The following is a 57671-nucleotide window of genomic DNA, read 5'->3' on the forward strand; positions in this document are numbered from 1 at the left end:
CGCCGAGGATCGACAGGCCGAAGTAGACGATCATCGTGATCGGGCGGACCGCGTCCCCGGAGGCGAGGTAGCCGATGGCGACACCGAGCGCGGCGAAGACCAGGCTGCCGGCCCAGATCGCGCCGGTCAGCGCGAGCCACTGCCAGGCGTCCAGCCGTACATCCTTCAGCACGGCGGCGACGATGAACACGACCACGATGGACGGCAGGCTGACCACGGCGGCGCTGGCGGTCTTGGCCAGGACGTAGCCGTGCCCGGGCAGGGTGGTCAGCCGCAGCTGCCGTACCCAGCCGTTCTCGCGCTCCTTGGCGATGCGCTCGCTGTTGCCCATCAGGACGGCGGTCAGGGCGCCGAAGGAGGCCATGGAGACCATGACGTACTTGGCGACGCTCAGGCCGGTGCCGTCCACGTTGCCGGTCTGGTTGGAGACCAGCAGGAAGATCACGGACGGGTAGATCACCGAGAAGAACAGGAACTTGCGGTTGCGCAGGGCGCGGATGAGTTCCAGTTTGATCAGGCCCCGCGAAGCAAATGTATTCAGCATGACTGCTTGGCCTCCTCGGCAGTGGTGATGGCGACGAAGGCCTGCTCCAGGCCGAGTCCGGCGACTTCGAGGTTGCGGGGGTAGACGCCGAGGCCGTAGAGCGCGTGGACGGTCGCGTCGGCGTCGGTGGACTGGATGCGGATCGTGGAGCCGCTGCCCGCGGCGGAGCCGCTTTTGGACACAGTGACAGAGGTCAGGAAGGGGAGGGCGCGGATCGGTGCCTCGTCGACCTCGCCGTCCAGGTCGAAGGCGACTCTGCGGGCGCCCGCCTTCGCCTTGATCTCGGCGGAGGTGCCGTCGGCGAGCAGCCGGCCTCGGTGCAGGACCAGCACCCGGTCCGCGATGGCGTCGGCCTCTTCGAGGTAGTGGGTGGCGAAGAGGACCGTACGGCCCTGGTCGGCCTGTTCGCGCATGGTGGCCCAGAAGGCCTGCCGGGCGGAGACGTCCATGCCGGTGGTCGGTTCGTCGAGGACGATCAGATCGCTGTCGCCGGCGGTCGCGAGGGCGAAGCGGACGCGCTGCGCCTGGCCTCCGGAGAGCTTGTTGACCTTGCGGTCGGCGATCTGGGCGATGCCCGCGCGGGCGATCACGTCGGCGACCTTGTACGGCTTCGGGTGCAGGTCGCAGGCCAGCTTGGCCAGTTCACCGACCGTTACCTCGTCCATCAGCCCGCCGCTCTGCAGCATCGCGCCCACCCGGCCGGCGACGATCGCCTCGCGGGGGCTGGTGCCGAAGACGCTGACCATGCCGCTGTCGGCGTGCTTGAGGCCGAGCAGCAGATCGAGGGTGGTGGACTTGCCGGCCCCGTTCGGCCCCAGCAGGGCCACCGTCTCCCCCGGGTGCAGCGCGAGCGACAGCCCGTCGACGGCCCGGACCTCGCCGTAGCTCTTGCTCACCTGGTCGAACCCGACCACCGGGGTGGCGGTGGTCGCCGCTGTTGTCGTCATGCACCCATCGTGGCCGCCGGGGGCCGGTGCCCGGCAGTGTCGGCGGTCCGGTGTGGCGCATGACAGATGTCATGTCGTACGACCGAGGGGGCACCCGGCGTGGTGCCGGGTGCCCCCTCGTGCGGTCGGACTCGGTCTAGCTGGGGGTCGTGTCGATGATCCCCACCCGGTCGGTCTTGCTGACCAGTGCCCCGCGGAGGGCGATGTAGACCTCCTGGGGTGTGACGGCCGTCTTCTGGCCGGTGGCGCGAGTGATCTTGATGCCGTCGAAGAGGCTGCCGTAGAGCTCCTTGAGGGCGGCCAGGTCGGGGCTGTCGGTGAGCTTGCCGTTCACGGCCTTGACCTTGAGGAACTTCCACAGGGAGTTCTTCGGGCTCAGCAGCAGCGTGACACCCGTGTCCGTCTTGACCGTGGCGAGGCCGGACATCGCGGGTTCCGCGAAGGCCTTCATCTCGCGGTCGACCTCGGCGTTCGTGACCGTCGGCTGCCTGGTGGTGGTCGGGACCGTCACCGTGGTGGCCGTGTTGGTCTCCACTTCGGTGCGGTACGCATCCTCCACGGCGGTGACGGAGCCGGCCGCGTCGATGGCCTTGCCCGCCTTGCCGTAGACGGCGACCGCCTTGCCCGACTTGAACTGGATCGTGCCCTCGGTCACCGCACCGGCGCCGGAGCCGCCCCCGAGGTTCGCCAGGGCGGCCTGGAGCTTCTCCTCGTCGGTCGGCATCTCGGGCTGGACGATCCGCTCCTGGCCGAAGAGCGAGCCGATCACGGAGACCGGGTTGTAGTCGCTGGTGGCGGCCTTGCTGACGGTGGACGCGAAGTCGAACTGCAGCCCCGCCTGGTCCGGCTTCAGCGAGACCGTCCTGCCGCCCACCGACAGCTTCAGCGGCTTGTTCACCCGGTCGCCGAACGCGTCGTCGAGCTTCTTGACGGCGTCGTCACGGGTGCCACCGCCGATGTCGACGCCGAGCACGGTGGTGCCCTTGGGCACGTCGGTGTGGTTCATCAGCAGTCCGGCACCGTAGGCACCGCCCGCGATGACGAACACGCCGACGCCGAGCAGGACCAGCTTGCTGCGGCCCTTCTTCTTTTTCTTCGCGCTCTTGCCGGTGTTCTTGGCGGCGGGCGCGCTCTGCGCCGAGCCGGGGTCGGGCAGCTTCGGGGGCGTGTGCGGCAGCGGTCCGTCCGGATGGGTGCCCGTGCCGAACGGCGCGGTGCCGTTGCCCGGGACGACCGGCATACCGCTGGTGACGGTGTGTCCGGAGACCTGGTCGGCGGGGGCGCCGTAGCCGGGCATGCCGGGCTGGGCCAGCTTCTGCGGAGTGAGGATCGCGGTGTCGTCGCTGAGCCCGCCGCCGGGGATCGTGCCGGGGAGACTCGCACCGCCGGCCGTACCGGGGCCGCTGAGACCCATGGCGGGGCCGGCGCCGGGGCCACCGGGGCCCGCGCCAGGACCGCCGGGTCCCATGCCGGAACCACCGGAGCCCGCACCCGGACCTCCAGGACCGCCGGGACCACCCGGGCCCCTGCCGCGACCGCCGTGCCGGCCGGGAGTCGCACCACCGGGGCCGCCGGGGCCACCAGCCGCACCCGGGGCGCCCGGGCCGTCGACATAGCCGCTCAGCGCGCTGGGCGCGCCCGGTGCTCCGCCCATGGGGCCGGGCGGCAGCATCAGACCGTCGCCGGTGACCGGGCCGCCGGTCGGGCCCGCGGGACCCTCGGGGCCGCCCTGGCCGCCGCGCCCGTTCGGGCCGTTGAAACCGCTGGGTCCACCAGGACCGCCCGGGGTGCCGGGGTCGATGCCCTGGCCCTCGGGCGCGGGGAACTGCTCGATGCGCGCGCCGTGACCGCTGGTCCCGGCGAATCCCTGGCCGTTGGACCCGGGGTAGCCACCCTGGGCACCCTGACCGCCGGGCCCGGGGAAGCCGCCCTGCTCGCCGCCCTGGCCGTTGGCTCCGGGAAGGCCGCCCTGCTCGCCGCGCCCGTTCTCCGAGAAGTACGGCAGCTCGTCGCGGCGCGGTTCGCCGGGGCCGCCGTTGGGACGGGAGCCGTTGCCCGCCGAGCCCGCCGCCAGCGCCTCGGTCACGTCGAAGGAGCCGGTGCCGCCGCCGTGCCCGGGGGCCACAGGTCCGCCACCGGTGGCACCGGCGAACCCGGCACCGTTCGTACCGCCGTTCGCGCCGCCCGGCCGGGAAGCGCTCGGCAGGCCCATGGCGCCGACCACACCGCCGGGCCGGGCACCGGTCGGCCGCGCAGTCCCGGACGCACCCGGGGCACCCGCGCCAGGAGCATCCGCGCCCGGGGCGCTCGGGGTCCCTGCGGCCGAACCGCCCGGAATTCCCGCGCCGTTGGTGCCGCCACCGCCCTGACCGCCCTTCGCGGGACCGGACTTGCGTGGCGCGAACCAGTCGCTGGTCTTCTCCTCGGGCGTGGGCAGGGCGAGTTCGGCGGTCGGTTCGACGACGCCCGTGGGCAGCGCGGAACTCGGCAGCTGCGTCTCGGCGGTCGTGGACCCGTCGGCTGACTCGGTGTCCGCGACGGGCGTGCGCACGACGACCGGCGGAATGGGCCGCGATCCGGGGATGTTGATCCGAATCCGGGTCGTCAGCGTCGTCTCGGTCTTGCGTTCCTCCGGCTGCGCGGCCGAACGCCCCGCATCCGTACGGTCGTCGGAAGCCGCGGGCGTCCCGTACGGCGGGGTCCCCGAGGGATAAGCGGCTCCGCCGCGCCCGTCGGGCCCGGAGGACGGAGTGTCAGTTTCACGACTCAAGGCAGGTTCTCCCGGTTGGCTCCGCCGCCCGACACCCACGGGCGACTCGGCGGCGCGCACCACCATACTGGCCACTTCTTGGCGGTATCCCACGGCCGCTGGGGAAACCCACACCGGACTCGCACGCGCGCGTTACCGCGAAGTGGTACGTCACTTGCCAAGTCGGACGTCAGGGCCGCTTGGTTGCCGCCCCAAACCCAACGTGGCACAGATCACAGCAACGGCCATTCCGCCGAGCAGGAAGAGATAGGAACCGACTCCCGCGCCGAAGAGGAAGTCGCCCTCCGGACGGCTGGCGGTGAGCAGGACGACAGCCACCATCCAGCCGGCCGCGGGCGCCACGGCCCCGCCCCGCCCGCCGGCCGCTCTCGCTCCGCCGAGGAACAGTCCGCCCGCTCCGGCGAGCGCGAGCAGCAGCCCGGCGGGGAACCAGCCGCCCTGCACCAGAGCCCCGGCCGCCCCGACGACCGCGCCGAGCACGAAGAGCCCGAGGTAGGCCAACACCCGTAGCCCGGAAGGCCGTTGCAGTGGCTGGGCGAGCAGACTTCCGCCGCCCTGGTTGGCGCTCATCACAGGCCCAGCCCTTCGAAGAGGTCGGTCTCGGGCGCCGGGCCGTCGGCCTCGCCCTTGACCAACTCGTAGTACTCGGTGGTGAGGATCGGCTGCGCGAGGTAGTTGGAGAGCACGAAGTACGGCTCGTCCGGGGCGACTTCGATCTGGGTGGCGTGCGCGCGCATCGCGGCGGTCTTGGCGGCTGCGTATTCGGTGCCGTCGATCGCGGTGGTGATCCGTCCGTCGTCCACGACACCCGGTACGTCGTCCACGGCGGCCGTGGCGGCGAAGGGAAGCTCCGGCAGCGCGTCACGCAGCCGCTCGAAGCCCTCCTCGACGACGGTCCGGGGTACGCGGTTCCAGTAGACCTTGGCGATCGACTGCCCGGCGTCGGCGGCGAGTTCGGCAGCGCGCATGGCGACGCGGTGGGCCTGGATGTGGTCCGGGTGGCCGTAGCCGCCGTCGGGGTCGTAGGTGACGAGGACCTGGGGGCGCACCTCGCGGATCACCTCGACGAGGTGTCCGACGGCCTCGTCGACGTCGGCCTGCCAGAAGCAGTCGGGGTCGTCGTTGTCCGGGGTGCCCATCATCCCGGAGTCCTGGTAGCGGCCCGCGCCGCCGAGGAGACGGAAGTCACCGACCCCCAGCTCGTCCATCGCGGCCCCGAGCTCGCCCGCCCGGTGCTCCCCGAGCGCGGCACCCGTCAGATGCCGCGACGCGGGCGGAATGACCTCGCCGTGCTCACCGAGGGTGCAGGTGACCAGCGTCACCAGGGCACCCTCGGCCGCGTACTTGGCCATGGTCGCGCCGTTGTTGATCGACTCGTCGTCCGGATGCGCGTGCACCAGCAGCAGACGACGGGCGGGCAGTTCCGTCATGTACCCACCCTAAAGGCGGGCCGTCAGAACTTGATGCTGCCGATCATGCTCGCGATGTTCGTCGTGAGATCGCTGATCGTGGGCGCGATGGTCGAGGAGGCCAGATAGAACCCGAGGAGGACACAGACGACCGCGTGCCCGCCCTTCAGCCCTGATTTCTTGACCAGAAGGAAGACGACGATCGCCAGCAGCACCACCGCCGAAATCGAGAGTGCCACGGCGGCTCACCTCCAATGATCCCAGGGACTCGGGGGGTCGGACTATGGGGGCAATGGATCCATGGCGTGGATCCGTAGAGCAAATCCATACAGCAGCCAGCAGGTTCATACCCACGCAGCGCTAGTGATCATAACTATCCGCGCTCGCGCATCGCTCGGCGCACAGCCGCACAAGGGGGCGCATGGCCAATATGGTCGGGGCATGACGACCGAGGCTGACTCCTTCCCCCGACGGCACGCCCGTACCCAGCGGTTCACGCTCGGCGCGCCGCGCGCGTTCACCGTGGCGCCCGACGGTTCGCGGGTCGTGTTCCTGCGCTCCACCTCCGGCGACGACCGGGTGAACGCGCTGTGGGTCCTCGATCCGGCGGACGGCAGGGAGCGGGTGGCGGGCGACCCGCGCGCCCTCCTGGGCGGCGCCTCGGAGCACCTCTCGCCCGAGGAGCAGGCGCGCCGCGAGCGCACCCGTGAGGGCGGTGCGGGGATCGTCGGCTACGCCACCGACAGCGAGGTCGAGTTGGCGTCTTTCGCCTTGTCAGGGCGGCTTTTCACGGCCGAGCTGCGGGCCGGCACGGCACGTGAACTCACCGTCCCCGGGCCGGTGATCGACCCCCGCCCTGCCCCCGACGGACGACACATCGCCTACGTCACCGGTGGCGCCCTTCGTGTCGTGGGAGCCGAGGGCGAGGGCGACCGGGCGCTCGCCGGGCCGGAGTCGGAGCAAGTCACCTATGGACTGGCTGAGTTCATCGCGGCCGAGGAGATGAGCCGTACCCGCGGCTTCTGGTGGTCGCCGGACTCGGACCGGCTGCTGGTCGCCCGGGTGGACGACACGCCAGTGGAGCGCTGGTGGATCGCCGACCCGGCCCACCCGGAGCGCGAGCCGCGGCGGGTCGCGTATCCGGCGGCGGGGACGGCCAACGCGGAGGTACGGCTGTATGTGATCGCGTTGAACGGGGTGCGCACGGAGGTCGTCTGGGACCGCGCGCGGTACCCGTATCTGGCGCGAGTGCACTGGTCAGCGGCGGGTGCGCCACTGCTGCTCGTGCAGGCGCGGGACCAGCGCAGCCAGCTGTTCCTGGCCGTGGAACCGGACACCGGGGCGACCCGGATGGTGCACGCCGACGAAGATCCAATTTGGCTTGATCTTTTCCCTGGTGTGCCGTGCTGGAGCCCCTCCGGACGGCTCGTGCGGATCGCCGACGAGGGGGGTGCCCGAGTCCTCGCGGTCGGTGAACGCCCGCTCACCGGACCGCAGTTGCACGTCCGCGCGGTGCTGGACGTCTCGGACGACAACGTGCTGGTCGCGGCCTCGGCGGGCGAGGCCGCACCCGCCCCGGAGACCGGCGAGGTGCACGTCTACCGGGTCAATGAACTCGGCCTGGAGCGCGTCTCGCAGGAACCCGGCGTGCACTCGGCGGTGCGCGCCGAGGGCGTGACCGTACTGCTGTCGGCGGTGCCGGACCGGCCGGGTACGCGGGTACAGGTGCTGCGCGAGGGCAAGAAGACGGTGACGATCGCGTCGCACGCCGAAGACCCCGGTATGTCCCCGCGCATCACGTTCACCGAGGGGGGCGCACGCCGCGTCCCGTGCGCCCTGCTTATGCCACGGGACTACGACGGCAGCAGTCCGCTCCCGGTTTTGCTGGACCCGTACGGCGGTCCGCACGGCCCCCGGGTGGTCGCGGCGCACAACGCGCACCTCACGTCACAGTGGTTCGCCGACCAGGGTTTCGCGGTGCTCGTCGCCGACGGCCGGGGCACGCCGGGCCGCTCACCGGCCTGGGAGAAGGCCGTCCACCGCGACTTCACGGTCTCCCTGGACGACCAGATCGACGCCCTCCAGGACCTCGCGAAGTCCCACCCGCTCGACCTCTCCCGGGTCGCCATCAGGGGCTGGTCGTACGGCGGTTGGCTCGCCGGCCTCGCCGTGCTGCGCCGCCCGGACGTCTTCCACGCCGGCATCGCGGGCGCCCCGGTCACCGACTGGCGGCTCTACGACACCCACTACACGGAGCGGTACCTCGGCGACCCGGCCAAGGACCCGGAGTCGTACGCGAAGAGCAGTCTGGTGACGGACGACGGCCTGTCCTCGCCCGCCGAACCGCACCGCCCGCTGATGGTCGTCCATGGCCTCGCCGACGACAACGTGGTGGTCGCGCACGCCCTGCGGCTGTCCTCGGCACTGCTGGCCGCCGGCCGCCCGCACCAGGTGCTGCCACTGTCCGGGGTGACCCACATGACGCCCCAGGAACAGGTCGCGGAGAACCTGCTGCTGCTCCAAGTGGACTTCCTACGGCGCGCTCTCGGCCTGGCGTAGGTACGGCAACGGACCGGGGCGACATGGCGCGCCCCGGTCCGTTTACGGCACCCGCACGGCCGTACGTTGTTCAGGTTGACGTGTCCGTATATCGAGATCGGGTCGGCCGAGTTGCCTGTGTGTTAACGCGGTTGATGCCTGTTTGTGCGGTTATTCCGCACCGTTTCCAAGATCGCCCGGGGTCGCTTCCGGCGGTACGACCGTCTTCTCCTCCGCGAAGTGACAGGCCGAGTCGTGGGCGGCGGGCCCGCTCGCGAGCCGGAACTCGGCCGGTACCGCGAGCAGCGGCACCTCCAGCGAGCAGCGTTCCTGCGCCTTCCAGCAGCGGGTGCGGAAGCGGCAGCCGGACGGGATGTTCGTCGGGGACGGCACATCGCCGGACAGGATGATCCGCTCCCGGTGCTCGCGCGCGTCCGGGTCGGGCACGGGGACCGCGGACAGCAGCGCCTGGGTGTAGGGGTGCGTCGGGTGGTCGTAGATCTCCTCGTCCCTGCCGATCTCCACGATCCGTCCGAGGTACATCACCCCGACCCGGTCCGAGATGTGCCGGACGATCGACAGGTCATGGGCGATGAAGACGTACGACAGGTCGAACTCGTCCTGGAGCCGGTCGAGGAGGTTGATGACCTGGGCCTGTACGGAGACGTCGAGCGCGGAGACGGGTTCGTCGGCGACGATCACCTCGGGGCGCAGGGCCAACCCGCGTGCGATGCCGATGCGTTGGCGCTGGCCGCCGGAGAACTGGTGCGGATAGCGGTTGATGTACTCGGGGTTGAGCCCCACGACGTCCAGCAGATCCTGAACCCGCCTGCGCCGGTCGCCTTTTGGCGCCACCTCGGGATGGATCTCGTACGGTTCCCCGATGATGTCGCCGACCGTCATACGGGGGTTGAGGGAGGTGTACGGGTCCTGGAACACCATCTGGATGTTGCGGCGGGCGGCCTTCAGGGCGCGGCCGGACATCTTGCTGATGTCCTCGCCCTTGAACTTGATCGACCCCTCGGTCGGCCGCTCAAGATTGACCAGCATCTTGGCAACAGTTGACTTGCCGCAGCCGGACTCCCCGACGATGCCGAGGGTCTCTCCTCTGCCCAGCGTGAAGTCAACACCGTCAACAGCCTTGACGGCACCGACCTGTTTCTTGAACAGGATGCCCTGGGTCAACGGGTAGTGCTTGACCAGTCCACTCACTTCCAGGATCGGCTCAACCATTGAGGCACTCCCTCCAGAAGTGACAGGCGCTGCCCCGGTGTTGATCAACCTCGTACAGCTCGGGTTCATCGGTCCGGCACACGTCCTGGGCCATCGGACAGCGGGGGTTGAAGGCGCAGCCGGGCGGGATGTGCATCAGGTTCGGCGGGAGGCCCTTGATGGCGTAGAGCTCCTGGCCCTTCTGGTCGAGGCGCGGGATGGAGTCGAGCAGACCGCGGGTGTACGGGTGGGCGGGTGCCTTGTAGATGTCATGAACGGGGGCCGACTCGACGATCCGTCCGGCGTACATCACGGCGATCTTGTCGGCGACGTCCGCGACGACTCCGAGGTCGTGGGTGATGAGGATGAGCCCCATGTTGAGCTCGCGCTGCAACTCGGCAAGCAGGTCCATGACCTGGGCCTGGACGGTGACGTCGAGGGCGGTGGTGGGTTCGTCGGCGATGATGAGCGCGGGTTCGAGGGCCAGGGCCATCGCGATCATGATGCGCTGGCGCATACCGCCGGAGAACTGGTGGGGGTAGTCCCGGACACGCTCCTTGGCGGCCGGGATCCGCACCCGTTCCATGAGCTCGACGGCCTTGGTCCGAGCGTCCTTCCTCGACATCCCCTTGTGCACGACGAACATCTCGCCGAGCTGGTCGCCCACGGAGAGCACGGGGTTGAGCGAGGACAGCGCGTCCTGGAAGATCATCGCCATCTCGGCGCCGCGGACCTTGCGCCGCTCCTCTTCCTTGAACTTCAGCAGATCCTTGCCCCGGAACAGGATCTCGCCGCCGGTGATCTTCCCCGGCGGCACATCGAGAATCCCCATGACGGCCTGCGCGGTCACGGACTTCCCGGACCCCGACTCCCCCAGCACGGCGAGGGTCTCCCCCTCGTCCACGCTGTAGTTGACCCCGTTGACGGCCTTGGCGACCCCGTCCCTGGTCCTGAACTCCACATGCAGATCCCGCACTTCGAGCAGCATGACGCCGGTCACCTCACCTTCGGATCAGAAGCGCCGCACACCGCGCCGCCGAACACACCGAGCTCGGCCCCGACTTGGGCCGGTCCGACCGGAGCACACCGAGCGGCCGGCGCACCGCGGACCTCCCGCACCAGCACGCCATCACCGGCACAGCCGAGGCCCACCGAGCGATCGGAGGCGGACATCACGCCGACGCCCATCGCGCCGGCAACGGCCCATGGCCGACCACCCGCATCGAACCGATGCGACCGCGCCCCACACACCTCCAGCACCACCACGTCGTCTCCTCGCCCTCGGGCCGACGAGCGCCGCGGACCGCGTCGCCCGGCGGTGAAAAGCCGGCCCCGACGACCACCGGCACCATCGCGGCCCACCGACCGTCCGGGGGCCGAGAGCGCGCCCGTTGTACCGCCAACGGCCCACCCCCGCCCGCGACTTGCACGCCTCCCGCGCCCACGCGCCGTCACCTCGACCTCGGGCCGCCCGGCGTCGCAGATCGCATCGCCCCGCGAGGAACAGCCGGCCCCGGCGACCATCCGCGCAGCCGAGGCGCACCCGGCGGACAGCGCACCCACGCCCGTCGCCCCGTCAACAGCCCGCGCCCGACCCCCCACAGGGACCCGGCCCCGGCGACGGCTCGCACCCGGCGCTCCCGTGAGGGACCGGAACACCAGCCCCCGTAGACACGAAGCAACCGCCCCGACGCGAACCCCCCGCAGACCACACACCTCCAGCGCCACCACGCGCCCCCTCACCTCAACTTCGGGTCAAGGGCGTCGCGCACCGCGTCGCCGAGCATGATGAACGCGAGGACGGTGATCGCGAGGGCTCCGGCCGGCCAGAGGAGCATGTGGGGGGCGTTGCGGATGTAGGCGGAGGCCGAGGAGATGTCGATGCCCCAGCTGACCGTGGGCGGCTTCAGACCTACGCCGAGGTAGGACAGGGTCGCCTCCAGCGAGATGTAGGTGCCGAGCGCGATGGTGGCGACGACGATCACCGGGGCGACCGCGTTCGGGGTGATGTGCCGCAGCAGGAGGCGGGAGTTGGAGGCGCCCAGTGCCCGGGCGGCCTGGACGTAGTCGTTCTGTTTGGCGGTGATGACCGAGCCGCGGGCGATGCGGGAGATCTGCGGCCAGCCGAGCAGCACCATGAAGCCGATGACCGGCCAGACCGTGTTGCTGGTCACCACGGACAGGAGGACCAGACCGCCGAGGACCACCGGGATCGCGAAGAAGATGTCCGTCAGGCGGGACAGGATCGAGTCCCAGATTCCGCCGAAGAAGCCCGCCAGTCCGCCCAGCACCGAGCCGAAGATCGCGACGCCGAGTGTGGCGAGGACGCCTACCGTGACCGACGTACGGGTGCCGTAGACCGTGCGGGTGTAGACGTCGCAGCCCTGGCCGTCGTAGCCGAACGGATGGCCCGGCTGGGAGCCCTCCTGGGCCTTTGCGAGGTTGCACTTGAGGGGATTGCCGGAGGCGATCAGGGACGGCCAGAGGGAGATGACCACCAGGAAGAGGATGACGAGCGCGGAGATGATGAAGACGGGGTTGCGGCGGAGGTCGCGCCAGGCGTCGGACCAGAGGCTGCGGGGCTTCTCCTGGGGGCCCGTGCCCTCCGGGCCGCCCGGTGTCTTTTCGAGCGTCTCCGCCTCGCTCGTCGCGAGGTCCATCGCCCCGCCCATGCCGGTCCCGGCGATGGCGCGATCCGGCTCGAACGGCTGCTCAGGCATAGCGGATCCTCGGGTCGAGTACGGCGTACAGGAGGTCGACGAGCAGGTTGGCGACCAGGAAGACGAGGACGAGGATCGTCACGAAGCCGACCACGGTCTGCGTGTTCTGGTGCACGATCCCCTGGTAGAGCTGGAAGCCGACGCCGTGGATGTTGAAGATCCGCTCGGTGACGATCGCGCCGCCCATCAGGGCGCCGATGTCGGTGCCGATGAAGGTGACCACGGGGATGAGCGAGTTGCGCAGCAGGTGGCGGGTGATCACCCGGCGTCTTGGCAGGCCCTTCGCGACAGCTGTACGGACGTAGTCGGAGCGCCGGTTCTCCGCGATGGACGTCCGGGTCAGCCGGGTGACATAGGCGAGCGAGACCGAGGCCAGGACCAGGCCCGGCACGATCAGCTCGCCGAACGTCGCCTCCGTGGACACCGACGGTTTGATCCAGCCCCACTCCACGCCGAGCAGCAGTTGGAGCACCAGACCGGTGACGAAGATCGGGACGGAGATCACGACGAGGGTGAACAGCAGCACGCTGGTGTCGATCGGGCGGCCGCGCTTGAGGCCGGTGATCACGCCCAGCGTGATGCCGATGACGATCTCGAAGAAGATCGCCACGATGGTTAGCCGGATGGTGACCGGGAACGCGGTCGCCATCAGCTCGGTGACCTTCTGGCCGTTGAACGCCGTACCGAAGTCACCGGTGAAGATGTTCCCCAGGTAGGTCAGGTACTGCTGCCACACGGGCTTGTCGAGGCCGAACTCCTTCTCGAGCTGGGCGGCCGTCGCCGGGTCACACTGCCGGTCGCCGCACAGGCCCGCGATGGGGTCGCCCATCACGTCCACCATCAGGAAGATCAGCAGGGTGGCGCCGATGAAGACCGGGATCATCTGCAGCAGCCGCCGGACGACGTACCGTCCCATGCGGGCTCAGCCGACCTTGATCTCGTTGTACACGGGGACGCTGAACGGGTTGAGCGCCACGTTGGAGAGCCGGTCGGAGTAGCCCGCGCTGCCGTTCTGGTACCAGAGCGGGATGGCGGCCATGTTGTCCCGTACGACACCCTCGGCCTGCTGGAAGAGCTTGATCGCCTTGCCGGTGTCGGTCTCCGCGTTGGCCTCGTTCACGAGCTTGTCGAAGTCCTTGTTGGACCACTGGCCGTCGTTGGAGGAGGCGTTGGTGTAGTAGAGCGGCTGGAGGAAGTTCTGGATGAGCGGGTAGTCCATCTGCCAGCCGGCCCGGAACGGCCCGGTCATCTTGTGCTGGCCGATCTGGTTGCGGAAGTCGGCGAAGGTGCCGACCGGGTTGCCGACGCACGCCTTGTCGTTGCCGAGCGCGTTGTTGATGGAGTTGCACACGGCGTCCACCCACTCCTTGTGCGAGCCCGTGTCCGCGTTGTATGTGATCTTGACCTGGCCGCCGGGCAGCCCGCCGCCCTCCTGGACCAGCTTCTTGGCCTCGGTCGGGTTGTACTTGCAGGAGTCCCCGCACAGCCCGTCCTGGAAGCCGCCCTCGGTGCCGAGCACCGGGGAGGTCCAGTCGGTGGCCGGGGTGCGGGTCTTCTGGAAGATCGTGGTGGTGATCTGGTCCCGGTTGATGGCCATCGACAGCCCCTGGCGGACCTTCTCCGAGCCGCTCTTGTTCCAGTCCTTGTCGTAGTACGGGAACGCGAGCGTCTGGATGATCCCGGCGGGCGTGTTGATGTACCGGTCGCCGAGGTCGCTCTTGACGTTCTTGAGCTGCGAGGCCGGGATGTCGTCGACGAGGTCGAGGTTTCCGGCCATCAGGTCGGTGTAGGCGGTGTTGTTGTCGGTGTAGACCTTGAGGGTCACGCCACCGTTCTGCGCCTTGTCGGCGCCGGTGTAGCCGTCCCACTTCTTGAGCTCCATCTGCGAGCCCTTGGTGTAGGAGGAGATCGTGTACGGCCCGTTCCCGACCGGCTTCTTCACCCAGGCCGCGTGGTCCGAGAAGAACGTCGACGGCAGCGGCGAGTAGGCCGCGTAGCCGAGGGTGTCCGGGAAGGTGGAGAACTTCTGGGTGAGCTTGATGGTGAAAGTGTCGGTGCCGGTCACCTTGAGCCCGGAGAGTGCGGTCGCGGACTGCGAACCGCTGTCGGGGTGGACCTTGTCGTAGCCGTCGATGTACCCGAAGAAGTACGCGTTCTTCTGGTTGTTCTTGAGGCTGGCGCCGTAGTTCCACGCGTCGACGAAGGACTTCGCGGTGACGGCCTCGCCGTTGCTGAACTTCCAGCCGCTCTTGATGGTGACCGTGAAGTTCTGCGAGTCCGTGGTCTCGATCTTGTCGGCGAGCATGTCCTCGGCCTTGCCGGTCTTCGGGTCGTACCGCTTCAGGCCGCGGAAGACCATGTCGAGGACCTTGCCGCCCTGTACTTCGTTGGTGTTGGCCGGCTCCAGCGGGTTCTGCGGGTCTCCCCAGGAGGCACTGAGCACCGCGCTGCCGTCACCGCCGCCGCCACTGCTGCTGCCGCCGCTGCTCCCACAGGCGGTCGCCGCGAGGGCTGCCGCCGCCGCGCAAGCGGCCCATTTGGCGTGCGTGGCTCCACGCATCGAGTGCCTCCTCAGGAAAGCCGTCCCTATTGATCCGTTACCGGTCAATATCGACGCAAAGGACACGCGGCGCACACGCAGCCACCCGAATGCAGCACAGGCCGCTCGCACGAGGGGCGAGCGCACCCCGTCGGAGCCCGGCGAATTCCTCCTCGAAAATACGGTCGCACGGGACAGGGGATTCGCGGAGGGCGAATAGCCGAGCGGCAAAGGACGCCGGTAGCACCGGGACGGTTCCGGCCTTGAGGGGAATTTGAGCATTCCAAAAGAGCATGACGCACATCACATTACGTCGAGTGTATATCTGCATCAATCGGATGCAAATCAGCGAAAAAGAGGGCCGAACTTTCCGATATGCGGCCTTGGTCATCTTCCGGACCGTGACCGTGAACCGAGTGCTCCATTTCGGCCGACCGCATTTCGGTTGCCATCTCGACTGAGCACGGTCAAGCTCATGTCTGCGTCCTGGAAGGCCAGTTGACGTAACCACGGGGGGAGTCCGATGAATGCCGCACGACATTGCGAGCACGGCTCCCGGGTTTTTACCATTCGAAGGGAATTCAACTTCGTGAGGAAATTCGCGAGCTCCGCAGTCGCAGCCGCCGTCGTCGCGGGCGGCCTGGTGAGTGTGGCGGCCGCACCGGCCTCTGCCGCCTGCGCCCCGAGCCCGGGCACCGGCTACACCATCTACGACAAGCACACCGTTTATCCGGGGACCAACCTCGCCAGCACGTGGGTGTTCGACAACGACGACCCCACCGTCAGTTACAACCAGTCCTCGACGGGCACCCTGAGCGCCAGCGGCACCGCGGGCGTGACGGCCGAGACGAGCGCGATCTTCGCGAAGGCCAGCGTGTCGTTCAGCGTGACCGTGGGCAAGACGTGGTCGCACACCGAGAGTTGGAACTACTCCCTGCACGCCAAGAACAAGGCGGGCAAGGTAAAGGTCCGCATGCGGCTCTTCCACGAGGCCAAGAAGTTCAAGGTCCGTAAGTACACGTACTACTACGACGGCCACTGCAAGTTCCACAGCACGACCAAGTGGCGCAAGCAGTTCACCGCCCCGGTGAAGCGCGACAGCAACGACGTCTGGGGCCTGGAGTACAAGTAGGTCACGAGAACGACGGCCCGCCGGTTGACCCGGCGGGCCGTCTTTCGTGCGCGATCACACCGTCACGGCTCCACCAGGCAACCTTCAGTGGTGTGGACCAATAAACCTCCGATCGGTCCGTCAACTCACCGTTTCCGCAGGCCACATGGGCTTTCATGCGCCGTTGACGGGCGCCGACCGCCGCTGATAGACACACTCTTCAACCCAGCCCGGCGTCACCAGCGCGAGGTCAGGACCATGAGCACTCAGGACCGGAACGGCACAGAGCACTCACGCCCCAGAAGACCGCGGCCCCGCCGCTTACCCGGGCTGGTCGCCGCAGCGGTCGGCGCCCTGGCCCTCACGGCGGCTCTCGCCACCCCCCTCAACCCGGCACCGCAGCAGGCCGAGGCCAAGGCCAAGGCCGAGAAGAGCGACAAGGTCCTCACCGTCGCCGTCGCGCAGAGCGTGGACTCCCTGAGCCCGTTCCTGGCGACCCGCCTGGTCAGCACGAGCATCGGCCGGCTGATGTACGACTACCTCACCAACTACGACCCCAAGGACAACCACACCGTCCCGGGTCTCGCCACCAAGTGGACGTCGTCGCCGGACAAGCTGACCTGGACGTACACGATCCGCTCGGACTCCAAGTGGTCCGACGGGCAGCAGGCCACCGCCGAGGACGCGGCCTGGACGTTCAACAAGATGATGACCGACCCGGGCGCCGCCACCGCCAACGGCAGCTTCGTCACCAACTTCGCGAAGGTCACCGCCCCCAGCCCCACCCAGCTGGTCATCCAGCTCAAGAAGCCGCAGGCCACGATGACCGCGCTCGACGTGCCGATCGTGCCCGAGCACATCTGGTCGAAGGCCGGCGACCTCTCCAAGTTCAACAACGACAAGACCTTCCCGATCGTCGGCAACGGCCCGTTCGTCCTCACCGACTACAAGCCGGACAGCTACGTCCGCCTCAAGGCCAACAAGTCCTTCTGGCGCGGGGCACCGAAGTTCGACCAACTCGTCTTCCGCTACTACAAGGACCAGGACGCGGCGGTGGCCGCACTCCGCAAGGGCGAGGTCTCCTTCGTCGCCGGCTCCCCCTCCCTGACCCCCGCTCAGGCCGCCTCCCTCAAGGGCGAGCAGAACATCAAGGTCAACGACGCCCCCGGCCGCCGCTTCTACGCCCTCGCCACCAACCCCGGCGCCCAGGCGAAGAACGGCACCCACTTCGGCGACGGCGACCCCTCCCTGCTGAACGAGAACGTCCGGCACGCCCTGTTCATGGCGGTCGACCGCGAGACCCTCATCGACAAGGTGTTCCAGGGCCACGCCGTCGAGGGCCAGGGCTACATCCCGCCGCGCTTCTCGACGTACTTCTGGAAACCGTCGGCGAGCCAGGCGCTCTCCTACGATCCGGCCAAGGCGGCCCAACTCCTCGACCAGGCGGGCTACAAGAAGAACGGCGACGGCAAACGCGTCGGCAAGGACGGCAAGCCGATCACCTACCGCCTGCTGTGCCACGCCACCGACCCCAACGACAAGGCGGTCGGCCAGTACCTCAAGGAGTGGTGGGGCAAGCTCGGTATCGGCGTGACGCTCGACTGCCTCGACAACGTCACCGACCCCTGGCTCGCGGGCAAGTACGACCTCGCCTTCGACGGCTGGTCCGTCAACCCCGACCCGGACTTCGTGCTGTCCATCCACACCTGCGCGGCACTCCCGGCCACCCCCAAGGACATCGGCGCCACCGACAACTTCGTCTGCGACAAGACCTACGACAAGCTCTACGCCCAGCAGTTGGCCGAGTACGACCCGGCCAAGCGCGCGGACATCGTCAAGCAGATGGAGTCGCGGCTGTACGACCTCGGGTACATGAACGTCATGGCGTACCCGAACGCCGTCGAGGCCTACCGCACCGACCAGATCGAGTCCATCGAGACGATGCCCAGCGGCGGGGGCAACATCTACGGGCAGGACGGCTACTGGAGTTGGTGGTCGGCGGTGCCCGCGGCCTCGGACGGCTCGTCGTCCGGCGGTCTCTCGGGCGGGGCGATCACCGGGATCGTGGTCGGGGGTCTGGTGGTCGTCGGCGCGCTGGTCCTGTTCACCGTGCGGCGCCGGGCCACCGCCGAGGACCGGGAGTAGCCGATGCACCGACCCTCAACAGCGGTGTGCGGGACGGCCGTTCATGGCAGCTGACGTCACATCGGTACCGGTGGAGGAGACGGCCGGCACAGGAGAGCGCGTCCGGACCGGGTACGCCCGCTACGTGGCCGGCAAGCTGGGCGGTGCCGTCGTCTCGCTGCTGGCCGTGCTGGTCACCGGGTTCTTCCTGTTCCGGCTGATCCCGGGCGACCCGGTCAAGACCATGACCGGCGGCCGTCCGATCTCGATCGCCCAACTGGCCGAGTACCGGCGGGAGTTCGGGCTCGACCTGCCGCTGTGGGAGCAGTTCACGGACTACTGCGGCAAGGCGCTCACCGGCGACCTCGGCACGTCGTACCAGTTCCGGGCGCCCGTCATCGACAAGATCAGCGAAGCACTGCCCAACACCCTGCTGCTCACCGGCACCGCCTTCGTGCTGTACACCGCGCTCGGCATGTTCCTCGGCACCCGCTCGGCCTGGCGGCACGGCAGTCTGTCCGACCGGCTCAACACCGGCCTGGCGCTGACCCTTTACTCCGTTCCGTCGTTCTGGCTCGGCCTGCTGCTGATCATCGTGTTCTCCGTGGGCGTGGGTCCGATCCCCGGGCTCTTCCCGACCGGCGGCATGGAGTCGGGCGGCAAGGAGGGCTTCGCGTACGTGCTGGACGTGGCCCATCATCTGGTCCTGCCCGTGGTCACGTTGGTGGCGGTCGAGTACGGGCAGACCCTGCTGGTCACCCGCTCCGCGCTGCTCGACGAGATGGGCAGCGACTACCTGACGACCGCGCGGGCCAAGGGACTCCGGGACGACCTGGTCCGGCGCCGGCACGCCGTGCCGAACGCGCTGCTGCCCACCGTCACCCTCGTCTTCGTCAACCTCGGCCGTACGGTCGCGGGCGTGATCCTGGTGGAGACGGTCTTCTCCTGGCCCGGCCTGGGCGGGCTGTTCTACCAGGCGCTGAGCGTGCCCGATCTGCCCCTGGTCCAGGGCCTGTTCCTCTTCTTCGCCGCGGCGGTGATCGTCATGAACACACTGGCAGACCTCGTCTATCCGCTGCTCGACCCCCGGGTGGGCCGATGACCACTCCCCCCGTCGCACAGGCCGGCCCGCGAGCGCTCGCCCGGCAGCGCCGCCGCCGGTCCGCCGTACGGTTCTGGACGCGGTACCGCACCCACCGCACGGGACTGGTCGGCCTGGCCGCGCTCGGCCTGTTCGCGCTGGTCGCGCTCACCGCGCCGCTGACGGTCGGCTCCGACGTGTCGAGCGTCACCGACGCACCGGGACGGCCCCTGGAGAGTCCGAGCGCCCAGTTCCCGCTGGGCACCGACCAGTTCGGCCGGAACCTGCTGGGGCTCGTCATCTGGGGCGCGCGGGTCTCGCTGCTCGTCGGGCTGCTCGCGGCGGTGCTGTCGGTGGCGATCGGCGCGGTGGTCGGCATCACGGCCGGGCACTTCCGGGGCGCGTACGGGACCGTGCTGATGCGGACCACCGACTGGTTCCTGGTCATGCCGACGCTGGTGCTCGCCATCGCGCTGGCCACCGTCATGTCCCGCTCTCTCGGGACGGTGATCCTGGCGATCGGCGTGACCACCTGGCCGACCACGGCCCGGCTGGTGCGGGCGCAGACGCTGGCGGTGGAGTCACGGCCGTACATCGAACGGGCACGGGCGCTCGGCGGCGGCCACTGGCACGTGATGTCCCGGCACGTACTGCCCAACGTGATGCCGCTGGTCCTCGCGCAGACGACCCTGATGGTCTCCTCCTCGATCCTCGCCGAGGCGACCCTCGCCTTCCTGGGGCTCGGCGATCCGACGGTGGTGTCGTGGGGCGGGCTGCTCCAGGACGCCCGGGAGGCGGGTGCGGTCAGTGCCGGGGACTGGTGGTACCTGGTGCCGCCCGGCATCGCGATCGCCGTGGTCGCGCTGGCGTTCACGCTGTGCGGGCGCGCGGTGGAGTCCGTCCTCAACCCCCGGCTGGGGATGGCGGGTTGACCCTCCTGGAGGTCCGGAACCTGGAAGTGACGTACCCGGGCGGTGTCGCCGCGGTGCGGGACGTCGACCTGTCCCTGACGGCAGGTCAGAAAGTCGGTGTGGCGGGCGAGTCGGGCTCCGGCAAGTCCACCCTGGCGCTCGCGCTGCTACGGCTGCTGCCGCCGGGGACGCGGGTCTGCGGGGAGATCCTGCTGAACGGCGAGGACGTGCTGACGATGCGGTGGGGGCGGGTCCGGGCGGTCCGCTGGGCCGGTGCCTCGATCGTCTTCCAGGGCGCGATGCACTCTCTCAACCCCGTGCACCGCATCGGCGACCAGATCGCGGAACCCGTGCTGCTGCACCAGGGGGCGACGACGGCACAGGCCAGGCGCCGCGCCGGGGAGCTGCTGGAACAGGCCGGGCTGCCGGCCGCCCGCGCGACCGCGTACCCGCACGAACTCTCCGGCGGCCAGCGGCAACGCGTCATGATCGCCATGGCGCTCGCCTGTGACCCCCAGCTGATCATCGCCGACGAGCCCACCACGGCACTCGACGTGATGATCCAGGCCCAGATCCTCGGCCTGATCCAAGGCCTCGTCACCGACCAGGACGTGGGCCTGATCATGATCAGCCACGACCTCGCGGTCCTCGCGGACAGCTGCGACCGCCTCGTCGTCATGTACGCGGGCCGCGTCATCGAGGAGGGCCCCGCCCGGCAGGTCTACGAGAACGCCCTCCACCCCTACGGCAAGGCCCTGTCGGCCTCCTTCCCGCACATCGGCGACCCGGCGTCCCGCTTCGCCCCACGCGGCCTCGCGGGCGACCCGCCCGACCCCTCCGACCTGCCGTCCGGCTGCGCCTTCCATCCGCGCTGCGCGGAGGCGCTGGACGTGTGCGCGACCGAGGACCAGTTCCTGCGGGAGTCCGGTCAGGGTCGGCGAGCGGCCTGTGTGCATGTGCCGGTACCGGCCGGCGACAACGCCCGAGGCCACGACACGAGGAGCGCGTCATGACCACACCGGCGCCCCTGCTCAGCGCGCAAGGGCTGCACGTGGCCTTCCCGGGACGGCGCGGCGGTGCTCCCGCCCGGGCCGTCGACGGTGTCGACCTCGACATCCGGCCGGGGGAGGTCGTAGCCCTCGTCGGTGAATCCGGGTGCGGGAAGACGACGTTGGCCCGCTCGCTCCTCGGGCTGGTGCCGCCGACCGGGGGGCGGGTCACCTTCGACGGCAAGCCCCTGCGGTACTCCTCACGGGCCCTCAAGGCCTATCGCCGACGAGTGCAGCTCGTCCTCCAGGACCCGAGCGGGTCGCTCAATCCACGGCACACGGTGTACGACGCGGTGGCCGAGGGGCTGCGGATCCACGGGAGCGGCGGCGACGAACGGGCGGCGGTCGCGCAGGCCCTGTCCCGGGCCGGACTCCGGCCGCCCGAGCGGTTCTTCCTGCGCTATCCGCACGAGCTGTCCGGCGGGCAGCGGCAGCGCGTGGTGATCGCCGGTGCGCTCGTCCTGGAACCCGAACTCCTCGTCGCCGACGAGCCGGTGGCCTCCCTGGACGCCTCCGTGCGCGGCGAGATCCTCGCCCTGCTGCTGCGGCTGCGCACCGAACTCGGCCTGGCCGCGCTGGTGGTGACCCACGACCTGGGGCTGGCGTGGAACATCGCCGACCGGGTCGCGGTGATGTACCTGGGCCGGATCGTGGAGACGGGGGACGCCGAGCAGGTGCTGACGGCGCCCCAACACCCGTACACCCAGGCGTTGTTGTCGGTACTGCCCGAGGCGCCGGGCGATCCCGTGGTGCTGTCCGGCGAGCCCCCGGACCCGTCCCGTATTCCGACCGGCTGCCGGTTCCGGGTGCGCTGTCAGATCCTGGCGAGCGGGGAGGCGGAGCGGGCGGGGGTGGCACACCGGTGCCGGACCGAGGACCTGGAGGTGCTGGGCGGCGGCGGTGAGGCGCAGGTGGCCTGTCACTGGGCGCGGGTGCCCGACCCCGCCGTATGAGCCGTGGGAAAACGCAGGTTCCCGGCACCGTCGTACAGTGCCGGGAACCAGTGGTGACTGTAGGGATCAGGCCGCGTGGACCACGTCCTTGACCTCGGCGAAGTGGCACGCCGACTCGTGGGCCGCCGGGGTGTCGGAGCCCTTGAAGCGCTCCGGGATCGCGAGCAGCGGCTCCTCCTGGGCGCACTTGTCCTGGGCCTTCCAGCAGCGGGTGCGGAAGCGGCAGCCGGACGGCGGGTTGGCCGGGGAGGGCACGTCACCGGTGAGGATGATCCGGTCGCGGTGCTCGCGGGCCTCCGGGTCCGGCACGGGTACGGCCGACAGCAGCGCCTGGGTGTAGGGGTGCGTCGGGTACTCGTAGATCTGCTCGTCGGTGCCGACCTCGGCCATCTTGCCGAGGTACATCACGCCCACCCGGTCCGAGATGTGCCGGACGATGGACAGGTCGTGCGCGATGAAGATGTAGGAGAGGTTGAACTCGTCCTGCAGTCGCGCCATCAGGTTGATGACCTGTGCCTGCACCGACACGTCGAGCGCGGAGACCGGCTCGTCGCAGATGATGATCTCGGGGTTGAGCGCGAGGCCGCGGGCGATGCCGATGCGCTGGCGCTGGCCGCCCGAGAACTGGTGCGGGTAGCGGTTGATGTACTCCGGGTTGAGTCCTACGACGTCCAGGAGGTCCTTCACCTTGCGGCGACGGTCCCCTTTCGGTGCCACCTCGGGGTGGATGTCGAAGGGCTCACCGATGATGTCGCCCACCGTCATACGGGGGTTGAGCGAGGTGTACGGGTCCTGGAAGATCATCTGGATGTTCCGGCGGACGGCCTTGAGGGCCCTGCCGGACAGCCGGGTGATGTCCTGGCCCTTGTAGAAGACCTCGCCGGCCGTCGCCGTCTCCAGGCTCATCAGGAGCTTGGCGACCGTCGACTTGCCGCAGCCGGACTCGCCCACGATGCCCAGGGTCTCGCCCTGGTGCAGGTCGAAGGAGATGCCGTCGACGGCTTTCACCGCGCCGATCTGGCGTTTGATCACGATCCCCTGGGTCAGCGGGAAGTGTTTGACCAGGTTGCGCACCTGGAGGATCGGCTCGCCCCGCTCGACGTTCGCGTCGAGAGCGGCGACCGCCTCCTCCTCCGAGTGCACCTCCGCCACCTCGACGTCGGAGACGTTGGGCATCGCGTCCCGGGGCTCGTCGGCCTTGGTCGGGTCAGCCATGGATCGTCTCCTTCCAGAAGTGGCACGCGCTGGCGCGGCCGGGCAGTTCGGTTCCGTCCGCCTCGGTCACCGGGACCAGCGGCGGGAACTGCGTACGGCAGATGTCCTGCGCCTTGTCGCAGCGCGGGTTGAAGGCACAACCGGCCGGTACCTTCAGCAGGTTGGGCGGCAGGCCCTGGATCGCGTAGAGCTCCTGGCCCTTCTGGTCCAGGCGCGGGATGGAGTCCAGCAGACCCCGGGTGTAGGGGTGCGCCGGGCGCTTGTACAGCTCGTGCACCGGCGCCGTCTCCACGATGCGGCCCGCGTACATCACCGCGATCTTGTCGGCGACGTCCGCGACCACGCCGAGGTCGTGGGTGATGAGGATGAGCCCCATCCGGTACTCGCGCTGCAACTCCGCGAGCAGGTCCATGACCTGGGCCTGCACCGTCACGTCGAGGGCCGTGGTCGGCTCGTCGGCGATGATCAGGTCCGGCTCCAGGGCGAGCGCCATCGCGATCATGATGCGCTGGCGCATACCGCCGGAGAACTGGTGCGGGTAGTCGTTCACCCGCGCCGCGGCGGCCGGAATCTTCACCCGGTCCATCAGCTCGATGGACTTGGCCTTGGCCTGCTTGCGGGACATGCCCTGGTGGACGCGGAACATCTCGCCGAGCTGGAACCCCACGCTGAGCACGGGGTTGAGCGAGGAGAGCGCGTCCTGGAAGATCATCGCGATCCGGGCGCCGCGCAACTTGCGCCGCTCCTCGGCACCCATGGTCAGCATGTCCTGGCCGTAGAAGCGGATCTCGCCCTGCGGGATACGGGCGGGCGGCATGTCCAGGATGCCCATGATCGCCTGCGCGGTCACGGACTTGCCGGAGCCGGACTCGCCGAGCACGGCGAGCGTCTCTCCGGAGTTCACGGTGTAGTTGACGCCGTTGACGGCCCTGACCACACCCTCGCGGGTCTGGAACTCGACGTGCAGATCGCGCACTTCGAGCAGTGGGCCGGTGTCGTCGTGGTCGCCGGGGCGCTGGGCCGGAACGGCGTCCGTCGGGTCGATGATGGTCACGTACGCCTCCCTCAGCGCATCTTGGGATCGAAGGCGTCGCGAACCACGTCGCCGAGCATGATGAAGGCCAGGACCGTGATGCTCAGGGCACCGGCCGGGAACATCAGCGCGTGCGGCGAGGTCAGGAACCTGTCCTGGGCGTCACTGATCATCACGCCCCAGGAGATGTTGGGGTACTGGATGCCGATGCCCAGGTAGGACAGGGCGGCCTCGGCGCTGATGTACACACCGAGGTTCATGGTGGTGATGACGATGACGGGGGCGAGCGTGTTGGGCAGGATGTGCCGGAACGCTATTCGCCACGATCCCGCGCCCAGTGCCCGCGCGGCCGTCACGTAGTCGTTGTACTTGTTCGCGATGACCTCGCCGCGCATGATCCGGTAGACCTGCGGCCAGCCGAGGATCGCCATGATGAACGACACCGACCAGACGTCGCCGCCGCCCCAGATGGACATGATCAGCAGACCGCCGATGATCAGCGGCAGACCCGCGAACACCTCGGTGATACGGGACAGCAGCGCGTCGGCCCAGCCGCCGATGAGACCGGCGAGCATGCCCACCAGACCGCCGATCAGGGTGGTGGCGGTGGTGGTCACGACACCGACGACGACCGAGTTGCGGGTGCCGTAGACGGTCCGCGTGTAGATGTCGCAGCCCTGCACGTCGTAGCCGAACAGGTGCCCGGACGAGGGTCCGTTCATGGAGTTCTGCAGCTGGCAGAAGCCGTCGGAGAACGGGGAGCGCGCGGTGAACAGACTGGGTGCGATCGCCAGCGCGAGCAGGACCAGGATGATCAACGAGGTCACGATGAACATGGGCCGCTTGCGCAGGTCCGCCCAGCCGTCCCGCAGCAGGCTCGCCTGCCGCGCCGCCGCCTTCTCCTCCGCCTCGATCTCCTTGGCGATGGCGGCCTCGTCGGTGGTGGGCCTTTCTATCGTCTTCTCACTCATAGCGGATCCTCGGGTCGAGCACGGCGTACAGCAGGTCTACGAGGAGGTTGGCGACCAGGTAGATCAGTACCAGGAGGGTCACCAGACCGACCACGACGGGCCGCTCGCGCAGATAGACGGACTGGGCCAACTGACCGCCGATGCCGGGCATGTTGAACACGCGCTCGGTGATGATGGCGCCGCCCATGAGCGCGCCGAGGTCGAAGCCCAGGAAGGTGACGACCGGGATCAGGGAGTTGCGCATCGCGTGCACGCCGATGACCCGCCGCGTCGGAAGGCCCTTGGCGATCGCCGTACGGACGTAGTCGGCACGGACCGACTCCATCATGCTCGTACGGACGAGTCGGGCGATGTACGCCATAGACGTCGAGGCGAGTACGACGGACGGGAGGATGTAGCTCTGCGGCCAGCCGTGCTCGATGCCGGCGACCGGTGTGATCTTGAGGTTCACACCGAACTCCAGCTGCAGCACGGAGCCGAGCACGAAGACCGGGATCGAGATCAGGACCAGGGTCGAGACCAGCACGACGTTGTCGATGAACTTGCCCTTTTTCAGGGCGGAGAAGATGCCCGCGACGATGCCGATCACGGCTTCGAGCGCGAAGGACGTCAGGCCCAGCTTCACCGTGACGGGGAACCGCTCGGAGACGATGTCGGAGATGGCACGCCCGTTGTAGGTCTCACCGAGGTCACCGGTGAGGACACCGCTGATGTAGTGCCAGTACTGCTGGTACAGCGGCTCGTTGAGGTGGTAGTGCGCGCGGAGGATCGCCGCGATGTTGGGGTCGGCGCGCTTGTCGCCGGCCAGTGCCTGGATCGGATCGCCGGGCAGAGCGAAGACCAGGCAGAAAATGATGAACGTGACGCCTATCACCACAGGGATCACCTGTAGGAGACGGCGGGCGACGTATCGGCCCATGGGTGCTCCAGAGGGGGGTGCTCGACCCGACCGCGGCCGGGGGGAGGGCACGGTCGGACGGGAGACGGCAGCAAGAGTGAGCAGGGGAAGGCTATTCCTCCCCCTGCTCACCCCGTACTGCTGTGTCAGAACTGCTCGAACCAGGTCAGCTGAGCTTGACCGTGTCCCACAGGATCTGGTGACCGGCGACCTTCATGGACTTGATCTTGTCGCTGAAGCCGGCGTTCATCGTGTAGAAGTACACCGGGATGTACGGCAGATCCTTGAGCAGGATGTCGTCCGCCGCCTGGTACTTCTTGATGGCGTCCTCGTGCGTCGGGGCCTGGTCGCCCTCGACGAGGAGCTTCTCGAACGCCTCGTTCGTGTAGCCGGAGTAGTTGGAGCCGGTGGTGATGGCGTCCTTCGAGAAGATCGGACGGAGGTAGTCCTCCATGTCCGGGTAGTCCATGCTCCACGCCATACGGAACGCGCCCTGGTACTTCTTGGCGTCCAGGTCGTTCAGGATGGTCTGGAACTGCTCGAACGGCTTGGCCGTCACCTTGATGCCGAGAGCCTGCTGGATCTCGTTCGACACGGCCTCGACCCACTCCTTGTGGCCGCCGTCCGCGTTGTAGCCGATCTCCAGCGTGTTGCCCGGCAGACCGCCGCTCTGCTTGTAGAGCGCCTTGGCCTTGGTCGGGTTGTACGTGCAGGCCTCACCACAGGCGCCCTTGCGGTAGCCGTCGATGATCGGGCTGATGTAGTCGTCCGCGGGCGTACGGGCGCCGAGGAAGATCTTCGACGAGATCGTCTTGCGGTCGATCGACATCGAGATGGCCTTGCGGAGGTCCGCGTTCTGGAAGGCCTTGTTGTACTTGATCGGGAAGCCGATGTAACCGACGGCCGAGTCGGCCTCGTCGATGTAACGGCCGTTCAGGTCCTTGTGGTACGTCGGCAGACCCGAGGTCGGGATCGTCAGCAGGCTGTCGAGGTTGCCGGCGACGAGGTCCTTGTAGGCGGTGTCCTGGTTCGAGTAGATCTTGAAGTCGACACCCTTGACCTCGATCTTCGAGGCGTCCGGGTACTTGTCGTACTTGACGGTGTCGATTTCCTGGTTGTGCTTGAACGTACCGCTCATCTTGAACGGGCCGTTGCCGATCGGGGCCTCGCCGAAGGCCTTCGGGTCCTTGAAGAACGCCTTGGGCAGCGGCACGAAAGCGGTGAAGGAGAGCTGCGAGGGGAAGGCCGAGAACGCGCCGTTCAGGGTGACCTGGAGCGTGCTGTCGTCGACCACCTTCAGACCGGACAGCTTGTCGGTCGTGGGCTTCTTGCCCTCGCCCGGGTTGAGGTCCGCGTAGCCCGCGATGTGGCTGAACAGCGGGTTGGTCTGCTGGGCGTTGGTCTGGTTCGCGCCGTAGTTCCACGCGTCGGCGAAGGACTGGGCGGTCACCTTCTCCCCGTTGTGGAAGGTGTAGCCGGACTTCAGCTTGATCGTCCAGACCTTGTTGTCCTTGGACTCGATCGACTCCGCCATGGCGTTGACGACCTTGTTGTCGGCGTCAAGCTTGGTCAGCCCCGTGAAGAGGGCGTTGATGACCTGGCCGCCCTCGGTCTCGTACGTGTTGCTCGGAACCAGGCTGTTCTGCGGTTCGCCGATCTCCACCGAGACGACGCCGTTGCCCTTGCTGCCGCCGGAGCTGTTGTCGTCACCGCCGCCGCCACAGGCCGTTGCGCCCAGCGCCACAACTGCGGCTATCGCAACCCACTTGGCGCTCTTGGCACCACGCATGGGGGCTCCTCCTCATGAGTCCAATGGTTCATCACCTGGGAGAGCGCATGACACATCACCGTCACCGGTGCCTGAAATGGTCAAGTGCTCCCCGCGCTCGATGAGTCGCCGCCTACAGCGAGTGACCCGTGATCCGAGCTCTACGCGCCTAACTATCTGCCATGAGGCGGGACCGAGCCATATTCACAAGGTCTCGGTTCGATCACACCTGACGCGTACATCTTCCAAAATCCGGACAAAGGGTTTGGTGAAAGATCCCTGCGAAACGGACTTGTTACACACCTATCGGGCTTGAATGTCCGCATGCCGAACGCGGCTCGCGTGAAAATCCAGTTGCGGTTCAGCGACCGCTGTGCAATCAACACGCCCGCACGCCGGAGACCTTCAAGGACAGCCGACAGGGCATGGACAGGATCACGCCAACGGCAGAATAGTGCGGATCGGTCGGCCTGTACGGATTCCTGACCAGGACAAGGGATAACCCTTTATTCGGCCAAGCCTTGCGCAAAGCCCGGGTACCGCTTCCTCCACGGTTGAGAACCCGTCAAGAATGCGGGCAGCCCCGCCGTTCCGTCGCGGAGGGTGTGGCAGGCTGAATCGGTGGTGGATCGGTCATTCGGGGACATGTCGCTTGCCGAGTTGTACGACGGGCTCAATCCGTGGGGTGCGGGGGACGACTTCTGTCTGGACCTGGTGATGTCCGCGCGGGCCGTGCTCGATGTGGGCTGCGGCACCGGAAAGTTGCTGCACCGGGCCCGTCGTAAGGGACACAGTGGGCGGTTGACGGGGATCGATCCCGCCGCCGCCATGCTCGTTCAGGCCCGCCGGCGAGAACCCGGTGTCGAGTGGGTGCTCGGGGAACTGCGGACTGCGGCATGGCGCGGCGAGTTCGATCTCGTGGTGATGACCGGGCACGCCTTCCAAGTCCTGGTCCAGGACGAGGAGTTGCGCTTGGCGCTGCGTGCCGTACGGGATGCGCTGGCGCCCGGCGGGCGGTTCGTGTTCGAGACGCGGAACCCGGCGGCCCGTGCCTGGGAGACCTGGACGCCCGACCGGGCGCGCCGGTTCACCGGCCCGGACGGCGGTCTCGTACGGGTGTGGCACGAGGTCGAGGGCGTGCCGGTCGCGGACCGGGTGACGTTCACCGAGACCTTCGAGGGCGGGCGTTGGGCACAGCCTCAGGTCAGCCGGTCGACCTTGCGGTTCCTGGACTGTGCCGCCCTGTCGGGGTTCCTCGCCGAGGCCGGGCTGACGGTCGCCGAGCAGTACGGCGACTGGGAGCGGGGCCCGCTCACGCCCGCGAGTCCCGAGATCATCACCGTGGCGCGGCCGACGCACTGAGCCCGGGCACCCCAAGTAGGGGGCGCCCGGGCTCAGTTGAGCTGTACCGGTGTATCAGGCGTGCTTGGCGCGGCTCGCCGAGCGGCCGCGCTCCTTCTGGTCGAGGACGACCTTGCGGATGCGGACGGACTCCGGGGTCACCTCGACACACTCGTCGTCGCGGCAGAACTCCAGGGACTGCTCCAGGGAGAGCTTGCGCGGCGGCACGATCGCCTCGAACGAGTCGGCGGCGGCCGAGCGCATGTTGGTGAGCTTCTTCTCCTTGGTGATGTTCACGTCCATGTCGTCGGCGCGCGAGTTCTCGCCGACGATCATGCCCTCGTACACCTCGGTGCCGGGGTCGGTGAACAGCACACCGCGCTCCTGGAGGTTCGTCATCGCGAACGCGGTGACGGCGCCGGCGCGGTCGGCGACCAGCGAACCGTTGTTACGGGTCGTCAGCACACCGAACCACGGCTCGTGGCCCTCGTGGATGGAGTGGGCGATGCCCGTGCCGCGCGTACCGGTGAGGAACTCGGTACGGAAGCCGATGAGACCGCGGGAGGGGACGACGAACTCCAGCCGGACCCAGCCGGAGCCGTGGTTGGACATGTTGTCCATCCGGCCCTTGCGGACGCCCATGAGCTGCGTGACCGCGCCCATGTGCTCCTCGGGCACGTCGATCGTCATGCGCTCGACCGGCTCGTGCACCTTGCCGTCGATGATCTGGGTGACGACCTGCGGCTTGCCGATGGTCAGCTCGAAGCCCTCGCGGCGCATCTGCTCGACCAGGATGGCCAGCGCCAGCTCACCGCGGCCCTGCACCTCCCAGGTGTCGGGACGCTCGGTGTCGAGCACGCGCAGCGAGACGTTGCCGATCAGCTCGCGGTCGAGGCGGTCCTTGACCTGACGGGCGGTGACCTTGCGGTCCTTGACGGCCGCCTTCGCGGAGGCGCCCTTGCCGGTGCCGCCGCGGCCGACCAGCGGCGAGGTGTTCGTACCGATGGTCATGGAGATCGCCGGCTCGTCGACCGTGATGAGCGGCAGCGCGATCGGGTTCTCGGGGTCGGCGAGGGTCTCGCCGATCATGATGTCCGGGATACCGGCCACGGCGCAGATGTCACCGGGGCCCGCCATCTCGGCCGGCTTGCGGGTGAGCGCCTCGGTCATCAGCAGCTCGGTGATGCGCACGTTGGACATCGTGCCGTCGCGCTTGATCCACGTGACGGTCTGGCCCTTGCGCAGCTCGCCCTGCTCGACGCGGAGGAGCGCGATACGGCCGAGGAAGTTGTCGGCGTCCAGGTTGGTGACGTGCGCCTGGAGCGGGGCGGCCTCGTCGTACTGCGGGGCCGGGACGTGCGACAGGATCGTGGAGAAAAAGGGCTCCAGGTTGTCGCTGTCCTGCGGGACCGTGCCGTTCTCGGGCTTGGTCAGCGAGGCGACGCCGTCACGCGCACACGCGTAGACGATCGGGAACTCGATCTGCTCCTCGTCCGCGTCCAGGTCCAGGAAGAGGTCGTAGGTCTCGTTGACGACCTCGTCGATCCGGGAGTCCGGGCGGTCCGTCTTGTTGATGCAGAGGATGACGGGCAGGCGCTGCTGGAGCGCCTTGCGCAGCACGAAGCGGGTCTGCGGCAGCGGGCCCTCGGAGGCGTCGACGAGCAGCACCACCGCGTCCACCATCGACAGACCGCGCTCGACCTCGCCACCGAAGTCGGCGTGGCCCGGGGTGTCGATGATGTTGATGGTGATGACATCGCTGCCATCCTTCGGGTGGTACTTCACGGCCGTGTTCTTGGCCAGGATCGTGATGCCCTTCTCACGCTCCAGATCGTTCGAGTCCATCATGCGGTCGTCGAGCGATTCGGCGGCGTGCGCGGCGAAGGCACCGGCCTGCTTCAGCATGGCGTCGACGAGGGTCGTCTTCCCGTGGTCGACGTGGGCGACGATGGCGACGTTGCGGATGTCGTGGCGCGTGGCCATATTGCGGCGTACTCCCGGAGAGTGAGGAAGGCCTGCGCGTACGTCTGAGTTACGCGGACCCTGCCGGGCTGGACACGCCACGGCCTTACCCCATCGTACGTGGCGTATGGGGAAGGGGCCTCCGCAGGGCCCGGCGGACCCTGCGGAGCGGTGGGGTCAGGCAGCCTTCGCGGCGACCGAGTCCGCGCCGCAGGAGAGGCGGGCGGCCTCACGAGCTGTGGCGTTGCCGGTCTTGGTGTCGCATTCGAGGAGGCCGTCGACCGAGACGTTCCAGCTCTCCGCGTGCCCGATGGCGGTCCTGCCTCCGGGGCAGGTGTAACGGAAGTCCGCCTCTACGATCCGCACGGCGGCGTACTGCACGAACCGCCCGGCCCCTTCCGGCGCCATGCTGCCGTCGTTCAGTTCCGGTCCCGAGCCGCCGACCTCCGCGAACGCCCCCACATCGCTGTCGGGGTCGATCACACCGGTCTTCTCGCCCAGGGAGGTGAGGATCTCCTTCGCCGCCGGGGCACCGCTCCCGGCCTGCACCGCTATCCGGACCGTGGCCAGTCGCCGTACCTTGTGCTTCAGCGTGCCGCCGCCCTTGCCCAGTGTCTCCACGTCCGAGACCCCGAGCAGCCGCGTCGGCTTCTCGATGTTGATCCAGGTGTAGGTGCCGTTCACACACGCCTTGTCGGCGACCGCGGGCTGCGCCTCCTTGGTGCCGGCCGTCGCGCTGTCGCTCTTCTTCCCCGCGTCACCGGACCCGCTCGTACACCCCACGGCCCCGGCGAGCAGCGCCGCGAGCGCGAAACCCACGGCCGACATCCTTCGCGTTCCCCCGTACATGGTCACCCCGTTGTCCTGGTGAAAACCCGCTGTGATCAGGCAGGTGTCACCCTGACTGAGCACAACGGGCGAGGCAAGCGAGTTGAGGCGGTTCTGAGGCTTCCAGCCGGATCAGCTCCCGGACGACGGACTCGCCGACGCCTTCGCCCCCTTCTTCAGGAAGCCCATGTCCTCGTAGACCGGGGTCTGGAAGCCGAAGGAGCCCGCGTTGACGATGGTCTTGCGGGCGGCGGTGAGCTGGGGGCGCTGATAGAGGGGGATGGAGCCGGCCGCCGCCCAGATACGGGCGTCGGCCTTGCGGACCAGGGCGGCGGACTCGTCCTCGTCGAGGGTGGAGGCGGCCTGGTCGAAGAGCTGGTCGACCTGGTCGGTGCCGACGCGGGTGTAGTTCTGCTCGACGTTCAGGGAGCCGTCGGCGGCCGGGACCGGCTTGGCGAAGATCGGGCGGGCGTCGGTGGCGGGGAAGGCGGACGCGGGCCAGGAGTAGAGGGCGAGGTCGTACTGACCGGACGCGATGTGGTCCTTGAAGTAGCTGTCGTCGGAGACCTTGGTGATCTCCGTGCGGATGCCGACCTTCTCCAGCATGCGGGAGATGCTGTCGGCGACCGCGCTCAGCGACTCCGAGCCGGTCCCGGAGGGAAGCACGAAGCGCAGGGTGAGCGGCTTGCCGTCCTTGGCGAGCGTGCCGGTCATCGCGCCGGCCGGGGCGGCCGTGCCCTTCGGGGCGTACGCGCCGGGCGCCCCGCCCTGCTTCACCTTGCGGCCGTCGTACTGCTTGCCGTCGGCGAGGCGCTTGGACCCCTCGTCGCCGTGCCCGTGCTTGTCGGTGTGGTCCTGGGGGTCCTTGTTGTCCTCGCCGACGATGTACTGCCCGTCGGAGCCGCCCTCCGACTCGTCGTCCTTCTTGCCCTTCTTCCCCTCGGCGCCGGCCGCCTTCTCGCCCTTGTCCTTGACCGCTCCGCCGAGCACCCAGCCGGCGTCGGTGAGCAGCGCCTGCGCCTCCGCGGTGTCGTGGTCGCCGAGCGCGCCGCTGTTGTCGGCGTACGCGGCCTGCCCGGAGAGCGCGAGGTGGCTGCCGACCGGTACGGCGGGCAGGCCGAGCGGGGTGAGGACGACCTTGGCGAGCGCCTCCCGGTCGAGCGCGCGGGCCACCGCGCGCCGGACGCGTTCGTCGGCGAGGGGGCCCTCGGAGCCGTTGAGGGCGAGCTGCGTGTAGGCGGGTTCGAAGGAGCGGCGGACGGTGAAGGCCCGCAACTCGTCCTGCTGGCGCAGGTACTTGGCGAGCGCCTTGCGCTCCTTCTTGCTGAGCTTCTTCTTCTCCTTGGGGCTCTCGCCCTTGTTCTCGTCCTTGCTCTCCGTGTCGCCCGTGGCGCTCGCACTCGCGCCCTGGAGCGGGGTGCCGGTGCCCTTGGCGCGGCCGGCGAGCGCGATCCGGCTCGCGTCGGCGGGGTCGACGGCGGCGAGGTCGACCGTGCCGTCGGCGAGCGCGGCGGCCCGCTTGTCCAGCGGTACGGCGGCCAGCACGATCTGGGAGAGCTTCGCGGGCCTGCCCCACCAGTGCGGGTTGCGGGCGAGGACGATCTCCTTGTCCTTGCGGTCGACCTTCTGCAGCGCGAACGCGCCGGCGGTGACCTTCAGTTTGCTGCGCGCCCCGTCGTTGAAGGCGTCCGGGGTGCCCATGACGTCCTTGGGGTACAGCGGCGAGAACAGCGACTTCCAGTCGGCGTACGGCCTGCTGAAGGTGACCTTGACCTCGAGGTTGTTGGCGCCTCGCTCGATCTTCTCGATGCGGTCGTAGCCGGCGTTGCGCGCGGTCCAGTACGCGGAGTCCTTGCCGGACAGGGCGCGCCACTGGGCGGCGAAGTCGGCGGCGCCGATCTCCCGGCCGTCGCTCCACACGGCCTGCTGGTCGAGCTTGTAGAGGACGACCTGCTTGGGCGAGGTGTCGACGACCTTCGCGGACTCCAGGTAGTCGGCGTCACGCTGGGGGCGGCCCTGCGCGTCGAGCCGGAACATGGCGGGCAGGACAGCCTGGGCGACGCGGGTGGTGGCGTCGTCGGCGTCCGACTGGAAGGCGTTGAGGGTCTCGGGCACGTCGTCGACGGCCCAGCGCAGGGTGCCGCCGTCGGCGACCAGGTCACGCGCGACGGGCGCGATGTCCTGTGCGGCCAGTGGCTTGCCCGACTCGTCCTCGGAGCTGCACGCCGCGAGGGTGGGCACCGCGAGCGCGCCCGCGGTGAGGAAGGCGACCGAGCGCATGACCGCGCGCAGTCCGACGTCGTCGTGGGACATCACTGTTACCTCCGAAAGCCGCGGGGCTTATACTCACATTTAGTGGTATATGGAGCTGATCAGATCTATGCGGCCACTGAAGAGGAAACGGTTCGGCCGTGTGGGGCGACACGGCGGGGGCGCCGCAAAGCCCACCCGTGCGGCGCAACGTTCGAATCCGCCCCCGCACACGCCAACACACCCCAGCCAATCCGTGCACAGTGCTTCCCACCGGTAGGTGTGACGCGCAACACTCGCAGGCGCATGAACGTTGCCGTCCAGGGCCGACGCCCACGGAAGTGAGGTCACGTCATGTCCGTGCACGACGAACTGACGTCAGTCCAACGCTGTCTTGAAGACCTGTTCAGGTCGGTGGGACGGCTGGAACAGCAATTCGACAGCGGAGGCCTGGAGATGCGCAGGGTCAAGGCCGACGCGGACCGCCTGCGCGAGAGCGTCGCCCTGCTGCGCGACGCCGCACCAGGGATCGAGCGCCCCCGGCGCCCCGATCTCGTCTCCATCCCCGACACCCCCTACGACAACACCCTGTGGACGGACTCGGACGACGAAGGACTCGGCGCCCACGACCGCCACGCACCCTGAACCGACCGGAGTCCTGAGTTGGCCACTGGTACGGAACCCCATCCGAACAGCGGCGGCGTACGCACCGGTACGCGCGCCGCCATCGACGCCCCGCATCTGCGGACCGACCGCTGGTGGCTGGCCCCGGCCGTCACCGCCGCCGGACTGCTCGCCTTCGTCGTCTACTCGACCTGGCGGGCTTTCGCGGACTCGAACTACTACTCGGCGCCCTACGTGTCGCCGTTCTACTCGCCCTGTCTGGCCGAGCGGTGCAGCACCATGCACGCGGGCCCGAACGCCGACCTCTTCGGGAGCTGGTGGGGCATCTCGCCCGCCATCATCATCCTGATCTTCCCGCTCGGCTTCCGCCTGACCTGCTACTACTACCGCAAGGCCTACTACCGCGGCTTCTGGGCCTCTCCCCCGGCCTGCGCGGTGGCCGAGCCGCACAAGAAGTACTCCGGCGAGACCCGCTTCCCGCTGATCCTGCAGAACGTCCACCGGTACTTCTTCTACGCGGCGCTCCTGGTGGCGGGCACGCTCACCTATGACACCGTGCTGACCTTCCGCGACGAGCACTACCACTGGGGCCACATGGGCCTCGGCACCCTCGTCTTCCTGGCCAACATCGTGCTGATCTGGGCGTACACCCTCTCCTGCCACTCCTGCCGGCACATCGTCGGCGGCAAGCTCAAGCACTTCTCCAAGCATCCCGTGCGCTACAAGGCGTGGAAGTTCGTGGGACAGCTGAACAACCGTCACATGCAGCTCGCCTGGGCGTCGTTGATCAGCGTGGCAGCTGCCGATTTCTACGTGTACCTGGTCGCCTCCGGCGCTTTCAACGATCCGAGGTTCTTCTGATGTCCGTGGTCGAGCGACAGGAGTGGGACGTCGTCGTGGTCGGTGCCGGTGGCGCGGGCCTCCGGGCCGCCATCGAGGCGCGCGAGCGCGGTGCCCGTACGGCGGTGATCTGCAAGTCGCTGTTCGGCAAGGCCCACACGGTGATGGCCGAGGGCGGCATCGCGGCGGCGATGGGCAACGTGAACTCCGGCGACAACTGGCAGGTCCACTTCCGCGACACCCTGCGCGGCGGCAAGTTCCTCAACCAGTGGCGCATGTCCGAACTGCACGCGATGGAAGCCCCGGACCGGGTCTGGGAGTTGGAGACCTGGGGCGCCCTCTTCGACCGCACCCAGGACGGCCGGATCTCCCAGCGCAACTTCGGCGGCCACGAGTACCCGCGCCTGGCCCACGTCGGCGACCGTACGGGACTTGAGCTGATCCGCACGCTCCAGCAGAAGATCGTGTCGCTCCAGCAGGAGGACCACAAGGAGACCGGTGAGTACGAGTCGCGCCTGAAGGTCTATCAGGAGTGCACTGTCACACGGGTGTTGAAGGACGGGAGCCGGGTCTCCGGGGTCTTCGCCTATGAGCGCGAGACGGGCCGTTTCCTCGTCCTCGAAGCGCCCTCCGTGGTGATCGCGACCGGCGGCATCGGCAAGTCCTTCAAGGTGACGTCCAACTCGTGGGAGTACACGGGCGACGGCCACGCGCTGGCGCTGCTCGCCGGGGCGCCCCTCCTCAACATGGAGTTCGTGCAGTTCCACCCGACGGGCATGGTCTGGCCGCCGTCCGTGAAGGGCATCCTCGTCACCGAGTCGGTGCGCGGCGACGGCGGGGTGCTGAAGAACTCGGACGGCAAACGGTTCATGTTCGACTACATCCCCGACGTCTTCAAGGAGAAGTACGCCGAGTCGGAGGCGGAGGGCGACCGCTGGTACGAGGACCCCGACAACAACCGCCGTCCTCCCGAACTGCTCCCCCGCGACGAGGTCGCCCGCGCCATCAACTCCGAGGTGAAGGCGGGCCGCGGCTCACCGCACGGCGGGGTCTTCCTGGACGTGTCGACGCGCATGCCGGCGGAGGTGATCCGGCGCCGACTCCCGTCCATGTACCACCAGTTCAAGGAGCTGGCCGATGTCGACATCACGGCGGAGGCGATGGAGGTCGGGCCGACCTGCCACTACGTGATGGGCGGCATCGCGGTCGAGTCGGAGACGGCGGCGGCGCGCGGGGTGCCGGGACTGTTCGCGGCCGGTGAGGTGGCCGGCGGCATGCACGGCTCCAACCGGCTGGGCGGCAACTCCCTGTCCGACCTGCTGGTCTTCGGCCGCAGGGCGGGCTGGCACGCGGCGGACCACGCGGCCGACCTCGCGGACAGCCGCCCGCTCGTGGACGACACCGAGGTGGACCTGGCGGCGGCGGAGGCACTGCGCCCCTTCTCGGCGGAGGGCCCCGAACCCGGCAAGGAGAACGGACGTCCACCCGAGAACCCGTACACCCTCCACCAGGAACTCCAGCAGACCATGAACGACCTCGTCGGCATCATCCGCCGCGAGGGCGAGATGGAGCAGGCACTGGAGAAACTCGCCGACCTGCGGGTACGGGCACGGCGGGCCGGGGTCGAGGGACACCGGCAGTTCAACCCCGGCTGGCATCTCGCCCTGGACCTGCGGAACATGCTGCTGGTCAGCGAGTGCGTGGCCCGGGCCGCGCTGGAGCGCACCGAGTCGCGCGGCGGACACACCCGCGAGGACCACCCCGGCATGAACCGCGACTGGCGCCGCATCAACCTGATCTGCCAACTCACCGATCCCACAGGCGGGTTGGGCGCCACGGACCCGGTGTCCGCGCAGATCACCCTGACCCGCGAGACCACCGACCCCATCCGCGCGGACCTGCTCGCCCTCTTCGAGAAGGAAGAGCTGGTCAAGTACCTCGCCGAAGAGGAGCTTTACGAGTGAGCAGCTACGAGGCCCGCTTCAAGGTGTGGCGGGGGGACATCAAGGGCGGCGGCCTGGAGGACTTCAAGGTCGAGGTCAACGACGGCGAGGTGATCCTCGACATCATCCACCGCATCCAGGCCACCCAGGCATCCGACCTCGCCGTGCGCTGGAACTGCAAGGCGGGCAAGTGCGGTTCGTGCTCGGCGGAGATCAACGGGCGGCCCCGGCTGATGTGCATGACCCGCATGTCGGTGTTCACCCGCGAGGAGACGATCACCGTCACCCCGCTGCGCGCCTTCCCCGTCGTCCGCGACCTCGTCACGGACGTCGGCTTCAACTACCAGAAGGCCAGGGAGGTTCCGGCGTTCGTAGCACCGCAGGGGGTCGCTCCCGGCGAGTACCGGATGATGCAGGAGGACGTCGACCGCTCGCAGGAGTTCCGCAAGTGCATCGAGTGCTTCCTGTGCCAGGACACCTGCCATGTGGTCCGCGACCACGAGGAGAACAAGACGGCGTTCGCGGGACCCCGATTCCTCATGCGGGTCGCGGAGTTGGACATGCACCCGCTCGACGCGGCCGCCGAGAGCGGCCTGGACCGCAAGAAGACCGCCCAGGACGAACACGGCCTCGGCTACTGCAACATCACCAAGTGCTGCACCGAGGTCTGCCCCGAGGGCATCCACATCACGGACAACGCGCTGATTCCCTTGAAGGAACGGGCAGTTGACCGCAAGTACGACCCGCTGGTGTGGCTGGGGTCGAAGATCAGGAGGCGTTCTCCAGAAGGGTGAGGACCCGGCCGAGGTTGTGCTCGGCGATGCCCCGCATGAACTCCGGGTCGTCGAAGTCGCCGACGTCGAGGAGGCGCAGCGGGCCGGCCACCAGGGAGAGGTGCATCGCCAGGCGGTAGAGGCGCAGCCGGTCCTCGTCCAGGCCCTCGGTGCGCAGCGCGTCGTAGTGGCGGCCGAAGCGCAGGCGCAGGAAGACGTGCTCCCACTCGACGTCGAAGTACATCAGGCCTTCGATGTCGATGAGGGCGAGGTCGCCGTCGGCGGTCACGCGGACGTGGTCGCCGCCGAGTTCGCCGTGGATCAGGGCGGGGCGCTCGGTGCGAGGGCGGACCTGCGCGACCAACGCCCTTGTCCAGTCGGTCAGTCGGGTGTGGACGGCGGCGACCCGGGGCTCGCGTGCGGTGAGTTCGTCGAGGTCGCTCAGGGCGCGCTCGACGACAGTCTCCGCGCACGAACCGCCGTACGAGGAACCGCCGTTGTCGACCAGCGCGACCTTCCCGAAGCTCGGGCCCGTGCAGGTGTGCAGGGTGGTGAGGAGGGCCGCCATCCGTTCCAGCGCCTCCGGTGCGGCGGCCGGGTCGGCGGCCAGCAGGTCCTCCAGGGTGCCGCCCGGGAGGTCCTCGACGAGCGCCGCGTCCGCCGGGAGGTGGGTGTGCGTCGGGTCTGCGTGCAGGAGCCGGGGCGTGCGGACACCGGCCGCGGCGAGGCGGTCGGCCGCCGCCGTGAAGAGGGTGAGGCCGGAGGCGTGGGAGAAGGGGTCGCGGGGGTCGCCGGGTCCGGCGTCCCAGAGGTCCTCGTCCGGTGACCAGACGTAGGCCACCGCGGTCGTACCGTCCTCGAAGGCGAGGCGGTAGACGCCCTTCTTCGAACCGCCCCGGACACGGGTGACGGTGGTCGGGGTGCGGCCGAGGGCGGCACGGGACAGCGGGGTCAGGTCGGCGCGGGTGAGGGTCCTGCGGGTGACGGTCACCGGGGCGTGGGATGCCGGCGGGCGCGGGACTGGCACACGAAGCCGAGGACGATCAGGGCGAGGCCGAGGAGTCCGAAGAAGTCGATGGACGGCAGCCACAGCAGGGACCATTCCGTCCCCAGGCCCACGGCCGTCAGCAGTCCGCCGCATCCCCACAACCACGGTCGTACGACACTGCCCCGCAGCCCCGACGGGAGCCAACCCGTCGTCAGCGCGATCGCTCCGGGTATCGCCGCCGCCACACAGGCCAGCGCGCCGAGCACGGTCCACAGCATTGCCCACCCCCTTCAGGCTCGATGGATCATCGCACCCCGGGCTGTGAACAGCACCCGTTTTACAGCGAGCAGTCATCCGGTCTGGGAAGTGAGCAGTTCTCGGGGGGATGGTGTCGGTACGCGATTCGGACGGACGGGAGAAAGGGGGGCCTCGTGGCCGTCGTAGGCGTTCAGGGGCGGGTGAGAGGTTCTCCGTCGAGTTCGTGGCGCCACAGGATGTCGCTGACGCGTTCGACCGCCGAGGTGAGGTGGCGGCGGTAGGTGCTGAACGGCAGGCCCAGGCGCTCGGCCGCGGCCTCCTGCGTCGGCGCGGCCTTCAAGTAGGTGGTCGTGAGGGCACGGTGGCGTTTGTCGCCGCCGCGTTCCAGCAGCAGGGCGTCCACGGCGCGGGCGAGGACGTCGGCGAGACCGCCGCCGTTCGCCACGACGACCCGGCTGCGGTTGAGGGGATTCTCGGCGGGCCGCGCGGGGTGGCGCAGGGCGCGCAGCGCGTCCCGTACGGCCGCGTCGAACTCCGGGCGCGACAGCACGACGAGTTCGGTCGGCTCCGTCGGCTGTGGCGCCGTGCCCGCGGCGGCGGCAGGTTCGGGCTCGGGGCGGACGGTGCCGGACAGCGCGACGTCCGTCTTCGCCGCCAGCCAGGGGACGACGGGCTGGGCCCGCCAGTCGTGGGCGAAGAGACGGTAGGAGTGGTCGCCCACCACCGGATCGGTGTCGGTCGGGAGCATGTCGAAATGGCCCAGGTGCCCGTCCCAGAAGCCGTCGTTGCGCATCACGACGAACGACCAGGCGAGCCGGTCGGCGCGGAAGATCTCGCCCATCGCCCGCCACTGCGTCAGGGTCGTGGCCGGGCCGGGCCGCTGGTAGTGCGCGGGGTCGACGGTGAACCGGGCCAGGGCCAGGTGCTCCCCGGCGCGCAGGGGTTCGTTGGCGCGCGCGTGGGCCCAGGCCGCGGCCACCACGGGGTCGGCGTCCGCGCCCTCCAGCCCGGTCAGCCGCAGCCAGGCCGAGCAGGCCACGATCTCGCCGGTCTGCGCGGAGCGGTACACGCGGAACGCGGAGCGCTGCCGGTCGAGCCAGTACCGGGCCGTCCCGGCCGACTCGGGCCCCTCCGCCTCCTCGATCAGCTCCAGCACCCGGGCCTCGTCGGCGGCGGCGCACGGCTGGTCGTAGACATGGCCGGTACTGCGCCAGTCATGGAAGTGGGCCATGCGGCCGTCGGTGCGGTGCATGTGGAGCAGGGCTCCGGTCGCCGGGAGGATCTGCGTGGCCGGAGCGGCGCGCAACTGCTCGAACAGGTACTGGTGCAGCCGCTTGTGCAGGGCGACGAAGCCCTCGGGGTCGCGCCAGCGCAGGTCGGCCACCAGCGTCTCGCGCACCACGTCGTGCGGGAACAGCCCGGACGCCGTGGACTCCATGTACGGCTGCGCCCGCAGCCAGGCGAACAGTTCGGGTGCCCGCTCCCCCAGCAGGGCGCGCAGCAGCGCCTCCGAGGTGACGTAGGCGTACGCGCAGATCTCCAGCGCGGTGCGGTGCTCCACGCTGGGCAGATCCCCCACCAGCCGTGGCACCAGAGTGGCGATGACGTCATGGTTCGGCAGCCGGCCGGACGCCGGTCCGGGCGTCCGGCGGCAGTCCCGGACGGCCACCGCGGCGGCCAGCGCCAGGGCGAGCGGGTTGCCGCCGGTGAACGACAGCAGGGTGTGGTGCGCGCCCTCCGCCACACCCCGCGAACGCAGGAACGCCTGCGCGTCCTCGGGAGTGAGGTTGCGCAGCGGCATGACCCACAGGACGTCGGCCCAGCCCGGGTCGGAGACCCAGGCCGGGTCGGGTGCCTGCCGACCGCTGACCACCGCGACCGCGCCGAGCGGCAGCCGGGGCAGGAACTGCTCCCAGAGCCAGCCCTCCAGCCCCTGGCAGAGCTCGAAGGTGTCGACCAGCAGCACCGCCCCGGGCTCGGCGACCGCCTCGGCCGCGGCCGCCGTAAAACCCTCCGGCGTGGGCGACACCGTACGGCCGTCCACCTCGACGACCGGCCGGCCCGCCCCGCGCGCCTCCTGTGCGAACCGGCGCAGCAGCGCGGACTTGCCGATGCCGCCGGGCCCGTGCAGATAGAGGACCGGAGCGGCGCCGGGGTCACCCGCCAACGCGGAGCGGAACAGGGCCTGTTCGGCCGACCGGCCCACGAACGCCCGGTCCCGGGCCGCGATGAGTTGGCCGGCCAGCGAGCCGCCGTCTGCCGTGGACATGGGTTCCTTCCGTGCTGCCGGGCCGGTGGGGCCGTGGATGTGGGTCCGTAGATTACGTCGACTACGTCGTCAGACGCCTCGCACCGCGGTGAGCAGTGCGCGGCGGGTGGGGCCGGGTTCGGCGTACCGAGGAGTGCCCGGCGCGAGTGCGAGCACCTTCTCCACCAGCCCGGACTTCAGCAGAGCCTCCTCCGGAGTGGCCAGGAGGCAGGCCACCTCGGCGAGCCCGCGGAGCACGTCGGGATCCATCCAGCGGACGGCCTCGACGGCGACCTGCAGATTCCAGGCCTCGTCGGCGGACGTGTACGTCCCGCCCCGGATCTCGGCGTCGATCTCGGCCAGCCGGTGCCGGTCCCAGAGCGCGAAGTTGTCCCAGACCGGCGCGAGGAAGGTCTCGGTGACCCGGTCGAACCTCATGGCGAGGTCCGCGGGATCGTCGAGGCCCACCGCGCGCACGGCGTCACGCAGCAGCGCCGCGTGCCGGAATCCCATGGTCATGCCGGTGCCGAACTGCGGATTGACGGTGGCCCAGGCATCGCCGACCGGGACGATCCCGGCGACCGGCGGCCGGCCGTCGACCCCCGCGCGAAGCCGCCGACTCTCGGTTCCGCCCATCGCCAGTACGTCCGTGAGCGGCTCCGCCTCCCCCAGCGGCGCGAACCACGGGTACAGCTTCAGCGCCCGCTGCCAGGCGCCGGTGTCGGTCAGGGCGCGCAGTTCCTGGTCGCGCCCTGAGGTCACCAGCGTCACCGACCAGGTGCCGTTGTCACCCGGGGCGGAGAGGACGCTGACGCTGTCGTGGTGGCAGAGCGGCCACGGTGGCTGCGGTCCCGGTGTGCCGTCGGCCGAGCGGAAGAACCTGGTGTAGTAGCGGAACCCGGTCTCGGCGCGCTGCTCGTCGGGGGCCGCGCCGATCCGCGCGAGCAGCTCGGCGACCGGGGAGTTGCGGCCGCCCGCGTCGACCACGAGATCCGCGGTCAGGGACTCGCCGTCCTGGGTGAGGACGCCGGTCACCTGCGGGGATCCGGCGGTACGGGCGTCACCGGTGAGCAGTCCGGTCACCCGCACCCCGCGGCGCACGGTGACGCCGGGCGTCTGTTCCGCCTCGGCCAGCAGGGCCGCCTCCAGGACCGGGCGCCGGACCGCCACGGTCTCGTACCGGTCGTCCTCCGGGCGCCGGCCGCCGAGGCCCGGCAGGCCCCAGGTGCCGGCGATCATGTTGTGCCCCGGGCGCCCGCCCAAGGCAAGCAGCCGGTCGACCGCGCCCGGAAGCTCGTCCCGCAGTAGGCGCAGCCCGCCCGGCAGCAGACAGTGGGTCTGCCGGAACTGGTTGACCCCGGGCCGCCGCCACCCCTGCCAGACCGCCGCCGCGTCGCTCTCCGGCGGCCCGGGGTCACGGTCGACCACCGTGACCTCCGCACCCTCCGCGGCGAGCAGCATCGCGGTCACCAGGCCGGTCGGGCCCGCACCCACTACCAACGTACGCATCGTCGTCTCTCCTTCTCGATCAGGGCAAGGCGTCCAGATTCGGCAGTGGAACTGCTCACTTCCCAGACCGATTGGCTGATCAGAAACGGCGGGCGGGCAGGGGCGGGCGGCAGCCGTGGCTCGGTGGCTCAGCCGAAGAGCGCCTGGCCGATGCTGCTCTGCCAGTAGCCGACGGTGGCGGCGCTGTTGAAGTAGACCCCGTTGTGCGGCAGCTTCAGGGTCTTCTCCGGACCGACCGAGCCGTTCAGCGCCCGGTTGGAGAAGAGCACGCCGAGCGTCTTGGCCTTGTAGCCCTCCACGCCGTCGGGCGTGGAGGTGGTGATCCCCGCGTAGGCGGACTTGCCGGGCGCGAGGGTGACCACCGACTGCGGGACGGAGTCCTCGTCCCAGGCCAGCGCGGCCTGGGCATCGGCGCCGGCCCGCAGGAACGGGGCGCCGTAGGCGTAGCAGGCCTTGGTGCCGGTGTTGGTGGCCTTCAGCAGCAGGTGGTTGATCGGCCGGGTCACCGGGCTGACCGTCACCTTCATGTGGGCCGTGGTGCAGGCCGTGATCGCCGCGGCCCTCTTGGGAGCGGCGTCGGCCGACTGGGCCGCCGCCTGCACACCGGCCGCCGCGAGGACGGCGACGAGCACGGAGGGGGCGAGGGTACGAGCGCTGCGGCGGCTGAAGATACGCATGACGGACTGCCTTTTCTGTGGATACGGGTTCTGTGGATGCCCGGAGTACGGCGAGCGGCGGTTGCCGCAGTACGGCGAGTGCTGCCGGGTCGGACGGCCCAAGACTGTGGGCGCGGTCGTCCCGGACGCGAGACCGACGGCTCATTACGGGACGCTGGAACACCGGAATGGCGCCCGACCTGCGGATTCCCCCGGAGCCTGGAACACCGACTGGAATACCGGGTGCGGTACCGGCCGCGTGAGGGGCACATGAGGCCGTACGAGGGCCAAGTCCCGGTGCGCGAGGGTCGGTCAAGTGAGCGGCGAATGGTCTGGGAAGTGAGCAGTCGGCGCGGCGATGCTCGGCCTCCTGAAGGCGTCGAAAGGCCGACGCACGCACGCCGTGGTGTGCGGGCCCCCACCCACGCCCCCAGCCACCGCTCGACACCCGACAAGGTGCCCCACTCCATGAAACCCACCGCCCGCCCGGACAAAGAGGACTTCGTCCGCGCCGTCTACCACCACCACGGCTCCGCCCTGCTGCGCTACGCCGCCCGCCTGCTCAACGGCGACTGGCACACGGCCGAGGACGTCCTCCAGGAAGCCACCCTGCGCACCTGGACCCGCTACGACCACATCGACGGCCGGCCCGCCGAACTGCGCCCCTGGCTCTTCACGGTCGTACGCAACCTCGTCATCGACCACCACCGGGCATGCCGGATCCGCCCCCGGGAGACCGACAGCATCGACGACCTCAACCTGTCCGTGCAGGACGCGGCCGACCGCATCCTCGACACCCAGCTGGTCCTGGACGCGCTGCCCCGGCTGACCGTCCAGCAGCGGCAGATCCTCGCCCTGACCTACTACCGGGGCTGCCCCATAGCGGAGATCGCCGAGCTGCTCGGCATCCCCCCGGGCACGGTCAAGTCCCGTACGCACTACGCCCTGCGCGCCCTCAGAACCGCCCTGGCCGGCCGGGTGCGCCGCCGCTGAGCCCCTGTCATCCCCCGTCATCCCCGGTCATAGGCGGGACGGTCGGGCGTGGGCTCAGCGCACCCAACCCTCCCGGTACGCCGTCCAGTCCGCCTCCGTCGCCGCGAAGTCCACATACAGGGCGACACCGAAGTTCGCGCGGTCCGCGTCCGTGCGGGACAGGCCGAGGCGCACGCCCCGGACGGCGGCGGGGACGGTCTCGGCGGAGCCCCGGTGGCCGAAGCGGTTCTCGTGGTAGAAGGGCAGGCCCATGAGCAGATCGGTGGAGTCCGGGGTGACCTCCAGCGCGAGCGAGGTCTGCTGGGCGACATAGCCGCCGTAGAGGCTCTGCAGGGGCTGCATCGTGTCGTACGACATGACGGCGATCTGGTCGACCCGACGGGCGACCTGGCCGAAGTACGCCTGCGACCACCACTTGGGGTGGTTGGTGACGGTGCCCCAGAAGGAGTGGAAGGCGGGGAGCGGGTCGATCTGGTGGGCGGCGACGGAGAGTTGGGCGTTCCGGGACTCGGTGACGTCGTGCAGCCGGTCGAGCAGGTCGAGGTAGTCGCGGTCGCCGGAGTGCAGCGGTTCCAGATCGAAGTGGGCACCCTCGAAGCCGGCGTCGAGGATCTGACGGGTGGAGGCGACGATCGCGGTACGGGTCGCCGCGCGCTGCAGCCGCAGACCGTCCGGGCTCTCGGTCGCGAGCTTGTCCCCCAGCCAGGCCTGCACGCGTACGCCGGGCAGCACGCGGTGGACGGACTCGATCAGCCAGGTAGCTCTGGGGTAGTCCGCCTCAGGGAGGGTGCCGTCGTGCTCCAGGGGCCCCGAATGGACGTACAGATCACGAATTCCGGTGCCCTTCAGCCGACGGGCCAACGCGGTGACGTCCGCGTCGGTCTTCCGCCCGTCCACCCAGGCGTGGCCCAGCCAGATCGCGTCCTGGTTCCTGGTGTGGGTGCCGTCCACGAGGTCACCGGTGTAGTTCACGCGGAGGGCGATCTCGGCGGCGAGGGTGGGGAGGACCAGGAGGAGCACGAGCGCGAGGGCGGTACGGCGGGTCCAGCGGGCCCACTTCTTTCTCCCACCCGTACTACCCGTACCACCCGTACTGCTCTCGTCGCCGGGTGCGGGTGGCCCTTCTTCTGGAGGTACATCACCGTCGGCGACCTCAGGACCCTCGTCCCTCCCCGTGCCCGTACCCGTACCCGTACCCCCTGCATGCTCCGTCACGCGTCTCCCCTCCCGTTGCCGTACCCCACACCCCACCCGTCACCGGCACACCCCCACGTCCCGCCCCGGTCGCGCGTCCGTAATCCTGCTCCTACGCTCCGAAACGTGACGTCATCCTTGATACGCGGCCGGCCGCGATGCGCGGCCTCTCACATATCCGTGCGGGTGGCGCATGCCGTGCTGGGTGGGGCGGCCGGGGTCGTGTGGCTGGTGTTGCCGGTGATGACGATCAACGCGGAGGTTCCGGTTGCGGCCACCCGGGCCGGGCCCGCCGCGGAGCAGGACACCACCGCCGAGCAGGCGGCCGACGGGACGTCCGCTGCCGACCTCGTCCTGCCGCTCGTCGCCCTCGGCGGGGCGGGGGTACTCGCGGGGTACGGGTACGTGCGGCGCACCCGTAGGGCCCGTACCCGTACGACTCCCGGGGTGGTGTCACCCGGGGTACCGCCCATGGTGTCGCCCCGGCCCCCGGTGACCCCACTGCCCGTACTCGAACGGCAGGCCGGTGCCGCCCTCGTCCAGGCCGACGACTGCATACGCACCAGCCGGGCCGAACTCTCCTTCGCCGAGGCCCGGTTCGGGCCGGCGGCCGTCGAACCGTTCCATCGGGCCCTGCGGGAGGCCGAACGCGAACTCGCCGCCGCCTTCGCGATACACCTGCGCTATGGCCGAGGCGTCCCGGAGGACCGTGACGAGGAAGCGGCCCGGCGGCAAGCCCTCGCCGGCATCGTCGGACGGTGTGCCGAAGCCGGGCGGCGACTGGATGCCGCAGCCCCGGAGTTCGATCAACTCCGGGCGCTGGAGCGGGAGATGGGCGGGGCGCTGGAGGTCGCGGAGGGCCGGTTCCGTGAACTGACCGGCCGTACGGGGACCGTAGAAGCCACACTCGCCGACCTGCACGCGCGTTACCCGGCGTCGGCCACCGCCACTGTCACCGGATACGTCGAACAGGCCAAGGACCGCCTGGTGTTCGCCACGACCCATCTCAACCAGGCCCGCCAGGCAGCCGACTTGGGGCGGACCGGGCAGGCGGTGCGTGACCTGCGCGCCGCCGAGGGTGCCGTCGGTCAGGCCGACATCCTCCTGACCGGCGTCGACCGGCTCGCCGACTCCCTTGCCAGCGCCGCCGACTTGGTCCCGGCCGCGCTCACCGGCGCGGAGGCCGTGAGAGCGCGGGCGGCCACCGCGACAGCCGACGGTGTGTCCCGCTCCCTCCTGGGTGACACCGACGCCGCCCTCGCCGCCGTACGGGAGGAGTTGACGGGCGACCGTCCGTACGACCCCCTCGCCGCCCTGCGGAGCATCGTGCGGGCCGTATCGGCACTGGGCGGTGGGCAGGACGGGGTGCTTGGTGCCGCCGCATGGCTCGTCGGCCGGGGTGACGTCCGGGCGGCGGACGGATTCGTGGCGACGCACCGGGGTGCGGTGGGCGCCGGAGCGCGGACCCTGCTGGCGGAAGCGGAGCGGTTGCTCGACACCGACCCCGCCACGGCCGCCGAACCCGCGCTGGCGGCACGGGAGTTGGCCGAGCAGGACGTCCGCGTGCACGGCAACCCGTACTCCGGCGGCGCCGAGCACACGAGCGGAGCCGTCCTCGGCGGAGTGCTGCTCGGCGAGGATCCGGACGGCGGACCGCCGCTCGCCTTCGGCGGACCCGACACCCGAAAACGCGAGGGACCCGACCCGGGTGAGCCCGCCTCCAACTCCGCCAGAACAGACTGAGCAGCACCTCCGCCGACGCCGAACACACAGGCCGAGCCGTCCCCGGCGGGGTACTGCTCGACGAGGACACGGACGACGGCCCCCTCCCGCCTTCGGCGGACCCGACACCCGAAAACGCGGCAACCCCTACCCGGGGCAGGCCCGCCTCCGACTCCGTCAGAACAGGCTGAGCAGTGCCTCCGCCGGGTCCACCATCCCGGTTTCGCCGTCCGGGAGCGGGAGTTCGAACCAGACCGTCTTGCCGCGAGGAGTCCGGCGTGAGCCCCAGGCCGCCGACAGGAGGCCGACCAGTTGGAGGCCCCGGCCGCCCTCGTCCGTGTCGCGGGCGCGGCGGCGGCGCGGCTGGACCAGGCCCGCGTCCCAGACCTCGCACACCAGCGTGCGGTCCAGCAGCAGCCGTAGCCTGATCTCGCCCTCGCCGTACCGGAGCGCGTTCGTCACCAGTTCGCTGACCAGCAACTCGGTGGTGTCGATGAGGGGTTCGAGGTCCCAGGACTGGAGCCGGGCGCGCGCGTACTCGCGGGCGCGGCCCACGCTGCGGGGCTCGCGCGGCAGCGTCCAGTCGCCGACCGAGTCCTCGGGCAGGCCCTGGACGCGGGCCATCAGCAGCGCGATGTCGTCCTCGCCGTGATGGGTGTCGAGGGTGCTGAGGACGTGGTCGCAGACGTCCTCCAGGTCGCGGTGGGTCTCGGCGTTGAGTGCCGCCGCCGTGACCGGAGGGCCGTCGTCCGCCGGGCGGTTGGGGTCGGTCAGGGCGCCCACGAAGGCCTGGAGGCCCTCGTCGAGGGGGTGGTCGCGGGATTCGACCAGTCCATCCGTGTAGAGCGCCAACAGTGCGCCTTCGGGCAGTTCGACCTCCACCTCCTCGAAGGGCTCGCCGCCGACACCGAGCGGCATGCCGGGCGGGACGTCGAGCATCAGCGCCGCCTCGCCGGGTTCCACCAGGACCGGCGGGAGATGCCCCGCGTTGGCGAAGGTGCACCGCCTGGTCACCGAGTCGTAGACCGCGTAGATGCAGGTCGCGAGGTACACCTCGGAGAGGTCGGCCTCGCGGGGGCGGCGGGCGGCCCGGGTGGCCTGCTGGACACCGCCGGGGGTGCCGAGCCCGCGTGCGATCTCGTCCAACGCCGAGAGAACTTCGGCCGGTTCGAGGTCGAGGAGGGCCAAAGTGCGGACCGCTGTGCGCAGTTCGCCCATCGCGACCGCCGCGCGTAGACCGCGGCCCATCACGTCTCCCACCACCAACGCCGTGCGGTGTCCGGGGAGTTCGATGACGTCGAACCAGTCGCCGCCGACCTCCGTCGCCGCGTTCCCGGGCAGATAGCGGCAGGCGATGTCGAGGCCGGACGCCTCCGGGTCGCCGGGCGGGAGGAGCGACCGCTGCAGTATCAGCGCCCGCTCGTGCTCGCGCCGGTACAGCCGCGCGTTGTCGATGCAGACGGCGGCCCGCGCCGCCAGCTCCACCGCGAGATCCCGGTCCCGGTCCCCGAACGGCTCACTGCCCTTCGTCCGGGCGAACTGCACGAGTCCTACGACGGTGTCGTGGGCGACCATCGGCACGGCCAGCGTGGACTGGACGGGGCCGCCCTCCTCGGCGGGGACGTACTGCGGGCGGGCGGTGCGCAGGGCGTCCGCGCAGGGCGAGTTGAAGGGGTAGTGGTGGACCGCGCCGACGGCGACGGGTGCGCCGCCGCCCACGAAGGGGGCGTCGGAGACCGCGCTCGCGAAGGCCACCCTGCGCAGCTCCGCACTGCCGTCGGCCCGGCCCGGAGGGGTCTCGTCGCCGGCCAGGAGGCCCTGGTAGAGGTCGACGGTGGCGAGGTCGCAGAAGCCGGGGACGACCACGTCGAGGAGTTCGCGGGCCGTGGTCTCCAGGTCGAGGGAGTTCCCGATGCGGGCGCCGGCCTCGTTCAGAAGGGCGAGATTGCGCCGCGCGGAGGCGGCCTCCCGGGCGGCGGCGCGGCGGGCGGTCACGTCGGTGCCGAGCCAGGCGATGCCGATGGGGCGCCCGCTGCCGCTGTGCACGCGGTAGAGGTTGATGGACCAGTGCCGGCGCTCCTCGGAGCCGGGCACGAATCCGGTGACATGCATGTCCGTTATCGAGTTGCCGGTCTCCAGGACCCGGCGCAGGGTCGCGGTGACCCGCTCGGCCTCGGGGCTCTGCAGATAGTCCTGGACGCCGTTGCCGCGGTGGTCGTCGGGGGTGCCGCCGAAGGTGTTGGCGATCTGCTGGTTGGCGCGCCGGACCCGCAGGTCGGGGTCGATCAGCAGGAACCCGAACGGAGATTGACCGAATATCGACTGCGAGGCGGCGAGATCGGTCTCGATACGACGCAGGATGCGGACGTCGACGACGATGCAGACGGCGGCCCGCTCGCCCTCCTCGGTCCGGGTCGGCATCACATAGACCTCGGCGAGTCCCTCCTTGCCCGGATCCCCCTCGGCGGTCTCCGGCACCCGAAAGGGCACCACTCCGGTCCACTCCCGGCCGTCGAGGATCTCGGCCATCTTCCGCTGGCCGTGCTCGCGCAGTTCGGGGTCGACGAACGCCTCGATGGGGTCCATGCCGACGGCCTGCTCCGTGGGGATGCCGAAGAGCTGCTCGGCCCGCAGGCTCCACTGGTCGACGAGCCCGTCGGGGCCGATGGAGAAGGAGGCGACCTTGATGTAGTCGTAGATCGAGCCGGGCGGGCTGCTCTGCCACATGGCGTCGCCGACGGACATGGCGTCGGCGGAGGGCACGTCGGCGAAGCCCACGGCCTCAGCCCTCGCGCCGCCCGACGGGTCCTCGGACTCCGTGGCCTTCGCTGGTATCTCGCTCACGCGAACCGTCCCCTCCAGCTCACCGCGTCCGGCACCGGTCACCGGGGGCGGCTGCCCGCAGTATCCAGCACTACGGCGCCCCACAACACGGTGTTCACGATCACAGGACAATCCCGATGCATTTCGGACCGGCCCGCGACAACACTCCCAGTCTTCTAACCAGCGGACACGCAGTCGAACCACGCCGGTCGACAACCGTCACAGGCCTTGACCAATCGATGGACACCACTGTCCGGTTCGTACAGGAGCGTGCGCCCGCGCACCGGCCCCGGTTCATCCCGGCACCGCGAGTTCGAACCACACCGTCTTGCCCGTCTCCCCGGGCCGGGTGCCCCAGCGGACGCAGGCGCCGGCGAGCAGTTGGAGGCCGCGTCCGCTCTCGTCCTCGGGTCGGGCGACGCGCTCGCGGGGCGGGTCGGGGAGCGGATCCGAGACCTCGACCAGCAGGACGCCGTCCGGGCCGACGGGGCGGACCAGGCGGACGCCGACGGGGCCCGTGGCGTGCCGCAGCGCGTTGGTCACCAGCTCGCTGACCAGCAGCGCCGCGATGTCGGCGAGGGCGCCGAGATCCCAGTCGCGCAGCTGACCGCGGACGGCCGAGCGCGCGGTGCGGACGGCTCCGGGGTCGGCGGGAAAGGTCCACTCGGCGCAGTCGCCTTCGGTGTCGATCAAGCCGATCACATCCCGGGCCGGCCCAGCACACCCATGTCCGATTTCATGGGGTTAATGGGCACATACCCGATATCAAGAGCCCGGTACCGTCCCGGAGGGCGCACTGTGGCACGAACGGCGTACACCGACCCCGGCGCACTCCGGCGTCCCACCCCCCTTACGAATCCGGCGCGCCCGTCCGCCACGAACTACGGCGAGTTCCGCACACCCGGCTCGCCCCGGCCTACGACGTCAGCGCGCCCCGGCGTCGAGGAGCGCGAGCGTCTCCCGTACGGCGGAGACGTCCTGGTCGAGCCAGTCGACGGTCCAGATGTCCGCGGGGGCGAGCCAGCGCAGTTCGTCGTGGTCCTGCAGGGGGCGCGGGCGGGGCGAACCGGGAAGCAGGCGGGCCGTCCAGACCTGGAGGACGTACGGCGGCTTCAGCGGCCACTCGCCCGGGACACGGCCGACGGCCTCGGCGTCGACGCCGAGTTCCTCGCGGAGTTCGCGCACCAGCGCGGCGTCCGGGCGCTCGCCGGGCTCCACCTTGCCGCCCGGGAGTTCCCAGCGGCCGGCCAGCTCCGGGGGTGCGCTGCGGCGGGCGGCGAGCAGCCGGCCTGCACCGCCGACGCCGAAGTCGCCGTCGAACAGGGCGGCTCCGACCACCACGATCCGTGTCGTCATGCGCCGGAGCCTACGGGCTGCGTCAGTTGCGGGTGGCGTCCCCGTTCTGCCCGATCCGCTCGACCCAGTAGAGCTGCTTGTGCTTGCGGTCGTCGAGGCTGTCCGCGATCTTCTGGGCCTCGGCGCGGGTCGCGTACCTGCCCACGCGGTAGCGATTGCCGTTGTCGTCCTGCCGTATCACGAGCCAGGGAAGAGTGATCGTGCCGTCGTTCATCGCGCCCCTCCGCTTCCCGCTCGCGGTTCGTGCCGTGCCCCACCCCATAAGGAAACCGCAATCCGCATATGCCGGAGCCTACGCCCAACCTTCACGCAGCGAATACGGCTTTTCACAAAGAGGTACGCAACCAGCCATGACGGAGGGGGCGCACGACTACGAACGCGCCGTTGGCACACCTCGATGCATCCGGTCGGAGGCACGCTACAGGTCCCGTGAGCGACCTGCGAGAAAGACCGGAATCCAACGGCCGTCAAGGCAGGGCGGAGTGACCGGTTCCGGCGACAAGTGCCGGGAAAGTTGCGCTACTTCACCTGGAATGCACCCAACGCGCTACTCGGCGCGCTACTTCACGGGAAGTCGGTGCATTACCTCACGGGCAGGTGGTAGGCGATCCGGTAGCGGTCGGCCGGGACCACCACGTCGGCCGTCTCCACCGCACGCCCCGAGGCGTAGTACGTGCGCTGGATGACCAGGACCACATGCCCGGGGACGCCGCCCAGCGCGAGCAGTTCCTCGGAGAGGCCCGGCCGGGCGCCGACCTCCTCCGTGACGTTGTCCACGACGACGTCGATGGCCCGCATCCGCTCGACGACCCCCATACCGCCGAGCGGGCCCTCCTCGGGCAGCATCACGGGCGTACGGCCGGTCACCGCGAGGGGTTCCCAGGACGTGGAGAGCATCATCGTCTCGCCTGCGTCCCGGAACACGTACTTCGTGCGCATCACGCGCTCGCCGACCTGGAGGCCGAGCCGCTCGGCGATCGCGCCGCCGGCCTCGGTCTGCTCGCTGCTGGACTCCCAGGTGCCGCGCGCCTCACCGTCGGCCTGCTCCTGCCGGAACGGTGTCGCGCCGGCGGGCGGCCGGAACCCGGAGCGGGCGATACGGCGCGGCACCGGACGCTCACGCACATACGTCCCCGAGCCGGAGCGGCCCTCGACCAGCCCCTCGGCCATCAGCACCTTGCGCGCCTCCAGGGCGACCGTGTCCGAGACGCCGTACTCCTCGCGGATTCTGGCCTGCGAGGGCAGCCGGGTGTGCGGGGGCAGCCTGCCGTCGACGATCTTCTTGCGGAGATCACCCGCGACGCGCAGATACGCCGGCTGCTCACCGAATGTCACTGGCCGCTCCCATCAGGTTGTACAGACAGCAACAGCCTGGCAACCGTGGGTTGTGCCATGCAAGCAAAGGCCAGAGAATCACTCGATGTGATGACTTGTGCCTGGTGTGGGCTTTACCCAGGCAGTTTCTCCCCGCTATGGGAGCCGTCACACCTCCAGACCGGTATCGCCTCCCCCGCTGTCCCCGCCGCTGTCGCTCTCGTCGTACGGCGGCGGGGTCGTGGCGAGCCCCAGAGCCTTGCGGGCGGTGACCGACAGATGGGGGTCGATGAGCTCGGCGCCCTTGTCGTAGTACCCGTAGAACTCGTCGGCGTCGGCGGCCCCGGCCGCCTTCGCCCACTGCTTCTGCGCCGCCCGCAGGTCCTTGACCAGGTCCGCGACCGGCTTCGCGGCGGCACTCGGCCACTCGTGACCGTCCAACAGATCGGCCTGCTCGGTCAGCGCGGCCGAGACCCGGCCCGCCCAGGCCCTGTGCCCCGGCAGGTCGTCCTCGACGTACTGCGCGTCGGGTGCCGAGTCCAGCGCCGCGTTGAGGACGTGGGCCGCCTTCAGATACGCGACCTGGTCCGCGTCGAGGGTCGTGGCGTCGTTGCGCAGCGAACCGCCGGGCAGACTCGCCTCCTCGTCCTTGTTGCCGAACACACAGGTGATCTCGCGGTCGCCCAGGCTCCAGCTCTCCGCGGTCGGGGTGACGTAGTAGATGTCCACGTCGTCCGGTACGGCCCAGCCGTCCATCGCGTAGGAGTCCTGGAGCGCGTAGCACCTGTCGTCCGCGGTGGCAGTGACCTTCTTGTCCCCCGGGTACGAGCTGCCGCTCAACCGCACGACGGCGAACACCTCGCCGTCGTGCTCGCCCGCGCAGGACACCACGTCGAAGTCGTACGCCATGCCCTCCAGCGAACCGCTGGGCGCGTCGAAGCACTGGCCCTTCACGGGGGAGGCGCTCGCGTTGTTGCGCACGGTGTCCTTGACGTCGTCGAAGAAGCCGGTCGCGGCGCCGGCCACCCCGAGCGCCCACAGCACCAGCCCGAACGACGAGAGCACGATGCCGGTCACCGCCATGCTCCGGCCGCGCTCGCCCCGCTTCTTCGTCTGGTTCAGCCCGATCAGCCCGAGGACCAGTCCGACGCCCGGGACGCAGCAGAGGATGCCGAGCACCAGGGCGGCGACGGACACGCCGTTGAGGGGCGCGGGGTTGTTGTACGGGCTGTAGCCCTGGGACCAGGTCTGGTAGGGCTGGGGCCCGTAGGGGGCGTAGGGGGGCGGAGGACCTTGGGGGTACGGGGTGTACTGGGCGTACGGGGTCTGCGGCTGTGTCCCGTAAGGGGGTTGGGGCTGTGCCGTCCCGTGGGGGTCCTCCGACGGCGGGGCGTACGGGTTGTACGGGGCGGCGGGCGCCTGTGGGCGAGGAGCCGGGCCCGGAGGCTGGTCCTGGGGGCCTTCGGGGCCCGGGGTGGGCGGCCCTTGGGGTTCCGGCGGCGGGGGTATGGACACGGGTACCGTGCTCCTGGTTCAGGCGGGGGATCTTCGGCGGGAGGGCTTCACCCGCGGAGCCGGAGATCTTCAGGTGCGGAACTGACGTACGACTCGCGCATGTTAAGCACGAGGTGAGCGGGGGCGATGGGGGTCCCCCCGATTTGAGCGGAGTCGAAAATTGGGGGAGCGGGTTGCGAAGACGACGGTCCGGGCGGTGAACGCGCTCACCGCGCGCTGGGCCGGGGCTGCCTGCGGGGGCACGGTGTTCTCGGCGGCCGGGGTGTGGCCGCTGCTCGCCTTCCTCGCCGACGGGGCGTCGGGCGACGCGCGGGCGGAACTCGCGGACGCGGTGGGCCTGCCCGCCGACCACGCCGCCACCGCCGCACGGGAGTTGCTGGCCGCGACGGGGTCGATGCCCGGTCTGCGCTCCGCGCTCGGTCTGTGGACCCGGCACGAGTTGGCCGTGCGCGAGGAGTGGCGGGCCGGGCTGCCGGCGGGCACGCACGGGGTGCTCACCGATGTTCTCCCGGCCGGTCAGCGGGCGTTGGACGCGTGGGCGGCCGAGCGGACGGGCGGGCTGATCGAGCGGATGCCGGTCGCCCTGGACGCGGACGTGGTGATGGTGCCGGCGAGCGCGCTCGCGCTGCGCACCGAATGGCCGCGCCCCTTCGACGAGTTGATGCTCAGCCCGGACGCCGGACCCTGGCAGGGGCGGCGGCTGGCGGGCCTGCGCCGCACCGGCGTCCGCCTCGACCGGGCCGGCGTGACGAGCGGCCCGCACGGCTACGTCACCGAGCTGAAGGTCCCCGGCGACAACGGGATCGACGTCCATCTCCTGCTCGGCGAACAGCGGATGCCCCCCCCGGCCAGGTGCTGGGCACGGGTGTCGCCGCCCTGGGCCGCCGGGTCGCCGTGGTGCCCAGCGGCCAACTCCCGTACGGCGACGTGGGACCGGGCCTGCGGGTCGAGCAACAGCGGTGCGTCATACCGCGGCCGCCGGAGCTGTCCGTGACGGCGGTGGCGTACGACATGGGCGCCCGGCACGATCTCCTCGACCGGCACGGCCTGTTCGGGCTCACCACCGCCATGGACATCGACGACGGCCACTTCCCCGGCACCAGCCCCGACCCGCTGGCCGTCGACAAGGCCGAACAGTCGGCGGTCGGGCAGTTCGGCGCGAGTCGCGGCTCGTCCTGACGGCGGGCTGGGTCACCGAGCCGAAGCCGTACCAGTAGCAGGGGGCGGCAGGGCTCGGGGTCGGGTGCGCTCCGTACGTGGTAATCCCCCGCGCGCTTCCCGTCGCCGTCCCGCCGGGCACTCCATCGTCGAACGGTGACCAAGCCACCCCATCTGCTGCTCCCGCTCCTCGCCGCCGCCCTGCTCCTCCCTCTGCCCCCGGCGTCGGCCGCGCCCCTCCCCCGCGACGACTGCGGGGCGCGCGGCTGGGCGCCGTCGGCCACCCGGATCGACCCGGCCGACACCTACCACCCGTACGTCGGCAACGGCTACCTCGGCACCCGGGTCCCGCCCGCCGGCGCGGGCTACGCGGCGTCCGGCGAGAAGACCGGCTGGCCGCTCTACACCCCGCGCTACGACGGCGCGTTCGTCTCCGGCCTCTACGCCCGGGGCCCCGCGAACACCGCAGGCCGTGAGGCCCTCGCCGCGCTCCCGACCTGGACCGGTCTCGATGTGACGGCGGGCTCGGAGACGTACGGCAGCGGCAGCCGGATCAAGCGGTACCGCCAGACCCTGGACCTCCGCTGCGGCTACGTCCGCACGTCCCTCACCTGGACGACGAAGGACGGCCGCCGCACCGACCTGGTCTACGACGTCCTCACCTCCCGCGACAGCGAGCACACCGGCGCTGTGCACCTGCGCCTGACCCCGCACTGGGACGGCGAACTCACCCTCACCGACCGCCTCGACGGCCGCGGCGCCCGCCGTGTCGCACAGACGGCCGGCGGCCCGGTCGGCGCGCACACCATCGGCGTCGCGTTCCGGACGGACGGGACCGGGGTCGACGGCGCGCTGGCCTCCGTGCTGGACGCGCCCGGCCGACGCCAACGCGCCGTCCGGGACGGGAAGTTGAGCGCCAGTCAGACGGCCGTCCTGCCCGTCCGCTCCGGTCGTACCTACACCGCGACCAAGTTCGTCGGCGTCGACACCTCCCTCACCTCGCGCGACCCCCGGGCCGCCGCCCAGGACGCCGCCGGGCGGGCCGCGCGGCGCGGGTGGGACGCGCTGCTCGCCTCGCACAGTGCCGCGTGGCGGGCACTGTGGTCGTCCGACATCGAGGTGCCCGGCCATCCGGATCTGCAACTCTGGGCCCGTTCCGCCCAGTACGGGCTGCTGTCCGCGCTGCGCCCCGGCGCCCGGAACAGCATCGCGCCCGCCGGTCTGACCAGCGACAACTACGCGGGCATGGTCTTCTGGGACGCCGAGACCTGGATGTTCCCGTCGCTGCTCACCACCCATCCCGACCTCGCCCGCCCGGTCCTCGACTACCGCTACCGCACCCGCGCGGCCGCCGCCGAGAACGCGGCGAAGACCGCGGTGAAGGGCCTGTTCTTCCCGTGGACCAGCGCGAGCCACGGACTGCTGTGGAACGAGTGCCAGAGCTGGCAGCCACCGCACTGCCTCACCCAGAACCACCTCCAGGGCGACATCGCCCTCGCCGCCCGCCAGTACTACCTCGCCACCGGCGACCGCACCTGGCTCCGCACCGAGGGCCGGCCCCTCCTCAACGGCCTGGCCCAGTA

Annotated in this window: 49 protein-coding genes (2 of these 49 cut by a window edge); 17 read left to right on the forward strand and 32 right to left on the reverse strand. The window is 70.0% G+C overall.

Annotated features, from left to right (window positions below; genetic code table 11):
- The 6 genes from OH768_RS18705 to OH768_RS18730 form a co-directional block, all read right to left on the reverse strand.
- Positions 1-544 carry the 5' portion of an ABC transporter permease gene (locus OH768_RS18705; RefSeq protein WP_406455037.1) on the reverse strand. It extends 206 nt beyond the left edge of the window, so the window shows 544 of its 750 coding nt (coding positions 1-544); its start codon is at positions 542-544; the stop codon falls past the left edge of the window.
- The gene (locus OH768_RS18710) at positions 538-1491 is read right to left on the reverse strand and encodes an ABC transporter ATP-binding protein (RefSeq protein ID WP_406455039.1); all 954 of its coding nucleotides are present in this window, start codon (positions 1489-1491) and stop codon (positions 538-540) included. The genes OH768_RS18705 and OH768_RS18710 overlap by 7 nt, the downstream gene beginning before the upstream one ends.
- Positions 1492-1627: 136 nt before the next feature.
- On the reverse strand, positions 1628-4261 hold the full coding sequence (locus OH768_RS18715; RefSeq protein ID WP_406455041.1) for a hypothetical protein: 2634 nt from the start codon (positions 4259-4261) through the stop codon (positions 1628-1630).
- A 150-nt stretch (positions 4262-4411) separates the two neighbouring features.
- Positions 4412-4831 carry a DUF6113 family protein gene (locus OH768_RS18720; protein WP_406455043.1) on the reverse strand — a complete coding sequence of 140 codons (420 nt, stop codon included), beginning with the start codon at positions 4829-4831 and terminating at the stop codon, positions 4412-4414.
- Positions 4831-5691, reverse strand: coding sequence for an N-acetyl-1-D-myo-inositol-2-amino-2-deoxy-alpha-D-glucopyranoside deacetylase (gene mshB, locus OH768_RS18725; protein WP_406455045.1), 861 nt, complete (start codon positions 5689-5691; stop codon positions 4831-4833). Before mshB ends, OH768_RS18720 begins: the two co-directional genes overlap by 1 nt.
- A gap of 23 nt (positions 5692-5714) precedes the next feature.
- The gene (locus OH768_RS18730; RefSeq protein WP_019058412.1) at positions 5715-5909 is read right to left on the reverse strand and encodes a hypothetical protein; all 195 of its coding nucleotides are present in this window, start codon (positions 5907-5909) and stop codon (positions 5715-5717) included.
- A 202-nt stretch (positions 5910-6111) separates the two neighbouring features.
- Between OH768_RS18730 and OH768_RS18735 the strand changes: the two genes are divergently transcribed.
- Complete coding sequence (locus OH768_RS18735; RefSeq protein ID WP_406455047.1) at positions 6112-8229, forward strand: prolyl oligopeptidase family serine peptidase; 2118 nt, start codon at positions 6112-6114, stop codon at positions 8227-8229.
- 150 nt (positions 8230-8379) lie between these two features.
- On the opposite strand, the gene OH768_RS18740 is transcribed toward OH768_RS18735, so the two are convergent.
- The 6 genes from OH768_RS18740 to OH768_RS18765 form a co-directional block, all read right to left on the reverse strand.
- Positions 8380-9441 (reverse strand): ABC transporter ATP-binding protein, encoded by a 1062-nt coding sequence (locus tag OH768_RS18740; RefSeq protein WP_406455049.1) that lies wholly within the window; start codon positions 9439-9441, stop codon positions 8380-8382.
- Entirely contained in the window at positions 9434-10408 is a 975-nt protein-coding gene (locus OH768_RS18745) for an ABC transporter ATP-binding protein (protein ID WP_406455051.1), read from the reverse strand. The genes OH768_RS18740 and OH768_RS18745 overlap by 8 nt, the downstream gene beginning before the upstream one ends.
- A gap of 8 nt (positions 10409-10416) precedes the next feature.
- Positions 10417-10686: a hypothetical protein gene (locus tag OH768_RS18750; RefSeq protein WP_406455053.1), complete on the reverse strand. Its 270-nt coding sequence runs from the start codon at positions 10684-10686 to the stop codon at positions 10417-10419.
- 473 nt (positions 10687-11159) lie between these two features.
- Positions 11160-12140, reverse strand: a complete 981-nt coding sequence (locus OH768_RS18755; RefSeq protein WP_406455055.1) for an ABC transporter permease — start codon at positions 12138-12140, stop codon at positions 11160-11162.
- Entirely contained in the window at positions 12133-13056 is a 924-nt protein-coding gene (locus OH768_RS18760; RefSeq protein ID WP_406455057.1) for an ABC transporter permease, read from the reverse strand. Before OH768_RS18760 ends, OH768_RS18755 begins: the two co-directional genes overlap by 8 nt.
- Positions 13057-13062: 6 nt before the next feature.
- Complete coding sequence (locus OH768_RS18765; RefSeq protein ID WP_406455059.1) at positions 13063-14700, reverse strand: ABC transporter substrate-binding protein; 1638 nt, start codon at positions 14698-14700, stop codon at positions 13063-13065.
- A 568-nt stretch (positions 14701-15268) separates the two neighbouring features.
- Between OH768_RS18765 and OH768_RS18770 the strand changes: the two genes are divergently transcribed.
- The 6 genes from OH768_RS18770 (at position 15269) to OH768_RS18795 (ending at position 21908) form a co-directional block, all read left to right on the forward strand.
- A complete protein-coding gene (locus OH768_RS18770; RefSeq protein WP_406455061.1) occupies positions 15269-15811 on the forward strand; it encodes a hypothetical protein in 543 nt (180 codons plus the stop codon).
- Between the two features lie 237 nt (positions 15812-16048).
- Entirely contained in the window at positions 16049-17935 is a 1887-nt protein-coding gene (locus OH768_RS18775; RefSeq protein WP_406455063.1) for an ABC transporter substrate-binding protein, read from the forward strand.
- A gap of 43 nt (positions 17936-17978) precedes the next feature.
- Positions 17979-19016: an ABC transporter permease gene (locus OH768_RS18780; protein ID WP_406455065.1), complete on the forward strand. Its 1038-nt coding sequence runs from the start codon at positions 17979-17981 to the stop codon at positions 19014-19016.
- Entirely contained in the window at positions 19013-19927 is a 915-nt protein-coding gene (locus OH768_RS18785; RefSeq protein WP_406455067.1) for an ABC transporter permease, read from the forward strand. The genes OH768_RS18780 and OH768_RS18785 overlap by 4 nt, the downstream gene beginning before the upstream one ends.
- Complete coding sequence (locus OH768_RS18790; protein WP_406455069.1) at positions 19924-20919, forward strand: ABC transporter ATP-binding protein; 996 nt, start codon at positions 19924-19926, stop codon at positions 20917-20919. The genes OH768_RS18785 and OH768_RS18790 overlap by 4 nt, the downstream gene beginning before the upstream one ends.
- Positions 20916-21908 carry an oligopeptide/dipeptide ABC transporter ATP-binding protein gene (locus OH768_RS18795; RefSeq protein ID WP_406455071.1) on the forward strand — a complete coding sequence of 331 codons (993 nt, stop codon included), beginning with the start codon at positions 20916-20918 and terminating at the stop codon, positions 21906-21908. The genes OH768_RS18790 and OH768_RS18795 overlap by 4 nt, the downstream gene beginning before the upstream one ends.
- A gap of 66 nt (positions 21909-21974) precedes the next feature.
- On the opposite strand, the gene OH768_RS18800 is transcribed toward OH768_RS18795, so the two are convergent.
- From OH768_RS18800 to OH768_RS18820, 5 genes are all read right to left on the reverse strand, one after another.
- A complete protein-coding gene (locus OH768_RS18800) occupies positions 21975-23123 on the reverse strand; it encodes an ABC transporter ATP-binding protein (protein ID WP_406455073.1) in 1149 nt (382 codons plus the stop codon).
- Positions 23116-24177: an ABC transporter ATP-binding protein gene (locus OH768_RS18805; RefSeq protein WP_406455075.1), complete on the reverse strand. Its 1062-nt coding sequence runs from the start codon at positions 24175-24177 to the stop codon at positions 23116-23118. Before OH768_RS18805 ends, OH768_RS18800 begins: the two co-directional genes overlap by 8 nt.
- An 11-nt stretch (positions 24178-24188) precedes the next feature.
- Entirely contained in the window at positions 24189-25127 is a 939-nt protein-coding gene (locus OH768_RS18810) for an ABC transporter permease (protein WP_406455077.1), read from the reverse strand.
- Positions 25120-26046, reverse strand: a complete 927-nt coding sequence (locus tag OH768_RS18815; RefSeq protein ID WP_406455079.1) for an ABC transporter permease — start codon at positions 26044-26046, stop codon at positions 25120-25122. Before OH768_RS18815 ends, OH768_RS18810 begins: the two co-directional genes overlap by 8 nt.
- Positions 26047-26191: 145 nt before the next feature.
- Complete coding sequence (locus tag OH768_RS18820; RefSeq protein WP_406455081.1) at positions 26192-27814, reverse strand: ABC transporter substrate-binding protein; 1623 nt, start codon at positions 27812-27814, stop codon at positions 26192-26194.
- A 600-nt stretch (positions 27815-28414) separates the two neighbouring features.
- On the opposite strand from OH768_RS18820, the gene OH768_RS18825 reads away from it, so the two are divergent.
- On the forward strand, positions 28415-29155 hold the full coding sequence (locus OH768_RS18825; protein WP_406455083.1) for a class I SAM-dependent methyltransferase: 741 nt from the start codon (positions 28415-28417) through the stop codon (positions 29153-29155).
- Positions 29156-29209: 54 nt separating this feature from the next.
- Here the strand turns inward: OH768_RS18825 and typA are convergent, their stop codons facing one another.
- The 3 genes from typA to OH768_RS18840 all read right to left on the reverse strand — a co-directional run bounded on the left by typA (position 29210) and on the right by OH768_RS18840 (position 34237).
- Positions 29210-31117 (reverse strand): translational GTPase TypA, encoded by a 1908-nt coding sequence (typA, locus tag OH768_RS18830; protein WP_406455085.1) that lies wholly within the window; start codon positions 31115-31117, stop codon positions 29210-29212.
- Between the two features lie 156 nt (positions 31118-31273).
- Positions 31274-31915 carry a hypothetical protein gene (locus OH768_RS18835; RefSeq protein ID WP_406455087.1) on the reverse strand — a complete coding sequence of 214 codons (642 nt, stop codon included), beginning with the start codon at positions 31913-31915 and terminating at the stop codon, positions 31274-31276.
- Between the two features lie 141 nt (positions 31916-32056).
- Entirely contained in the window at positions 32057-34237 is a 2181-nt protein-coding gene (locus OH768_RS18840) for an ABC transporter family substrate-binding protein (RefSeq protein ID WP_406455089.1), read from the reverse strand.
- A 291-nt stretch (positions 34238-34528) separates the two neighbouring features.
- Between OH768_RS18840 and OH768_RS18845 the strand changes: the two genes are divergently transcribed.
- The 4 genes from OH768_RS18845 to OH768_RS18860 are packed head-to-tail and all read left to right on the forward strand — an operon-like array spanning position 34529 to position 38375.
- Positions 34529-34819, forward strand: coding sequence for a hypothetical protein (locus OH768_RS18845; protein WP_406455091.1), 291 nt, complete (start codon positions 34529-34531; stop codon positions 34817-34819).
- Positions 34820-34837: 18 nt separating this feature from the next.
- The gene (locus OH768_RS18850; RefSeq protein ID WP_406455093.1) at positions 34838-35659 is read left to right on the forward strand and encodes a hypothetical protein; all 822 of its coding nucleotides are present in this window, start codon (positions 34838-34840) and stop codon (positions 35657-35659) included.
- Complete coding sequence (locus OH768_RS18855; RefSeq protein WP_406455095.1) at positions 35659-37602, forward strand: fumarate reductase/succinate dehydrogenase flavoprotein subunit; 1944 nt, start codon at positions 35659-35661, stop codon at positions 37600-37602. Before OH768_RS18850 ends, OH768_RS18855 begins: the two co-directional genes overlap by 1 nt.
- Positions 37599-38375 (forward strand): succinate dehydrogenase/fumarate reductase iron-sulfur subunit, encoded by a 777-nt coding sequence (locus OH768_RS18860; RefSeq protein ID WP_406455096.1) that lies wholly within the window; start codon positions 37599-37601, stop codon positions 38373-38375. The genes OH768_RS18855 and OH768_RS18860 overlap by 4 nt, the downstream gene beginning before the upstream one ends.
- Here OH768_RS18860 and OH768_RS18865 read toward each other — a convergent pair.
- The 5 genes from OH768_RS18865 to OH768_RS18885 form a co-directional block, all read right to left on the reverse strand.
- Positions 38350-39345, reverse strand: a complete 996-nt coding sequence (locus OH768_RS18865; RefSeq protein WP_406455098.1) for a phosphotransferase family protein — start codon at positions 39343-39345, stop codon at positions 38350-38352. The genes OH768_RS18860 and OH768_RS18865 overlap by 26 nt on opposite strands.
- Complete coding sequence (locus tag OH768_RS18870) at positions 39342-39620, reverse strand: hypothetical protein (protein ID WP_359602695.1); 279 nt, start codon at positions 39618-39620, stop codon at positions 39342-39344. The genes OH768_RS18865 and OH768_RS18870 overlap by 4 nt, the downstream gene beginning before the upstream one ends.
- Before the next feature lie 170 nt (positions 39621-39790).
- Positions 39791-41869, reverse strand: coding sequence for an ATP-binding protein (locus OH768_RS18875; protein ID WP_406455100.1), 2079 nt, complete (start codon positions 41867-41869; stop codon positions 39791-39793).
- A 69-nt stretch (positions 41870-41938) separates the two neighbouring features.
- A complete protein-coding gene (locus OH768_RS18880) occupies positions 41939-43357 on the reverse strand; it encodes an FAD-dependent oxidoreductase (RefSeq protein ID WP_406455102.1) in 1419 nt (472 codons plus the stop codon).
- Between the two features lie 128 nt (positions 43358-43485).
- A complete protein-coding gene (locus tag OH768_RS18885) occupies positions 43486-44034 on the reverse strand; it encodes a DUF4232 domain-containing protein (protein WP_406455104.1) in 549 nt (182 codons plus the stop codon).
- A 447-nt stretch (positions 44035-44481) separates the two neighbouring features.
- Between OH768_RS18885 and OH768_RS18890 the strand changes: the two genes are divergently transcribed.
- Positions 44482-45006, forward strand: coding sequence for a sigma-70 family RNA polymerase sigma factor (locus OH768_RS18890; protein WP_406455106.1), 525 nt, complete (start codon positions 44482-44484; stop codon positions 45004-45006).
- A gap of 54 nt (positions 45007-45060) precedes the next feature.
- Here OH768_RS18890 and OH768_RS18895 read toward each other — a convergent pair whose 3' ends face one another.
- Complete coding sequence (locus OH768_RS18895; protein WP_406455108.1) at positions 45061-46221, reverse strand: hypothetical protein; 1161 nt, start codon at positions 46219-46221, stop codon at positions 45061-45063.
- 222 nt (positions 46222-46443) lie between these two features.
- Here OH768_RS18895 and OH768_RS18900 point away from each other — a divergent pair, with 222 nt between their 5' ends.
- A complete protein-coding gene (locus OH768_RS18900; RefSeq protein ID WP_406465333.1) occupies positions 46444-47943 on the forward strand; it encodes a hypothetical protein in 1500 nt (499 codons plus the stop codon).
- A gap of 156 nt (positions 47944-48099) precedes the next feature.
- Here OH768_RS18900 and OH768_RS18905 read toward each other — a convergent pair whose 3' ends face one another.
- The 6 genes from OH768_RS18905 to OH768_RS18930 form a co-directional block, all read right to left on the reverse strand.
- Positions 48100-50766: a SpoIIE family protein phosphatase gene (locus OH768_RS18905; RefSeq protein WP_406455110.1), complete on the reverse strand. Its 2667-nt coding sequence runs from the start codon at positions 50764-50766 to the stop codon at positions 48100-48102.
- A 273-nt stretch (positions 50767-51039) separates the two neighbouring features.
- On the reverse strand, positions 51040-51447 hold the full coding sequence (locus tag OH768_RS18910) for an ATP-binding protein (protein ID WP_406455112.1): 408 nt from the start codon (positions 51445-51447) through the stop codon (positions 51040-51042).
- Positions 51448-51669: 222 nt separating this feature from the next.
- The gene (locus OH768_RS18915; protein WP_406455114.1) at positions 51670-52101 is read right to left on the reverse strand and encodes a (deoxy)nucleoside triphosphate pyrophosphohydrolase; all 432 of its coding nucleotides are present in this window, start codon (positions 52099-52101) and stop codon (positions 51670-51672) included.
- Positions 52102-52123: 22 nt separating this feature from the next.
- The gene (locus OH768_RS18920) at positions 52124-52315 is read right to left on the reverse strand and encodes an SPOR domain-containing protein (RefSeq protein WP_019072018.1); all 192 of its coding nucleotides are present in this window, start codon (positions 52313-52315) and stop codon (positions 52124-52126) included.
- A 368-nt stretch (positions 52316-52683) separates the two neighbouring features.
- Complete coding sequence (locus OH768_RS18925; RefSeq protein WP_406455117.1) at positions 52684-53436, reverse strand: GntR family transcriptional regulator; 753 nt, start codon at positions 53434-53436, stop codon at positions 52684-52686.
- Between the two features lie 147 nt (positions 53437-53583).
- Complete coding sequence (locus OH768_RS18930) at positions 53584-54930, reverse strand: DUF4190 domain-containing protein (protein WP_406455119.1); 1347 nt, start codon at positions 54928-54930, stop codon at positions 53584-53586.
- Positions 54931-55090: 160 nt separating this feature from the next.
- On the opposite strand from OH768_RS18930, the gene OH768_RS18935 reads away from it, so the two are divergent.
- From OH768_RS18935 to OH768_RS18945, 3 genes are all read left to right on the forward strand, one after another.
- Complete coding sequence (locus OH768_RS18935; protein ID WP_406455120.1) at positions 55091-55924, forward strand: serpin family protein; 834 nt, start codon at positions 55091-55093, stop codon at positions 55922-55924.
- The gene (locus OH768_RS18940; protein WP_406455122.1) at positions 55921-56109 is read left to right on the forward strand and encodes a hypothetical protein; all 189 of its coding nucleotides are present in this window, start codon (positions 55921-55923) and stop codon (positions 56107-56109) included. Before OH768_RS18935 ends, OH768_RS18940 begins: the two co-directional genes overlap by 4 nt.
- Positions 56110-56244: 135 nt before the next feature.
- Positions 56245-57671, forward strand: the 5' portion of a protein-coding gene (locus tag OH768_RS18945; protein ID WP_406455124.1) for a discoidin domain-containing protein. The gene runs 1177 nt beyond the window's last position; only the first 1427 of its 2604 coding nucleotides appear in the window; its start codon is at positions 56245-56247; its stop codon lies beyond the right edge, outside the window.

Origin of the sequence: Streptomyces sp. NBC_01622, assembly GCF_045209635.1 — a bacterium.
Classification (GTDB): Bacteria; Actinomycetota; Actinomycetes; order Streptomycetales; family Streptomycetaceae; genus Streptomyces.

Excerpts from the sequence above, each read along its gene's own strand:
- OH768_RS18780 (WP_406455065.1), top strand. The coding sequence starts at position 17,979 with ATGGCAGCTGACGTCACATCGGTACCGGTGGAGGAGACGGCCGGCACA.
- OH768_RS18820 (WP_406455081.1), bottom strand. The coding sequence starts at position 27,814 with ATGCGTGGTGCCAAGAGCGCCAAGTGGGTTGCGATAGCCGCAGTTGTG.
- OH768_RS18720 (WP_406455043.1), bottom strand. The coding sequence starts at position 4,831 with ATGAGCGCCAACCAGGGCGGCGGAAGTCTGCTCGCCCAGCCACTGCAA.
- OH768_RS18795 (WP_406455071.1), top strand. The coding sequence starts at position 20,916 with ATGACCACACCGGCGCCCCTGCTCAGCGCGCAAGGGCTGCACGTGGCC.
- OH768_RS18740 (WP_406455049.1), bottom strand. The coding sequence starts at position 9,441 with ATGGTTGAGCCGATCCTGGAAGTGAGTGGACTGGTCAAGCACTACCCG.
- OH768_RS18845 (WP_406455091.1), top strand. The coding sequence starts at position 34,529 with ATGTCCGTGCACGACGAACTGACGTCAGTCCAACGCTGTCTTGAAGAC.
- OH768_RS18875 (WP_406455100.1), bottom strand. The coding sequence starts at position 41,869 with ATGTCCACGGCAGACGGCGGCTCGCTGGCCGGCCAACTCATCGCGGCC.
- OH768_RS18815 (WP_406455079.1), bottom strand. The coding sequence starts at position 26,046 with ATGGGCCGATACGTCGCCCGCCGTCTCCTACAGGTGATCCCTGTGGTG.
- OH768_RS18765 (WP_406455059.1), bottom strand. The coding sequence starts at position 14,700 with ATGCGTGGAGCCACGCACGCCAAATGGGCCGCTTGCGCGGCGGCGGCA.
- OH768_RS18710 (WP_406455039.1), bottom strand. The coding sequence starts at position 1,491 with ATGACGACAACAGCGGCGACCACCGCCACCCCGGTGGTCGGGTTCGAC.
- OH768_RS18870 (WP_359602695.1), bottom strand. The coding sequence starts at position 39,620 with ATGCTGTGGACCGTGCTCGGCGCGCTGGCCTGTGTGGCGGCGGCGATA.
- typA (WP_406455085.1), bottom strand. The coding sequence starts at position 31,117 with ATGGCCACGCGCCACGACATCCGCAACGTCGCCATCGTCGCCCACGTC.
- OH768_RS18900 (WP_406465333.1), top strand. The coding sequence starts at position 46,444 with ATGACGATCAACGCGGAGGTTCCGGTTGCGGCCACCCGGGCCGGGCCC.
- OH768_RS18800 (WP_406455073.1), bottom strand. The coding sequence starts at position 23,123 with ATGGCTGACCCGACCAAGGCCGACGAGCCCCGGGACGCGATGCCCAAC.
- OH768_RS18855 (WP_406455095.1), top strand. The coding sequence starts at position 35,659 with ATGTCCGTGGTCGAGCGACAGGAGTGGGACGTCGTCGTGGTCGGTGCC.
- OH768_RS18885 (WP_406455104.1), bottom strand. The coding sequence starts at position 44,034 with ATGCGTATCTTCAGCCGCCGCAGCGCTCGTACCCTCGCCCCCTCCGTG.
- OH768_RS18760 (WP_406455057.1), bottom strand. The coding sequence starts at position 13,056 with ATGGGACGGTACGTCGTCCGGCGGCTGCTGCAGATGATCCCGGTCTTC.
- OH768_RS18785 (WP_406455067.1), top strand. The coding sequence starts at position 19,013 with ATGACCACTCCCCCCGTCGCACAGGCCGGCCCGCGAGCGCTCGCCCGG.
- OH768_RS18745 (WP_406455051.1), bottom strand. The coding sequence starts at position 10,408 with ATGCTGCTCGAAGTGCGGGATCTGCATGTGGAGTTCAGGACCAGGGAC.
- OH768_RS18735 (WP_406455047.1), top strand. The coding sequence starts at position 6,112 with ATGACGACCGAGGCTGACTCCTTCCCCCGACGGCACGCCCGTACCCAG.
- OH768_RS18880 (WP_406455102.1), bottom strand. The coding sequence starts at position 43,357 with ATGCGTACGTTGGTAGTGGGTGCGGGCCCGACCGGCCTGGTGACCGCG.
- OH768_RS18755 (WP_406455055.1), bottom strand. The coding sequence starts at position 12,140 with ATGCCTGAGCAGCCGTTCGAGCCGGATCGCGCCATCGCCGGGACCGGC.
- OH768_RS18920 (WP_019072018.1), bottom strand. The coding sequence starts at position 52,315 with ATGAACGACGGCACGATCACTCTTCCCTGGCTCGTGATACGGCAGGAC.
- OH768_RS18840 (WP_406455089.1), bottom strand. The coding sequence starts at position 34,237 with ATGTCCCACGACGACGTCGGACTGCGCGCGGTCATGCGCTCGGTCGCC.
- OH768_RS18915 (WP_406455114.1), bottom strand. The coding sequence starts at position 52,101 with ATGACGACACGGATCGTGGTGGTCGGAGCCGCCCTGTTCGACGGCGAC.
- OH768_RS18890 (WP_406455106.1), top strand. The coding sequence starts at position 44,482 with ATGAAACCCACCGCCCGCCCGGACAAAGAGGACTTCGTCCGCGCCGTC.
- OH768_RS18810 (WP_406455077.1), bottom strand. The coding sequence starts at position 25,127 with ATGAGTGAGAAGACGATAGAAAGGCCCACCACCGACGAGGCCGCCATC.
- mshB (WP_406455045.1), bottom strand. The coding sequence starts at position 5,691 with ATGACGGAACTGCCCGCCCGTCGTCTGCTGCTGGTGCACGCGCATCCG.
- OH768_RS18775 (WP_406455063.1), top strand. The coding sequence starts at position 16,049 with ATGAGCACTCAGGACCGGAACGGCACAGAGCACTCACGCCCCAGAAGA.